The following is a 57,671-nucleotide window of genomic DNA, read 5'->3' on the forward strand; positions in this document are numbered from 1 at the left end:
CGAAAACAGTAGTGCTATTTCTCTGACAGGTAGCGCGATGCTCAGTGTAAAGGGCGAGCAGTTTCTGGAAAAGCTCCCGTACTCATGTATAATTAACTTTAGCGGTGTGGAATCAATTCGAACCGCTTTTTTTCTGTCTGTCTGCGTTTTGCTACAAATCATTGGGGAGTCCTGTGTCTAACCGTCCGCGCGCTGTACTTGTTTTGGCTGATGGTACTGTTTTTCATGGGGACTCAATTGGTGCCGAAGGTGTGGCTACCGGGGAAGTGGCCTTTAATACGGCTATGACCGGCTACCAGGAAATTCTTACCGATCCGTCTTACTGCCGCCAGATTGTTACACTGACTTATCCGCATATTGGCAATACCGGTGTTAATGACGAAGATATTGAATCTACGATAGATTCCAAAGTTATTCATGCGGCAGGGTTGGTGATTCGAGATTTGCCACTCATTGCCAGCAGTTGGCGCAGTCGCCAATTATTGCCAGATTTTCTCAAGCAGCATAATGTTCCAGCGATTGCCGAGATCGATACTCGTAAGCTCACACGTATTTTAAGAATCAAAGGTGCTCAGGCAGGTTGCATCATGGCTGGTCATATCGATGAAATCGAGGCTTTACAACAAGCACGGACTTTTCCCGGTCTGACTGGAATGGATCTGGCGCGCGTGGTTAGCTGTAACCAATCATGGGAATTCAGTGAAGGGGAATGGGATCCGAAAACAGGCTATCAGACTGTAAGTGAGCGTCAATACCGGGTTGTTGTGTTGGATTTTGGTGTCAAGCGTACGATTTTGCGTAAACTGGTTGAGCGAGGTTGTCACGTTATTGTCTATCCTGCTCAAACTCGGATTGAGGAGATTCTTGCTGCCAAACCTGATGGAGTAGTGCTTTCCAATGGCCCGGGTGATCCGGAAGCCTGTGGTTATGCGATTGCTACTACACGCGCATTGCTGGAAAGTGGAGTTCCTGTATTTGGAATTTGTCTGGGCCATCAGCTGGTTGCTTTAGCGATTGGTGCCAAAACGATCAAGATGCGATTTGGTCATCATGGTGCTAATCACCCGGTGTTGGATGTTGATAGCAATCGGGTGATGATTACCAGCCAGAATCACGGGTTTGCAGTCGCTACCGACACCTTGCCTGCTAATGCACGCGTTACTCATCATTCATTGTTCGACGGGAGTCTTCAGGGTTTCGAACTGACAGATCATCCTGTTTTCTGTTTCCAAGGACATCCTGAAGCAAGTCCAGGGCCTCAGGATGTTGATTATTTATTCAGTCGTTTCGTCAGTCGGATGGCGGAAAACAAGCAACCAGCCTGAGTCATCAGAACAATCTTCTACTTAAATGCCTAAGCGTACCGATCTGAAATCCATCCTCATTATTGGTGCCGGGCCGATTGTTATCGGTCAGGCATGTGAATTTGACTATTCTGGTGTGCAAGCCTGCCGGGCATTACGAGAAGAAGGTTATCGTGTCATTCTGATCAATTCCAATCCGGCGACGATCATGACTGATCCGGAGTTGACCGATGCTACCTATATAGAACCGATTACTTGGCAGGTAGTAGAAAAGGTAATCGAGATAGAACGACCGGATGCATTACTGCCGACTATGGGTGGGCAAACTGCACTTAATTGTGCTTTGGACCTGGTTCGACATGGCGTACTGGAAAAATACGGTGTGGTACTTATTGGCGCTTCTCGTGAAGCCATTGATATGGCGGAGGATCGTGAGAAATTTAAGCAGGCGATGACGCGGATAGGGTTGCAATCGGCGCGTTCTGCTATGGCGCACAGTATGGAAGAAGCCATGCGGGCGCAAGCAGTGATTGGTTACCCGGTAATTATCCGACCTTCTTTTACGTTAGGGGGGAGTGGTGGCGGTATTGCCTATAATCGGGAAGAATTTGTAGAGATCTGTGAGCGTGGCCTGGAGGCTTCACCCACACGGGAATTGTTGATCGAAGAATCTGTTATCGGCTGGAAAGAATTTGAAATGGAAGTTATCCGTGATAAACAGGATAACTGCATCATTGTCTGCGCCATCGAGAATGTTGATCCTATGGGTGTTCATACGGGCGATTCGATCACTGTTGCACCTGCCCAGACACTGACAGACAAAGAATATCAGCGCATGCGTGATGCTTCCATTGCGGTGCTTAGGGAGATCGGAGTGGAAACGGGTGGTTCCAACGTCCAGTTTGCCATTAATCCTGAAAATGGAAACATGCTTGTGATCGAAATGAATCCACGGGTATCACGTTCATCTGCGCTGGCTTCGAAAGCGACGGGTTTTCCTATTGCCAAGGTTGCAGCCAAATTGGCGGTTGGTTATACACTTAATGAGCTGGGTAACGATATAGCAGATGGTGTTATTCCGGCCTCGTTTGAGCCGACTATTGATTATGTGGTAACCAAGGTGCCGCGTTTTGCGTTCGAGAAGTTTCCACAGGCGAATGATCGTCTGACGACACAAATGAAATCAGTAGGTGAGGTCATGGCGATTGGCCGCACTTTTCAGGAGTCACTACAGAAGGCATTGCGCGGATTAGAAACCGGTGTGGATGGATTGGATGAAAAAACTGCAGATACCGAGATCATTAAAGCTGAATTGGGCCACCCGGGGCCAGAACGGTTATGGTATGTTGCTGATGCCTTCCGTTGCAATGTTCCTTTTGATGAGGTTCATGCGCTTACCCGAATTGACCCCTGGTTTCTGGTGCAGATTGAGGATCTGGTAAGGCAAGAGCAAGCACTTACGGGCAGGCAGCTGGCTACGCTAGACCGGAGCGAACTGCGCCAATTGAAGCGCAGTGGCTTCTCGGATCGGCGTTTGGCGGTGCTGCTTGATACAAGCCAAAGCAAGGTGCGTGCCAGACGACATCAGCTGGACTTGCGCCCGGTCTACAAGCGAGTAGATACTTGTGCAGCCGAATTTGATACGCAGACAGCCTACATGTACTCAACCTATGAGGAAGAGTGCGAATCTCGCCCATCTGATAAAAAGAAAATCATGGTACTGGGCGGTGGGCCGAATCGTATCGGTCAGGGTATTGAATTTGATTATTGTTGTGTACACGCAGCCTTGGCATTGCGTGAAGACCAGTATGAAACAATCATGATTAACTGTAATCCGGAAACCGTTTCAACGGATTATGATGTTTCGGATCGGCTGTATTTTGAGCCCCTTACGCTTGAAGATGTGCTGGAAATTGTCGCAGTAGAAAAACCGGTTGGTGTCATTGTGCAATATGGCGGTCAGACTCCGCTGAAGCTGGCGCGTGAGCTGGAAGAAAATGAAGTGCCTATTATTGGTACAAGCCCGGATATGATTGACTGTGCCGAGGATCGTGAGCGATTCCAGGCGATGCTGCAGGGTTTGGGGCTTAAGCAACCTCCTAATTTTACCGCGCGTACTCCAGAAACAGCTTTGGCAGCAGCGGATAATATCGGTTATCCACTTGTCGTCAGACCAAGCTATGTATTGGGCGGACGCGCTATGGAAATTGTGCATGAGGCGCGTGATCTGGAGCGTTATATGCAGGAAGCCGTGAAGGTATCCAATGATTCACCCGTGCTGTTGGATCATTATCTTAACAATGCGATTGAGGTGGATGTTGATGCGATTTTTGACGGAGAAACCGTTCTGGTAGGCGGGATTATGGAACATATTGAGCAGGCTGGCGTTCATTCTGGCGACTCTGCCTGTTCGTTACCTCCTTTTAGTCTTTCCACTTCTTTGCAAGATGAGTTGCGTAGGCAAACCGGGGCCATGGCACGTGCGCTGAATGTCAGAGGGCTGATGAACATACAGTTCGCCATACAGGATAATGTTGTATATGTACTGGAAGTTAACCCCAGAGCATCGCGCACAGTTCCCTTTGTTTCTAAAGCGACCGGTTTGCAGCTGGCTAAAATTGCGGCCCGTTGTATGGCGGGAAGAACATTGGCTGATCAGGGTATTACCAGAGAAGTCCACCTAGCCCATTTTTCAGTAAAAGAGGCTGTTTTCCCATTTGCTAAGTTTTCAGGAGTCGATACCATACTTGGGCCGGAGATGAAATCGACTGGTGAGGTAATGGGAATCGGTAAAACCTTTGCAGAAGCATTTTTCAAATCACAACTTGCAGCAGGTGTTCAATTACCTGTTTCAGGCAATGTGTTTATCAGTGTCAGGGATGGTGACAAGCCGGAGGTTGTTTCGATCGCTGCGAGATTGATCAAACTGGGATTTTCGCTTTATGCTACGAAAGGTACGGCATACAGCCTATCTCAGGCTGGATTGCCAGTTGTGACTGTCAATAAAGTGGCTGAGGGCCGGCCGCATATTGTAGATATGATCAAGAATGGTGAAATCTCTCTGATCCTCAATACAGTCTCCAATAAGAGGAGTGCTGTGCGTGACTCATATTCGATTCGGCGTGCCGCTTTGCAGGCCAGAACGACTTATTATACAACGGTAGCTGGTGCGCGTGCCGCCTGTACAGGCATGGCAAATTGCCAGGAGTTGTGGGTTTATCGTTTGCAAAATCTTGTCTCCTAGGCAACAATACTCTTCAAGTTTTATGAATTCCTGCTTAAAGCTATTTCTGGTAATTAATCCCTTGCTTCTTCAATCAGATGTGGCTATGAATTCATAATTTGTAACATTAAAATGATTCGTTATTATTTAACAGATTCAACAGATTCTGTTTTTTATTGTTTTTCATAGAAAGAGAAATTAAGTTATGAATGCTATTCCAATTACGCAATCTGGTGCAGAGAAGTTGCGTGCTGAGTTGCATGAAATGAAGACTGTTCATCGTCCTGCAATAATTGCTGCTATTGCAGAAGCTCGTTCCCATGGAGATTTGTCCGAGAATGCTGAATATGATGCTGCAAAAGAAAAGCAGGGATTCATAGAAGGACGTATTGCGGAGTTGGAAAGTAAGCTATCTAATGCTCAAATTATTAATCCTGCAGCATTGAATGCGGATGGTGCATGTGTATTTGGCGCAACTGTTGATCTCGTGGATCTGGATACTAATACGGCAGTTACCTATCAGGTTGTGGGAGATGATGAAGCTGATATTAAGGAAGGTAAAATCTCTATCAGCTCTCCTATTGCGCGGGCATTAATTGGTAAATATGCGGGAGATGTGGCTGAAGTTCAAGCTCCTGGTGGTATCCGGGAATATGAAATATTGGATGTTAAATATATTTGAGTATCAGTCTTTTGTTAATCTTCAGAAATTAAAGTGGGTATACCATCTCTGGCTTGAATTGCTGACTCCAGAGCTTGTTGGTCGATTTTGATATTCCGTGTTATTCTACCGTCAGTATCCTTCGATGTTCTTTCGAAGAATTCCAAAATTGTGCGATGGATTTCCTGTTCAAAGTCGAGAGGTGTAATATTTTCTTCCTCCAGTGGTGGGTGAAGCTCGATGTATAAGAGATCACCCTGCCATCCCAGTTTGATAGGCTGATTGACTATTTGTACCGGCGTGCCTGTAGGAATAAGATTAAACAGTTCCTCGATATCTTCCGGATATAGGCGCATGCAGCCATGTGTGACACGCATCCCTACACCAAGCGGCTTGTTGGTGCCGTGGATGAGGTATCCAGGCAAGCCCAGATAGAGTGCATATTTCCCGAGAGGGTTGTCCGGTCCGGCTGGAACGACATCCAATAACGGAGGCCTGCCTTCCTCTATTGCTTCTTTCCGGAGTGATTGGGGGGGGGTCCATGTAGGGTCTTTTTGTTTTCTGACGATAGTGGTTTTGCCCAGCGGTGTGTTCCAATCCATCCTGCCAATACTGACAGGATGAGTAATAATCTCTGGTTTTTGCCCTTTTATTGGTTTGGGGAAATAATAAAGCCGCATTTCTGGTAGATTTATTACAAGTCCGGTACGTTCAGCCTGAGGAATGATAAAGCGCAGTGGCAAAATAACTTTTGCCCCTTCTTCAGGCAGCCAGCGATTTACATTGGGGTTGGCCAGCATCATTTCATCCTGGCCAATGTCATAACGGCGCGCCACATCGAGTAGAGTTTCAGAGCGACTGGCTGTGACTGTCTGAATTTGCCCGAAAATGTCTATGTCATCGGGTGGGCGTACCCAGCTGCCAGCATAAACACAAGGCATGAGTGACAACATCATGAACAGTAGCAATAAGCTGATTCTAAGTGTCTGTATATTTTGTTGTTTCATTCTATATCGTGTTGTTTGCCTGAGGGTGATAGCATCATTAAATTTATTTCCGTTTGAATAACAGGTTGGTTATTTTACCTATACTATGGCCGAATATTTAGAAGCATCAGATTAGTTATAAGAATTTATGACATCGTCTATATGATATTCGCGAGAATACTACAAATGAGTATGTGCAGATGTATCTGTTTAACGTCGATGAATCGCGGTAAATCTAACTACTGAAGAAGGAGTTTTTAATCAAGCCCTTTGCAAGACACTACAGAAAAATTCGTGAGAATGGGCTCCATGGATGGATCCGTGATATTGCGCTTGTTATGAATATGAATTTATTGCCTTCGTTGCAGCAGTCATCTCGTTTCGCAGAACACAGTGTGTGACTATATAGATGAACCAAGTAAGCATGCTGCGTAAACGTTTATTTTGGAAGTGACTGTTGCTATAATACAACACTAAATTCGGTGTTGTCTTGACAGTTAAACAGCGCTTCTATAAGCTCGCAGCCCATACATATCATGAAGTGAATACGGTGCGTGGAGCAAGATAGGCTTTTGATTATCTTGGCTAAATTGATTAATTCTTTAGTGCGCGCATTCGATCTATTCAGCAAATTGGCCATAAAATATTTCTAGGGGAAGATTTTGAGTTCGATAATAGCCAAATTGGATGTTCTGCCGGCGCAAGAAGGTAATTCCCTATCTTCCGAAGCAGGTGTTGTTTCGGCAACGCCCACAATTAATTTGTTGAACCAGAGAAGAGCTGATTTTACAACATTGGTGGAGTCGCTTGAGTACGCAGCACAAGGAGAAACTGGACATAACTTCTATGACGCGAAAGGTAATCTCAAGTCTGTACTTACATATAAAAATTTATGCGCTAATGCAAAAATAATTGCAAGACGGCTGTCTGGCCTTGGGCTGGCACGCAACAGCCGCGTTGCTCTGATCGCTGATACTACTCCGGAGTTTGTTGAGCTGTTTTTTGCCTGCCGGTTTGCGGGCCTTGTTCCATTTGCCATGCCGGTGCCCGTTAATCTTGGTAGCCGTGCGATTTATGTACAGCAGTTAAAAGGGATGCTTGGGGGCAGTGGGGCAAGCGTTGCAATAGCTAATCTTGATTTTATTGAGTTTCTCAATGAGGTAGTTGAGAGTCTGGGAAGCAGTGAACTCAAATGGAGTGGCACACCTGAGCAATTGAATCTATTACCTGAAGCTGATGTGGCGCTTTCTCCAAATACCCCGGATGAAACGGCTTATCTGCAATTTACTTCCGGCAGTACTCGTTTGCCGAGAGGAGTAGTTATTACTGAGCGGGCTTTAATGACTAATCTGCGTGGCATCGTTTGCAATGGTCTTGATGTGAGACCCGGTGATCGATGCGCTTCGTGGCTACCTTTTTACCATGATATGGGTTTGGTTGGCTTGGTGTTGGCTCCTTTGGCTGCCCAGTTATCCGTTGATTATTTGGCAACCCGGGATTTCGCTGTTCGTCCTTTGCAATGGCTTAAATTGATCAGTCGTAATCGCTGTACTATTGCCTTTAGTCAGCCTTTTGGTCTCAAGTTATGCACTTTGCGCGCACGCGATTCTGATTTAATGGATCTGGACTTAAGTTGCTGGCGTGCCGCTGGTGTTGGGGCTGAGATGATCCGGCTCGATACATTGAAAAGTTTTTCAGCCAAGTTTTCAGCAGCGGGATTTAATGAAGATGCTTTCTTGCCTTGTTATGGTCTGGCTGAATCTACTTTGGCTGTGTCTTTCCCTGATATCAATCAAGGAGTGAAAAGTTTACGTGTAGATGCCAAGACTTTGATCGAAAAAAAGATAGCAGTAAGAGTTCAGGCAGATGGCAGGAAATTTAATGAGTTTGTGAATTGCGGACGTCCGTTGCCAGGCCATGAAATCAGAGTTGTCGATGACGCTGATCAGGAAGTTCCCCATTTGATGGTGGGTAGTATTCTAGTCAAAGGGGAAAGTGTGATGAATGGCTACTTTAACAACGCGGAAGAGACTGCCAGAGCGATCAGATCAGATGGATGGTTAGATACTGGAGATATTGGTTTTCTGTTTGAAGGTGATTTATATATCACAGGGAGACGAACAGATGTCATTATTGTTAATGGTAGAAATATTCGAGCGCAGGATGTGGAAGAACTGGCTGAACAGCAGCCAGAAGTCAGAACCCGTGAAGCTTCTGCTTTTGGAATCAGCGATGAAAATGGCTCGACGTCAGTCGTTTTGGTTGTGGAATGCAGGCTGGCTTCAGCAGTAGATCGACAAGCACTCATTAACAGGCTTCAGCAGATGGTATATATGGCATTTGGGGTAAGTTGTTTGGTTGAGCTGGTGCCCCCACATACTTTGCCACGGACATCTTCAGGAAAATTATCGCGCTTTGCGGCACGACAGGGGTTTTTGCGGCGTACAAATATGGAACAACCTGCTGCTACCAGTTATACAGTCGGCTAATAGAATAGCTAATCCTTCATCAGTAAAATCTGCTTATTTCTTTAGGGGAAGGAGTCAAAAGATTTCTTCTCGCATCCGGTAGTACTTTATGGTTAGAACTGTTGCAGTAACAGGTGCTACAGGATTTATTGGCCGCATACTTATTGCTAAGTTGGCTGAATCTGGATGGAAAATCCGTGCATTGGCAAGATGTATATCTTCACAAAAAGATAGTCCATTCATAGAGTGGATTTCTGGAGATCTTGGTTGTAATAATGCGTTGCGTGACCTTGTTTCTGGCGCTGAAGCTGTTATACATTGTGCCGGTGTAGTCAAAGGAAAATCTTGGGATGATTTCTACCAGACCAATGTAATTGGAACGAGAAATATATTACGGGTAGCTTCTGACTCAACTTCTTGCTCAAGATTTTTACACATTTCTTCTCTGGCAGCGCGTGAACCACTTCTTTCCTGGTATGCACGAAGCAAATTTGAGGCCGAAGAACAAATCCCGAGATTTTCTGGACGGTTAGCATCTGTTATATACAGGCCAGCTGCAGTTTACGGCCCTGGTGACAAAGCGATGCTACCTTTTTTTCGATCTATGCGATACGGTATACTCCCTGTTCCTGGAAATCCGGATAATCGTTTCGGCTTGATACATGTTGATGATTTGGTTGCTGCTATTTATTGCTGGCTTGAGACAACCCGTCCCGTGGGCGGTATTTATGCAATTGATGACGGCACATCAGATGGGTACAACTATACATCGATAGCCATGATTGCACAGCAAGTTCTAGGGAAGCCGGTACGTTGTTTCCAGATACCGGCAAGCAGTATATGTATGTTGGCTCGTTTTAATTTGTGGTTGGCTCATCTTTTGAATTACGCTCCAATGCTGACACCAGGAAAGGTGATGGAACTTCAGCATTCTGACTGGACCTGTGATATTTCTTTCCTGAGGAAAGAGCTAGTTGGCTGGCATCCGACAATCAAGTTACAAACAGCCTTGCCATCACTTGTCAAAATGTAACAATATTTATTCCTGAAGCATTCGAAAATACTTCATGCGACAATACGCGACTTTCATGTTTCTCGATCCGGAAATAAATTTGTTGATATACACTGTTCCGAGATTGATCTCATGTCTAAAATAACCCAAACACAAATTACTGGACTGCTTTGTCAGCGTCTGGCTTGTTTTACAGATGTTGAAGCAGAGATATCTCCAGAAACTAATCTCATTACACATCTTGCGATTGATTCAGTCAAACTGTTGAATCTCATAATGGAAATTGAAGATCAGTTCGATATCTCAGTTCCGTTGAATGCACTTGTGGATGTCCTGACGGTTCAGGATCTTGCCAATCTGATTTATAAAATTAAATCATCATCATAATGAATCTGCTGGAAAAACTTGATGCAGCTGCAGCAGCAAGGAAAGCACAATTACCCGAGGGGCTCGCTGCTTTTGGTATCCCCATAGATGAATCCTACTCTGCGACGGAAGCCAGAATCGGGGAGCATCGAGTATTAATGCTGGGTACGAACAACTATCTTGGGCTCAGCTTTTCTTCTGAATGCAGAGAGGCTGCTCATAAGGCTATTGATCGGGAAGGTACTGGTACCACCGGTTCACGTATGGCCAATGGTAATTATTACGGGCATCGGGCGCTGGAACGCGAGTTGGCAGAGTTTTATCACTGCCGCGAATGTATTGTTTTTACAACAGGCTATCAAGCTAATCTGGGAACTATTTCTGGGTTGGCGGGGGTTGGTGATGTTGTGCTGATTGATGGGGATGCACATGCCAGTATCTATGATGGATGTATTCTAAGTGGAGCGGATGTTATCCGTTTTCGCCATAATGATGTAGTCGATCTTGAGAAACGCCTTCGCAGGCTGGGTGATCGCAGCCGTAATACACTGATCGTTATTGAGGGTATTTACAGCATGCTGGGTGATCAGGCTCCTCTGGCTGAGATCGTGAAATTGAAAAATGTCTACCAGAGCACTCTGCTACTTGATGAGGCGCATTCACTCGGTGTTCTTGGAGAAACCGGGCAGGGGTTGGTAGAAAAAGCCAGGATGATTGACGAAGTTGATTTTATAACTGGAACTTTTAGTAAAAGTCTGTGTGGTATCGGCGGCTTTTGCGTCAGTAATCATCCCCAGCTTAATCAGCTTCGGTATATAAGCCATCCGTACATATTTACAGCTTCCCCTTCCCCAGCAACAATTGCTTCCACACGTGCTGCTTTGAAGTTGTTGCGTGATGGGTATTCATTACGTGAACAGCTATGGAGGAATGCTCACCAGCTTTATTCCTGCCTTAAAGAAACTGGGTATTGTCTGGGCCCAGAGCCCGGACCTATAGTAGCCGTTTTACTTGACAGCCCTAAACAGGCGCTGACCCTGTGGAACGGATTGATGGCGCACGATATCTATGTAAATTTGGTGTTGCCTCCTGCTGCTCCGGAAGGAAAATCATTGGTACGTTGCAGCATTAATGCGGCGCATACTGCTGAACAAATTGGCCGGGTTTGTGAGACCTTCTCTAAACTGTATCCAGCTGTGACGCAGTGAGTGGATGCGATTACTAAATTTAGATCCTGTAATGACAAGAATTCTTGGTTAATGATTGATAGGATTGTACCGGACTGGCCTTCTCCCGCAAATGTTCGCGCCATGTTTACCACCCGTAATGTTGGGAGGGTTACGGCTGAAAAAAGAGCTTACACTGGCTTGAATCTGGCGGTTCATGTTGATGATAATCCACACGTTGTTCAACTAAATCGAAACCAGTTGCGTCAATATTTACCCGATCATCCCCGCTGGTTGACCCAGGTTCATGGTTCCAGGGCAATTTGGGTAGATTCTGATAGTGAAGCGCTGGAGGGGGATGCTGCAATGAGCCGATATCCCGGAGTGGTATGTGCAGTTCTGGTGGCGGATTGTCTCCCGGTATTATTGTGTGACATGGCAGGTAGTGTAGTGGGCGTTGCCCATGCCGGGTGGCGTGGGTTGGCCAAGGGAATTATCGAAAACACAGTTCAGGCATTACGCGAATTCAGCCATAGTGATCAAATAATCGCATGGCTTGGTCCGGCAATCAGTTCACAGCACTTTGAAGTCGGTGACGAGGTGCGAACGACATTTACCGAGTATGATTGTCAGGCAGCGCGGGCATTTTTTCCAGGAAAAGAAAAAGGAAAATGGTATGCAGATCTTTTTGAACTGGCACGCCAAAGGCTGTCTCATGCCGGGGTCTCCCAAATCTATGGTGGTAATTTGTGTACGTACAGCAATCCTGAAAAGTTTTATTCGTACCGTCGTGATGGTAAAACGGGAAGGATGGCTGGTTTATTGTGGATGACGCAGTTTCCTGATAAGTAATTCTTGTTTAATACCCGCCAAGATGGGAGCATGTGAAGTAACACGCCTGTTTTACAGTTCCTGAGCATGGATTTACCTAAAAGATCTTGACGAATTTTCTTCCTTACTAATGCTCGATTGCACATAATCCGTGAGCGATATAGTGTGCCTGTTCTGCATATTTCTGACCCATCTGGAAACATAATTTATGTCGGTGTTAGCCTGGATTGTGCTTGCCAGCGTAGCAAGTGGTTTGCTGAGCATTGGACTTGCAGCATTATTTGCTTTAAATGTCCGTAGTGATAAATGGATCAATATACTGATTTCATATGCTATCGGCGCGCTTCTTGGAGCGGCATTTCTGAATGCGTTACCTGAAGCATTGGAGCTCACTGATACACCGAAACAACTGACGTTTATTTTGTTACTTGGTATTCTTGTTTTTTTTATTCTGGAAAAACTTTTGTTATGGCGCCATTGCCATTTATCAGAATGTGAAGCACATGAGCCCACATCGCAGGTAGTTTCTACAGCTGGCAGAGGTGTAGTAGGTGTTCACGATCACGGCCGCAGTGGCATGATGATTATACTGGGTGACACTTTTCATAATTTTGTAGATGGTATCCTGATTGCAACAGCCTTTATGGCTGATATTCAATTGGGAATGGTTACGGCTATTGCGATTACTGCACATGAGATTCCACAAGAAGCAGGGGATTTTATTATTTTGCTCAATTCAGGGTTTACACGAGCGGGAGCACTCTGGTCTAACCTGCTATCCAGCACAGCAACTGTGTTTGGAGGGTTGCTGGGGTATTTTATGCTGAATCAATTGGATCATCTGATTGCTCCAATACTTGCTATTGCTGCAGCAAGCATGATTTATGTAGCAATGTCGGATCTGATTCCCAGCTTGCATAAGCGTCCCGAGATCGGTGCAACTGTTCAACAGGTCACGCTTATCGTTCTGGGGATCAGTACGATATGGTTGATAGGGCTATTTTTTGGCCATAATCACTAAGCGCGGCTACCTGTTTTCTACAGAAGCAGATGTTGATGATGGAGTGAGATTATTGCCGCGATATCCTTCTGCAGTACGATAATAGAGAGTACGCAATAAAACGCCATCATGTCGATAGATTTCACGAGTATTCGTACTTCCAGGTTTTATCAGCATTCTTTCAAAATTTCCTTCGGCCGAGCCTGATTCTAATGCCTGCCGTTTCATTCCAATCAGCAGAATGGACCGGTTAGTAGGGGATTCGGACGGGTACCAAAAACTGTACATGGCCGCGTGTTCGCCAAACAGATTGCGGGATCGGATATCAAGGGCAGGGTGATTATTATTGTAAAACGCAAGCGCACTGGCTATTGACCATTTGCTCATGCCGACCACAATTGGTGCTTCTCCTGTTGTTTGCCTGATTTCATCAGCAATTTTTTCGACTTCTGCTGTGGTTTCCCTCCAGAAATAATGCTCGCTCAGAAATTGATAAGGGAGTCCAGGTATTCCCAGCGTGACATAATGCAAAATGAAGGCGTAGGTCAGTAATGACACGGTGATCATTGGCTGCCAGGCAGCGCTCAGCCATCCCGAGATATTCTTGAATATATTCTTTTGTCCGATCATCCAGGCCATGGTGGGTATCAACGCTAACCAGAGTGGACCAGTCCAGTGGAAGCGCAAAGAACCGAAGGTACTGGCTATCAGAAAGACCATTAGTGGAACCCCAGTGAATACGCCAATGAAAAGAGATTTACGGGTTGTCTGGGGGTAGCTCAGAAAAACTGAACGCAATGCAAGTACCGCTGCGGCCAGTCCAACTGGCGTAAGCATAATTGCAATTTGAAGTATTAACTTAGGCGTTGCAAATTCGTGGTGTGTTTTGCCAACTCTATTGGTCTGAAACAGGAAGGAAGCCCAGTCATTTTCCATATTCCAGATGATCACGGGGCTGAACAATATCAGCGCAATTAATACAGCTACATAGGGATGTGGGCGCAAGAGCCAGCGGCGCGCAACTGGATCCAGGATAGCGAAAACCAGTGCAGCGATGCCAAGCAGTCCAAGTGTGTATTTGGACAGAATCCCAAGACCGAAAGCAATACCTACCCCGAGCCATGCTCGATTCTGATTTGCGAGCAAGGCTCGCTCCATGTAGTAAAGTGTGGCTGCCCAAGCAGCAACCAGTGGTGCATCTGGTGTCATTGCCAGTCCTGCTGCAAAGCCAAAAGGTACGATGGCAAGCAGCAATACTGAGCGCATAGCGGTAGATTTATCGTAGAGGTTGCGTGCAAGGGCGTATAAATAAGCCATTGCGATCAATCCGCACAAGAAGGCGCCGATTCTTACTCCAAATTCATTCTGGCCAGCCAGCGCGGTTCCCAGCCAGATCAACCAGGCCACCATCGGCGGATGATCAAAAAAGCTCAAATCCATATGTTGTGCGTATTGCCAGTAATAAGCTTCATCGGGGATTAGCTGCGCCACACTCATGTAAACCAGGCGCAACAGGATGACGAAACAGACAATACCTACGGCAGCAATGCGCCATCGCGTATCGGTAGAAACAGCGGGCTTGGTTCGTGGGAATACGTAAAAAGCAGATCCAAGGTAATTTACAATAGCTGTCGCGATAATCGCAGGGAAAATAGCCCATTCAGTTGATATGTTCCAGGTATAGACCAGCCAGGCCAGAACGGCTCCTCTCAGGAGCATTGCAAATATTCCAACGATCAGAAAGCGAGAGAACTGGCTCCAATGTAAATGTCCTGAATGATGCAGCCGGAATGACCATTTGGTATTCAAAGCATAGTTGAAGCTGGCTGCTGCGATGAAACTGGAAATATGTGCGGTTGCCAGACTGATACCCTGCCCGGTCATCCATTGAAAAATCAATACATCGACAAAGACACCTAAAAATCCAACCATGGCAAAGCGGCTTGCTGTGTAGAAAGAGACGGTGCCACCAGCCAGTGTAATGAGTTGCTGCAGATAAGTAAGATGATGTGAAAGGGAGAGCTTGGAGCTTCCGTGCAGTCGATTGTGAAAGTGGATCGGGATTTCTTTTACACGCAGCTGTTCACGCCCTGTCATCAGCAGTTCCAGTAGGATTTTATAGCCGCGAGCATTTTCTGTAATATTTTTGATCAGCTCCTTTCGGAAAGCAAAGAAGCCCGAAGTTGCGTCATTTACATCACAAATAGTGCGTGCAAGCCAGCCCCCTGCCCGGGACAGCCAGAGACGATAGAAAGGCCAGCCGATAGTATCGCCACCAGCTATGTAACGACTGCCGATCGTTATGTCGTGAGTGCCATCCAGAATCGGCTGGATCAGTGAGGCCAATCGTTCTGGCGGATGGCTCAAATCAGCATCCATGACTGCAATGACTTCATACTTGGCGGCTGCTGTTCCGTCGAGAATAGAAGCAGTTAGATCGGGCCGTGCATGCCTTTCAATCAAATGTACGTTATGAGTGTTTTGCCATTTTCTGACTTTGTCAGGAGTGCCATCCGTGGAACTGTCATCCACGATAATGACTTCAAACTGATCTCCCAAGTTATCATGAGAGAAAATACTCGTTAGTAGGAGGTCGATATTTCCAGCTTCGTTCAGGGTAGGAATAATGAGTGAAAATTGCATGTTAAGCTCAAGTTATTCCCGGGGCCTGTTGACATGGGTTTAGAGTTGGCTTCCCGGGGGTGACAACGTATTAGAGAAAGATCATCTTGATTCAGGATCAGGATATTCTATGGACGATTTTTCTGGTATTTCAGAACAGCACGGTTATGTTCTTCAAGCGTAGATGAGAAGTGCGAAGTTCCGTCACCTTTGGCAACAAAGTAGAGCTTATCAGTAATAGCAGGGTTAAAAGCTGCCCGGATGGAAGCCAGTCCCGGCATGGCAATGGGGGTGGGGGGCAGGCCGGGCCGGGTATAGGTATTGTATGCATGATCGGTCTGCAGATCGATCTTGCGCAGATTCCCACCGAACTTATCTCCCATGCCATAAATTACTGTTGGATCAGTCTGGAGTTTCATGTTGTGGCGTAAACGATTGACAAACACACCTGCAATCCAGGCGCGCTCATTGTCTCTTCCCGTTTCTTTCTCTATGATCGAAGCAAGAATCAGGCCTTCATACTGGTTCTTCAACGGGAGTGATTTTTGTCTTGAAATCCATTCTGTTTCAAGGTGTCGCTGCATGGCATGGTAGGCACGTTTCAGAATTGTCAGATCGCTGCTGTTTTTGGTAAAAAAATAAGTATCCGGAAAAAAAATGCCCTCGACTCCTGGTTCTTTTGCCCCGATTAGCTCCAGTAGTTTTAAATTGCTGAATTCGCTTGATACATGATGGATAGCCGGGTGTTCATCCAGTACTTTTCTAAATTGCGAGAAAGTCCATCCCTCAAGAAAAGTAATCGTATGTTGCTTGACTCTTCCCTGAGTCAGGTATTCCAGCAGATCCAGTGGTGACAAATTTTGGGTAAGCTCATATTCACCCGCTTTGAGCGATGCGTTATATCCTGTCATGTGTGCAAGAAGTATGAAAGACCATGCATTAGGGAGAATATCCGCATTGGTTAATTGTTGAGCGATATTACGCAGACTACCTCGGGGTTCAATTGAAAACTCGCAGGGTATGACTGGAAGTTCTACTGGTGTTGTGACCAGGCGGTAGAACCATATGGAAAATAGCGTGCTGACAACCAGAATGACTAAAAGAACGAAACTCAGAAGTCGTAGTGAACGTGTCGATTCAGGCATGTCAGTACACTCAGGTATTCGGTTAACTGATCATGCCAGATATTTCCCCGGAAAGCATAATCAGTTATTCTCATATGTATTTCGATTATTCCCAAATACCACATCCCAGAAACACGGGAAATGATATTCAGGTTTTTCGAAAGACTAATGTACCGTTAGTTCCACCAAATCCGAATGAGTTTGACAGCGCGGTGTCAATTTTCATTTCTCTGGCAGTGTTGGGTACATAATCCAGATCACATTCAGGATCAGGCTCATCAAGATTAATGGTGGGTGGAGCAATCTGATGGAAAATGGCCAGAGTAGAGAAAATTGCTTCCACACCTCCTGCCGCACCCAGCAAATGCCCGGTCATCGATTTGGTGGAACTGATTGCCAGGCTTCCGGCGTGTGCTCCAAAGCAACGTTTGACTGCAACTGTTTCTGCAATGTCGCCCAAAGGCGTTGATGTTCCGTGTGCATTGATATAGTGGATATCTTCCAGATTCAACTGCGCGTCAGATAATGCGTTCTTCATGCAGCGAGCGGCACCTTCACCATCTTCACAGGGGGCTGTCATATGATAAGCATCCGCACTCATGCCGAATCCGGCCAGCTCCGCATAAATCTTTGCGCCACGTTTTTTGGCGTGTTCCATCTCTTCCAGAACCAGGATGCCTGCACCTTCTCCCAAGACAAATCCGTCTCTTTTGAGATCCCATGGCCGGCTTGCTGTCGCCGGATCGTCATTGTTTGATGACAGGGCGCGGGCGGAGGCAAATCCCCCAACAGCCAGCGGAGTTATGCATGATTCTGCACCACCACAGATCATAATATCCGCGTCACCGTGCTCAATCATTCTGGCAGAGCTGCCAATGCAGTGTGTAGCGGTGGTGCAGGCAGTAACAATGGCAAGATTGGGCCCTTTATACCCAAACATGATGGATAAATTACCGGCCACCATGTTGATAATGGTGCTGGGGATAAAGAAGGGAGAGATTTTTCGGGGGCCACCCGCATGATAGGCTGCGTTGGTATTTTCAATCATGGGCAGGCCACCGATTCCGGAGCCGATATTAACACCGATACGCTCAGCATCGAATCGAGTTACATCACTGATTCCGGCATCCTTGACAGCTTGAATAGCCGCTGCCATCCCGTACTGGATAAAAATATCCATACGGCGTGCTTCCTTGGCAGAGAGATACTCTGTTATCTCGAATTCTTTGACCTCCCCAGCAATTTTTGAGGAAAAATCTGATGTATCAAAATGTGTGATTTGTGTAATACCGGATTTCCCGGCAATTACGTTTCCCCATGCTTCGGGAACCGTATTGCCGATAGGTGAGACAATGCCTAACCCGGTAATGGCTATTTTACGCTTGGACAAAACGACTCCGCTGAATCATTGAAAAAATTATTCTTACTGAGTTGTATTAGCAGCTACGAAATCAATAGCCTCTTGAACTGTATTGATTTTTTCGGCTTGTTCATCAGGAATTTCGCATTCAAATTCTTCTTCCAGTGCCATGACGAGTTCAACTGTATCAAGTGAATCCGCTCCCAGATCGTTGACGAAAGAGGATTCGTTCTTAACTTCTGACTCGTTAACACCTAGCTGCTCGGCTACAATTTTCTTGATACGCTGTTCTATTTCAGTAATTTCCATTGAATACCCATCCTTATCAGGTAAAAAACTCTCGCAAGTTTAACAAATTTCAAACAACCGGCAAAATCTACCCGGTCATATAGGCCAGATGCCATTTACTGCTACAAAAAAATAATGAATGTTCCATAATCTTGAAAGGGTTTGCTAAAAATATCAGAAATCAGGTCATTCCATATACATTCCACCGTTTACATGTAGTGTGGCTCCAGTAATATAGTCTGCAGCTGGGGAGGCTAGGAAAACAACAGCCGCAGCAACATCTTCCGGACGACCCAATCTCCCAAGAGGGATATGCTGGATGAGTGATTGCTGCAGATCTGATGAGAGCGAACGGGTCATGTCGGTATCTATAAACCCCGGGGCTACACAGTTTACGGTAATGTTTCTGCTACCAATTTCTTTTGCAAGCGATTTGCTGAAGCCCATCATTCCAGCCTTGGCCGCTGCATAATTGGTCTGCCCGGGATTCCCGGTAGTACCGACTACTGACGAGATATTAATAATGCGGCCACTGCGTGCTTTCATCATGGCGCGCAGGACAGCGCGGCTTAAACAAAACACGGATTTTAAGTTGGTCTGCAAGACACTATCCCATTCGTCATCCTTCATGCGGGCAAGCAGGTTGTCACGCGTAATACCGGCGTTGTTGACCAGTATTGCAACATCACCCAACGATTTTTGTATGGTTTCAATACCATTATTAATATGCTCGATATTGCTAACATCCATAACCAGACCCATACCTGATACATGAGCCTCACCCAGATACTGATTGATATGGTCAGCTCCGCTCTCGGAAGTTGCAGTGCCAATAATAGTTGCACCGTACTTTCCCAGCTCCAGAGCGATAGCTTTACCGATGCCGCGACTCGCTCCTGTTACCAGTGTAATTTTATGTTCCAGTATCATTCCGAGAGTTTATGAATTGATGGAAGGGTTATTTCTAATGATGTATTACTGACGTACTATTTCAACGTTCCTACCGTTTTGAGAAAGGAGTTGGAATCAGTTAGTGCAATATTCTCCAGATTCTTATCAATGCGTCGCGTCAGTCCGGATAACACTTTGCCTGGACCACACTCCACAACATGTCTTACACCCAGTCCCGCAAGGGCTTGAATTGTCTCTGTCCAGCGAACCGGATTATCGAGCTGGTGCGCAAGTATCTCACGAATAGAAGCTATTTCTGGGTGCTGCTGGACATCGACGTTGTGCAAAACAGGAATCCGGGGAGGTTGGAATGTGATTTTTTCCAGCAGAAGTGCAAATTTCTCGGCTGCTGGTTGCATGAGTGAGCAGTGTGAAGGAATACTCATTGGCAGTATAACCGCCAGTTTTGCTCCTTTTGATTTTGCGAGTGTTACTGCTTGTGCAATTGCCTGAGAATGGCCAGCGATGACGACCTGGCCTGGGGCATTGAAGTTCGCTGGTTCCAGTGATGTATCTGGCAGCATATTTATTACTTCAGCGCATACTGAAGAAATGGTGTCATTATCCAGCCCGACAATGGCTGCCATGCCTCCTGTTCCTTCGGGAACAGTTTCTTGCATGACTTCTGCGCGATGACGAACCAATTTCAGGGCATCACCCAAACTAAGCGATTCGGCAGCTACCAGCGCAGCATATTCGCCAAGACTATGACCGGCCAGATAATGTGGTTGGGTACCTCCTGCCTGCTGCCATGCACGGTAGATGGCCACGTCAGCGGTTAACATGACAGGCTGGGTATTGGTTGTGAGATTCAAAGTGTCTGCTGGTCCGTTACTGGCTAACGACCACAGATCCTGTTGCAGAATATCTGATGCTTCATTGAACGTCTCACGTATTGATGGAAGTTCAGAATAACCATCCATCATACCGACTGACTGAGATCCCTGCCCGGGAAAAATAAAAGCAATCTTCATGTTTTACCAGCGTACCAGAACTGATCCCCAGGTGAATCCACCTCCCACACCTTCCAGCACAACATGCTGGCCTGACTGGACACGCCCGTCTCGAACTGCCTGATCCAGTGCCAGCGGTACAGAAGCAGCTGAAGTATTGCCATGTTGTGTAACAGTCACTACTACCTTCTCTTCAGGTATACCCAGCTTTTTCGCTGTTGAGGTGATAATACGGATATTGGCCTGATGAGGGATCAGCCAGTCGATATCGGAAGATTGTAGATCATTTGCATGCAATGCTTCTAGTACCGCTTCTTCCAGGACTTTAACGGCAAATTTGAATACCGTGCTGCCTTCCATTGTGATGAAGGGTGTGCCTTGTATCTTTCCGGAATGAATAGAGGCAGGGGCTGAAAGAACCTGACTATAGCTTCCATCTGCGTGTAAATGGGATGAGAGAATTCCCGGTTTTTGATCCCGGGTAAGAACTACCGCACCTGCGCCATCTCCAAACAGAACACAAGTGCTGCGGTCGTTCCAATCCATAATCCGGGAATATACTTCGCTGCCAACTATCAGTGCGTTACGGGATTTTCCGGAGCTGACGAACATATCCGCTGTAGCCAAGGCATAAATAAACCCACTACAGACGGCCTGAACATCAAATGCAGGGCTACCAGATATGCCGAGTTTATTTTGCAGAATACAAGCTGTGCTTGGGAAAATCATATCCGGCGTTGTGGTTGCAACAATTACCAGATCAATATCACTTGCCTGAATACCTGCAGCCTCGATGGCATTTCGACTGGCCTCCAAAGCAAGGTCGCTGGCCATCTGGCCCGGCGCAGCAATATGACGTTGTTTGATGCCAGTCCGTGCCTGTATCCATTCATCACTGGTATCAACCATGGATTCAAGCTCCAGGTTGGTCAGGATTTTTTCCGGCAGATAGCTTCCGGTACCAATTATGCGTGAATACATAGCCATGTTCAGTTGCTCACTCTACTGATGCCGGTTGTGTAATGTTTTGCTCAATGTTGTATCGCAGTGTTTCGATATGTTCGACAATGCGTCGCAAGGTGCCACCGCGTATTTCATCTACAGCACGTTTGATGGCGCAGCGAAATGCAAAGCTATCGGCAGATCCGTGACTTTTTATGACAGTACCACGCAATCCCAGCAGACTGGCGCCATTGTACTGTCGATGATCAACGCGCCGCCTGAAGGCATTGATTACCGGCAGAGCTACCAACCCTGCTAGCTTGCTGAATAAAGAGCGTCTGAATTCCTCACGCAGGTAGCTGGCCAGCATCTGAGCCAATCCTTCCGAAGTCTTGAGCGCGACATTGCCAACGAAACCATCGCATACTACGACGTTGGTCGTCCCGCGATAAATATCATCCCCCTCAATGTTGCCGTAAAAATTCAGGCCGCTGCTACGGAATAATCCCGCTGCCTGTTTGACGACATCATTACCCTTGATATCTTCCTCACCAATATTTAAGAGTCCAATACTTGGATTGGGCTTGTTCTCGACAGATGAAACCAGTGTTGCACCCATTACACCAAACTGGAACAGGTGTTCAGCCGTGCAGTTGACATTAGCCCCCAGATCCAGCACATAGGTATGTCCTGAAATAGTAGGCAGAACGACTGCCAATGCGGGGCGATCTATTCCCGGGATGGTTTTGAGTACAAAGCGTGAGGTTGCCAGCAATGCTCCCGTATTTCCTGCACTGATGCATGCTTGCGCCTCACCGTTTTTGACCAGGTTAAGCGCTACACGCATGGAAGAGTCTTTTTTGTTGCGTAGAGCGATAGCCGGATGTTCATCCATACCAACGATCTCGCTTGCCGGATACAGCCTGAGTCGCGAGTCAGGCGATATGTTAAGCGCATTCAATTCCTTCGTGAGGATCTCTGGCCTGCCAACCAGGATAATGTTGGTGTCGCGGTCATGACGCAGATATTCAACAGCCGACGGAACCGTGACATGCGGGCCGTGATCACCACCCATGCAATCAATTGCTACTGTTATGCTCACGTGTCAAAAAGGGGTGGATGGCAGATATGATGAAGAACCAGCTGGGGTCATCAATCGTCGTTTTTAGTTTTAATTACTTTTTTCCCACGGTAAAAACCGTTCGGGCTGATGTGATGCCGTAAATGTGTTTCTCCGGTAGTCGGTTCGATCGCGAGTGGCGGGTTGGTTAATGCATCATGGGAACGATGCATCCCGCGCTTGGAAGGAGATTTCTTATTTTGTTGTACAGCCATAATTTAACTCCCAAAAATATCAATTTAGTGTGTTCGTTTCAACGATGCCAATATGGTAAAAGGATGCTCTTTTGCGGCGGTTGCATATATTCCGGTTTCGGTTGACAGGCAGCACCCGGTATCCTGATGACGAGGAGATATCGGCAGGCCAAGAATGACTTCGTCCTCTACCAGAGTTAGAACACTCAGTTCGTTCGAAGCATAAATCGCATCCACGAAAATATCTTCGTCATAACGTGACAGCTCATCCGCACTTCTGGCCAGAAGCAGTCCTGTTTCCAGATCAAGTTCATATTCCATTTTCCCCAGGCAGCGCTGGCAATTTAAAGCAACGCTTCCGCTGACTGATATTTTCAGCATGGGCCTGTTGTGCTCATCAAACAGCCCGGAGATCAGATAGACTAGCTCTCCTGATGTATTTGCCAGATAACTGTGCAGTCGTTCAAGGTTAACTAAAGGGATGCTTCCTTGAAGGAATCTGTTGCTGCGGACAAAATCCAGCGTATTTATAACAAGTTGGTCGGACATAAGGCGCGCATGTTATATTTTTTATGGAAAAGTGTCAAAATTACAAATCAGTATACTACTATAATATTTTGAAAAGTCGCACTATTTACCCCCGGCTTGTGCTAGGTTCCAGCTCGGTTTATCGGCGTGAACTGCTTCAGCATTTACAAATCCCTTTTGAAACCGCAAATCCGGCCATTGATGAGTCTGCCTTGCCTGAAGAGACGCCGGATGTGACAGCACTGCGCCTGGCAAAAGAAAAGGCGTATGCATTGGTAAAGCAGTTTCCTGATGCACTCATTATCACGGCGGATCAGGTTGCTACGTTGGATAAAATACAATTAGGCAAACCACTGAATCATGAAAATGCTGTTCGGCAGCTGCGCTTGATGCGTGGCAGGGAGGTTGTTTTTCATACGGCGCTATGTTTATTTAACAGTCGTACAGCTTGTCTGCAAGCGCGTATTGTTCCTTGCTCGGTGAAGTATCGTGAGTTAAATGATGATCAGATTGAACGTTATCTCGCGAGAGAACAGCCTTACCATTGTGCGGGCAGTGCAAAATCGGAAGGATTGGGTATTGCCCTGATCGAACGTATAACCGGGGAAGATCCCAATGCGTTGATCGGGTTACCGTTAATAGCGCTGGTAGAGATGTTAATGATGGAAGGCGTGGAGATACTGTAACCACTTGGGCTTTTACTTGAGAAAGCCGAATGGTTTTTCTGGTTTTCTCCTGTTAATCCTGAGATGACGGATACTCGAATTTACGTGTTAGTGTTATATTACCAGCTGTTAAATTGATGTATGCCAATGTTTTTCAAATGAATAAACCTCTTGCTGCCAGATTCATCGTTCTGACATTTCTTGTCAGCATGCTGGCAAATACATTTGGATGGTCATTCAACAGTAAGATATTCGCACACGAACTGGCTCATCTGCATCACGGGGAGTTGTTTCTGATGTACCCCGATAAACATCTTGAATTACATCAAACGCTTGATAGCACCATAGATTGGGATGCTGCTACCCATTTGTGCCTGCATGCTGCCGGCCAGTTTCAACCTTTCTATTTGCACCCGGCTTTGCAGATAGTCACTGTTGCAACCAGGGAGGTGATGGTCGAAAGTGTAGTTAAAGCTTTCCCGGAATCGGTTCCTGATCCTTTTTTTCGTCCTCCCCGCTTTTTCTCCTGAGTCAATTTTTTACCGGTATGACGGTTTCGGCATGCCGGATGATTATCTGGCATGCCGTCCGACACTGTTGCAGAAACAGTCTTGAATTCTGAATATTAAGGTTGTTTTCGCAATATCCGGTGTGTAACTTACGGCATGACTGTTCATGGGGAATCATCGTGATTGAGTATCAGACAGCGAAGACAATATTGCAACAACTTCGCACAAGGCAGATGGTGCTTGTCTTTACATTATTCTTTGCAGGAATTATACCTATCTTGGGGCATGGCATGGCTTATGCCGATACCCATCCAGTCATCAATATACTGGCGGAGAGAGGTGAGGATCTGACCTTGCGTCAGGCGCTGCAACAGGTTTTGCAAAATAATCCTGAACTGGCAGCTTATTCCAGAGAAGTAGCTGCTTATGAAGGGACAAAATTACAGGCCGGTTTGCTGAAAAATCCTGAATTCAGTGTCGGGGCAGAAAGTATTGATTCCTCCAACCCGAAAATAGAAAGATTTACAACTTTCCGTATCAGTCAGTTGATTGAGCTTGGTGGTAAGCGATCTGCCCGGGTGAGTGTGGCAACACTGGGGCAGGAGCTGGCCAATCAGGCTTATGCTGCCAAACGGTTAGAAGTTATTGCCCGTACTGCCAATGCTTTTATTGATGTGCTGGAAAATCAGGTGCATGTAAGCGTGATGGACGACACTTTGCGTCTGATGCAAAAGGCAATGAAAACAGTTGTTAAACGGGTCGAAGCGGGGAAAGCGCCGCCTATTGAAGCTACTCGTTCAAAGGTAGCATTATCCGCTGCGAGTATTGAACTGGAACAGGGTAGGCGCAATTTGTCAGCGGCGCGGGTAAAGTTGGCGCTTCTCTGGGGGGAGGCGGAGCCGCGCTTCGGCCAGGCCTTGGGAGAACTGGAATCATTTGTTGAGATACCGGAATTTGATCAGCTGGTAAAACGCCTTGAAGAAAACCCGATCATGCTGCAAAGCCTTAAAAATATCGCGCAGCGTGAGGCGATGGTCGAGTTGCAAAAAGCGAATAAAATTCCTGATGTAACAGTTGGTGCAGGTATTCAGCGCTATTTCGGGATAGACAAGACTACTGCTGTGCTGGATATATCTATTCCTATTCCAATTTTCGATCGTAATCAGGGAAATGAACTGGAAGCCCGCCAGCGCCTGAATAAAGCAATGGATGAACGCGCGTCAGTGGAATTGCAACTTAGAACAGAATTTGCACGTAACTACGAGAATCTGCTGGCTGCCCGGAATGAGATTCGGGTATTGCATGATGAGGTGTTGCCGGGTGCGCAGAATGCCTTTGAGATTACCAATCGGGGTTACCAGCTGGGTAAATTCAGTTTTCTGGAAATGCTGGATACTCAGCGCGCTTTTTTCCAGAATCGTATTCTTTATGTGCGGGCACTGGCCAATTATCAGCGTCTGGTCAATATCATCGAGCAGTTGATTGCAGCGCCGCTTGCTGATTCAGCTGCAGATTACACAAAGCTCAATACTCAAGGGAAGGAGCGTAATCAATGAACGTTAGCGGACGATTACCCATTGTGGCAGTTATTCTGGTTGGCGTTTTGCTAGGGGCGTTGCTTTTGATCCAGGATAAATTCAGGCTGCCGGATGCTGAAGAGTCATCTCATTCTTTTGCAGGGACAACTGAACATCAATCAACGATTGGACCGAAGGGTGGAGAGCTGTTCTCGGAAGATGATTTAAGCCTTGAGTTGACTATTCAGGAGAGTGGCACGTTTCCACAATTCAGGCTCTATCCATATCGACAGAAACAACCACTGGCACCGACTGAAGTAAAGGTAACGATTGCATTGTCCCGTCTTGGCAGACCAGCGCAACTGTTTCACTTCAGGCCGGAAAGTGACTATCTGGTTAGCGATCAGGAAGTGGGAGAACCTCATTCTTTCGAGCTGGTCATTGTTGCTGAATATCAGGGCAAGACCTATCGCTGGCATCACAGCGAGGTTGAGGCGCGTGTAGAAATGTCCGATACGGCGATGCAAAGCAACGGTATTGAACTGGCCACAGCTGGTCCTGCCGTCATTCACTCTAAAATTACGCTGCCGGGCGAAATTATTTTCAATGAACATCATATCGTGCATGTCGTGCCGCGTTTGCCCGGCATGGTGGTATCGATTAAACGCCATCACGGACAAAGAGTGAAAAAGGGAGAGGTGCTTGCGATCATGGAAAGTGCCATGCTGGCCGATTTGCGCAGCCAATACCTGCTTGCCCGCAAGCGCCTGGTGCTGGCACAAACAATTTATGATCGGGAAGAGCAGTTGTGGCGGGAAAAAATCACAGCAAAACAGGATTACCTTGTAGCACAACAGCAACGGGAAGAAGCCAGCATAGCAACCCAGCTGGCAGCCGAGCGCTTGCGAGCGCTGGGCGTACAGCCAGAATCCGGGTTGTCTTGGGAAAATATTGCGCATTATAAAATCCGTTCTCCTATTTCCGGGATTGTCATTGATGAAGCAATTGTTACAGGAGAGGTCGTCAAGGAGGATAAGACTGCGTATATCGTTGCTGACATTTCCACAGTCTGGGCGGCTGTCAGGGTATTCCCCCGGAATCTGCATCAGGTTCACATAGGTCAGCAGGCTGTCATCCGGGCAAATGCCTATGATTTGACGCGGGAAGGTAAGGTGATTTACGTGACGACACTGCTTGACGAACAAACACGCACAGCCATTGCCCGGGTGCAGCTCGATAATCGGGATGAACAATGGCGCCCTGGCATGTTCGTCAAGGCCGATTTGCAGACCGAAGCAGTCGAAGTCCCGGTGGCGGTGTCGCTGGAAGCGATACAGACACTGAATGACCAGTCGGTAGTGTTTGGTCGCTACGGAGAGTATTTCGAAATGCGTCCGCTCAAACTAGGCCGCAGCGATAGCCAGATGGCTGAGGTAGTCGAAGGCTTGTTTGCAGGCGAAGACTATGCAACGAGTAACAGCTTCATCATTAAATCAGAGCTGGGGAAGGCTGGAGCAGTACATGACCATTGAGGAAACATGGGTTAATCGTTTGCATAATCGGGCCATATCGCCTGTTTTCTGTTTTATCTTGTTTTTGGCGGCAACAATCGGTTGAGCGGAGATACTACTCATGTTTGAACATATTCTGCATGTCGTGATTCGCCATCGTGGATTGGTGTTGTTGGCCGTTCTGGCTATGGCCGTGCTGGGTTTGCATAGCTACCAGCGATTGCCGATTGATGCCGTACCTGACATTACCAATGTGCAGGTGCAGATCAATACGGCCGCACCCGGCTATTCACCCATGGAAGTCGAGCAACGCATTACTTTCCCGGTAGAAACCATTATGGCAGGGTTGCCCGGGCTGGATTACACACGCTCATTGTCTCGCTACGGGTTATCCCAGGTAACGGTGATATTTCAGGATGGAACCGACATTCATTTTGCCCGTCAATTGGTCGGTCAGCGTATCCAGGAGGCGAAAGGGCAATTGCCGGTTGGTGTCGAGCCGGTAATGGGGCCTGTTTCCACTGGCTTAGGGGAAATATTCATGTGGACGGTCGAAAGTATTGCGGGCGCGCGTAAACCGGATGGCGCACTCTATACATCCACTGATCTGCGTGAAATTCAGGACTGGATCATCCGGCCGCAATTACGCATGGTGAAAGGGGTGACAGAGATCAACACCATCGGCGGATTCGTCAAGCAATATCACGTCACACCCTATCCGGAAAAACTCATCGCCTATGGCCTGACCCTGCAGGAAATTGTTACTGCACTGGAGCGCAACAACCTCAATCTGGGGGCGGGTTACATCGAGAAGCGTGGCGAGCAGTACCTGGTACGTTTACCGGGGCAGGTTACCAATCTGGATGAGATTGGCGAGATTACGCTGGGCAGTAGGCAAGGCACGCCGCTGCACATCAAGGATGTGGCCGATATCCTGATTGGCAAGGAGTTGCGTACAGGTGCTGCTACCCGTAATAGTGAAGAGGTGGTGCTGGGAACTGCCCATATGCTGATCGGAGAGAATAGCCGTACCGTAGCGCATGCAGTTGCCAATAAGCTGATGGAAATTAACCGTTCGCTGCCAGCTGGAGTGGTGGCTGTTCCGGTGTACGATCGAACCACGTTGATTGATGGCACGATTCATACCGTGGCCAGTAATCTGGTTGAAGGGGCCTTTCTTGTGATCGTCGTCTTGTTCCTGTTTCTGGGCAATATCCGTGCGGCGATAATTGCCGCACTCGTTATCCCGTTGTCGATGCTGTTTACGTTTAGCGGCATGGCGGCTAATCACGTCAGCGCTAATCTGATGAGTCTGGGCGCACTGGATTTCGGCATCATCGTGGATGGCGTTATCGTCATCATTGAGAACTGTATCCGCTGTTTTTCCCAGGAACAAGCCAGGTTGGGACGGACGTTAAGCCGGGAAGAACGACTGAAACTGGTTTTCACAGCAACTCAGCAGGTAAGGCGTGCGCTGATTTACGGACAGGTGATCATCATGATCGTCTATCTGCCGATTTTTGCCTTGTCTGGCGTCGAAGGTAAGATGTTTCATCCCATGGCGTTTACTGTGGTGGCAGCATTGCTGGGTGCGTTGATTCTATCGGTGACTTTTGTACCGGCAGCGATAGCCCTGTTTCTGACTGGCAAGGTGACAGAAAAGGAAAGCTGGATCGTTGTGTGGTGTAAACGCTTCTATCGGCCGATGCTCGCGACAGTTATGCGCAATCAGGGCCTAACCATTACCGTTGCTGCAGTCATCATGGTTTTATCGATATTATTGGCAACCCGCCTGGGCAGCGAATTTGTACCTAACCTGAATGAAGGGGATATTGCGTTGCACGCGATCCGGATTCCCGGGACGAGCCTTTCTACTGCTATCACCATGCAAAGCGAGTTGGAAAAAGTAATCCAATCGTTTCCTGAAGTGGAGCGGGTATTTAGCAAGATTGGAACGGCAGAGGTTGCAACGGATCCGATGCCTCCCAGTGTGGCTGATATTTTTGTCATGCTAAAACCGCGATCGGAATGGTCTGGCCGCTACCGGACCAAGGATGAGCTGATTGCTGCAATGGAAAAGGCAGTATTGCAGGTACCAGGGAACAATTATGAATTTACCCAGCCGGTTGAAATGCGTTTCAATGAGTTGATCGCCGGTGTGAGAGCCGATGTGGCGATCAAGGTATTCGGTGACGATCTGGATAAGTTGTTCGCTGTGGGGAAACGTATTGAAGCGTTGGTGGCAACCGTGCCAGGTGCTGCGGATGTGAAAGTGGAACAAGTAACCGGATTGCCGGTATTGTCTATTCAAGCCAATCGCACAAATATCTCACGTTATGGTTTGAATGTTGCAGATGTGCAAGATACTGTGGCCATTGCGGTTGGTGGCAAGAGTGCAGGCTTGATTTTTGAAGGAGATCGCCGCTTTGAGCTGCAGGTGCGGCTACCCGAATCATTGCGTACGGATATTGAAGCATTACGCTACCTGCCGATTGGTCTGCCGGTTCAGTCTGGGGTGCAGGAGGGGATGCTGGCTGGCCAGATGTCATCAGCTGGATCGGCTGCCTTTGTGACGTTGGGCGAGGTGGCCGATTTTGAAATTGTGCAGGGGCCGAACCAGATTAGCCGTGAGAACGGGAAGCGGCGGGTGGTGGTGTCTGCCAATGTGCGCGGGCGTGATCTTGGTTCCTTCGTCAAGGAAGCACAGACGTTGGTGAATGAAGAAATACAGATTCCCTCAGGGTATTGGCTGGCGTGGGGGGGGCAGTTTGAACAAATGATTTCAGCTGCGGAACGTCTGCAAATTGTGGTGCCGGTCGCGCTAACGCTGATTTTTGTTGTGCTCTACATTGTGTTCGGTAATTTTCGGGATGGCATGCTGGTATTTACCGGCGTGCCATTCGCACTGACAGGTGGAATACTGGCTTTATGGTTGCGTGATATTCCGCTGTCTATTTCTGCTGGTATCGGGTTTATCGCCCTGTCAGGAATTGCAGTGATGAACGGGCTGGTCATGCTGACATTTATCCGGGAATTGCGTCAGAATGGGCATGCGCTGATGGATGCTGTCCAAACTGGTGCACTGACACGGCTGCGGCCAGTATTGATGACTGCGCTCACCGATGCGGTTGGCTTCATTCCCATGGCGCTAGCAACCGGTCTGGGTACAGAAGTGCAGCGTCCATTGGCTACAGTGGTGATCGGTGGCATCCTTTCCTCGACTATCCTGACATTACTGGTGTTACCAGTGCTGTACCATATGCTTTACAAACACTGGGAAACGGATCATCAGCTAAAAACAGAAATGCTGCTGGCTGCAAAAGCCGGATGAGGTTATTTCCGACGGATCTATTGTTGAGACAAGTTGCCATTTTTTGAAACATCTGGGTGTCGAGTTTTTTTACATCTCGATGAGCCAGGAATTTTTTAGATAGGTAAATAAATTTATCTTTTTGTTTTTTATGATATAAAAAATACTGTTTGGATATGGCATGAAATATGCTTGTTTATAGAATTAAAGACATATTAAGAACCTATTTTTTGCCGGCTATTGTTATACTGGCAACTGATTTTTCCTGAAACTTTGCATGAGAGGTGACTGAACATGTCGGAAAAAAATATACCGGAACAATTGAAGCAGGATGCAGTTGGTGAACAGACGACGGCTGTTCTTCCTCCCCAGCCGGCTCGCAGACGATTACTCAAAAGTACCGTTGCCATTCCAGTCATCATGACCTTACATAGTGGGGCGGCACTGGCACGGACGAGTAATCTGGTAGGCGCGGTTACAGATCTGGATTCGGCGGCGAAGAAGATGAATGATCTGGAACAAGCACGAATCGTGTGCGTCAATCCCGGAGATGGTCCTATTGAAGAAAGTAGCTCCACTTATGATTTAGGCATGAATCCGACAGCAGCCTTGGGTGATGCATCGCAAGATTTGGCAACACAGGCAGAGAATTGCCAAACGGGCGGAGGCATTCTGATTTCAGTGACTGCGTTTCAATCTCTTCAAGGCAGAGGTTTTTTCAGCGATCTATAATAATTGGCAGTAGTGGTAAATTGAATGAATAGCTGGTATTCATCTCATGTTTCGTCACTGTACATAGAAAACTGGGATGGTGAATTTACCGTGTTCCAGCCTGAATCCGGGAAAACCCATTTTTTGAATGAAATGGGGTTGCACATTCTGACGATGCTTGATGGCTCTCCCCTCGGACTCAATACAATTTGTCAGGAGTTATCAGTACATTTTTCATTACAGCCTGATACTCAATTTTTCGGGAAAATTGCCCAGACCTTACAGCGTTATGAGGTGTTAGGACTGATCGAGAGGGTAAAAGAAAACGAGTGAAGGTCGAACAGCTTTCACTGGATGAATTGCGTGTATTGCTCGCTGGCCAAGGTCTGCGGGTAAAGATGGGTCCGTTCAATCTATCTGTTCAAGCCCGGTTACCATCACTTATTCATCAGCTTCACCAGATGTATGCTCACTATTCACTAGTGGATGAGGAAGAGATTGTTGAATTTCATGTCCGAGTCATTCCCAAGCGCTCGATCAGACAGCCATTTGCGCGATTGATCCGATTCGAAGTTGATGGCCGCTCCCCGTTTCCGCCTGTTCCCGTAGAGCAGGCACTGGCGACCCTGGAATGGGGAGTGAATCTTGTCATTGCCATGCGCATCAATCATCTGTTGCTGTTTCATTCTGCCGCAGTGGAACGTAACGGCCATGTACTGCTGCTGCCGGCCTGGCCGGGCAGCGGCAAGACAACTTTGAGCGCTATGCTCATGCACCGTGGTTATCGTCTGTTTTCTGATGAATTCGGACTGATGGCTCCTGAAATCGGTGATTTTTTTCCACTTCCCCGGCTGATGCCGCTCAAAAATCAATCTATTAAAGTCATTCGTGATTATCTGCCAGAAGCCGTACTGGGGCCAGAAATACCTGGCACATTGAAGGGCACGGTTGCGCATATACGTCCACCGCAAGAAAGTATTGAGCGGGTAGATGAGGCTGCCCAACCCCGCTGGATTGTTTTCCCGAAATGGGTAGCTGGTGCTGCTTTGCGGCTGGAGTCTTTGCCACAATCCGAGGCGTTTCTGTTGCTTGCAACAAACGCATTTAACTACGAAGTGCTGGGGGAAGCTGCATTTGATGCGGTAACGCGACTGGTTCGGGGCTGCGAGTGTCGCAAACTAGTGTATTCCGATTTTGACAGTGCATTGGCTGCATTGGATGAACTGACCGATGGCTGAGTTTAAGGTTGATACCAGGCTGGATCATCACCAGTTACTGCTGGAAGCGATTATCCGGCCTGCTGTCCTGATCGATTACAGTAATTCGCAATGGGAGTTGCTGTTGCGAGTGGCAAGGCGCGCAAAGTTGCTTGGTTACCTTGCTGCCTGGCTGGAAAAAGATGGATTGCTGGATAAAATTCCGCAGCGAGCTGTCAATCTGTTGCGCTCCAGTTTGATTCAGGTAAAAAAACAGCAGCAATCGGTAAATTGGGAGTTGAGTCGGATATTATGGGCGCTCGATGGCCGAGAGATCCTGATCATCGTACTTAAAGGCATGGCGTATCAGCTACAAGACTTGCCGAATGCTGCCGGGCGCATCTTTGCTGATCTGGATTTACTGGTTTCGAAGGAAGCTCTTGGTCAGATTGAATCCGTGCTATCGGAGAAAGGCTGGCAGCACCACGCGCTCACCAATTATGACGAGCGCTATTACCGTGAATGGAGCCACGAAATTCCTGCGTTGGTGCATCCTGAGCGCGGGGTTGAGGTAGATGTGCATCACACGCTTTCCTCACCGCTGGGCAATCTGAAAATTGATCCGCTACCGTTCCAGGAAGCAGCGATCAAAGTGGAGGATGAAGGTGTTTATGTGCTGAGTCCGGAAGACATGCTGTTACACTGCGCAGTCAATCTGTTTCAGAACAATGAATTGGCCGATGATCTACGTCATTTGCTGGATTTTCATGAAATTTTGCAATTTTTCAGCCAGCAACAGTTGTCTTTCCAGGAGAAGCTGATCAATCGCGCCAACCGGCTTGGGCTGGGTAGACCGCTTTTTTACAGCCTCTATTTTAGTCGTTTATTACTGCACTCATCGGTTCCGGATCAACTGAAAAAACGGTTAAATCATCAACCTGGCTGGCTGGCATTACGCATCATGCATAATTGCGTGCCGCTGGCGTTGCTGCCGCAACATCCTGATCAGCCATCAAAACGGGCGGAACTCGCGCGTTTGTTGCTCTACTTGCGCAGCCACTGGCTGCGCATGCCGTTGTATCGCCTGTTGCCACATCTGATCTACAAGTTTTATTTGTCAGTATTTCCTGGTAAGAGCGCTCGTGCCAGGCGGAACGGGTGATTCTGGAAAATTACAGCAAAAAAAGTGTTGCCAGCCCCAGAAAAATGAAAAATCCTCCACTATCAGTGACGGCAGTAATCATGACACTGGAGCCAAGTGCTGGATCACGCCCCAGTTTTTTGCGTGTCAGCGGGATGAGTACCCCGACAAATGCAGCGAGAAGGAGGTTTAACAGCATGGCAAGCGACATTACCAGGCCGAGCTGTATATTCTGATAGATGGCATAAGTAAATACCCCTACGAGCCCTCCCCAGACGATACCATTAACGATACTGACACTGATTTCCTTGGTGATCAGTTTGAGGGTGCTGCCTTGACTGACCTGCCCCAGTGCAAGGGCGCGCACGATCATGGTGATCGTTTGATTGCCGGAGTTACCGCCAACACCGGCTACGATAGGCATCAGGGCAGCCAGTGCAACCAGTTTTTCAATTGAATTTTCAAAAAGTCCGATCACGCGGGAAGCAAAGAATGCTGTAACCAGATTGATCGCTAGCCAGGCCCACCGGTTGCGGACACTTTTCCAGACGGGAGCGAATAAATCTTCTTCTTCGCTTAACCCGACCTGATTGCGTGCTTCAAGATCAGCCTTTTCACGCATGAAATCAATGACCGCATTAACAGTTACTCTGCCTAGCAGCTTTCCTTCCGGGGAAACAACTGCAGCTGTTATCAGATCGTAACGTTCAAATGCATCTGTTGCCTGTTCAGCCTTATCATCTGGAAGGAATTTGACTGTTTTAGGCGTCATGACTTCAGTTACGGTGGTGTTTGGATCGCTAACCAGCAATCGGTTCAACAACAGAGTTCCTTGCAGGTGTTCGTTACGATCAACTACAAACAGCTGATCGGTGTGATCCGGCAATTCACCAAGTCGGCGTAAATAGCGAAGAACAACCTCGATACGCACATTTCCACGTACGATAATGACATCAAAATCCATCAGCGCGCCCACTGCATCTTCAGAGAAGGACATGGCTGCACGCAGTTGCTCACGTTCTTCCATGGGCAATGCCCGGAAAACATCTTCCATGACGTCGCTGGGCAAATCCGGTGCCAGATCGGCAATTTCGTCTGCATCCAGCTGCTCTGCCGCGGCAACCAGCTCCTCGCTGTCCATATCCTCGATCAGCGTCTGGCGAACGGCATCGGAGACTTCGAGCAGTACCTCACCATCATGCTCAGCCTTGACAAATCTCCAGACGATCAAGCGATCTTCGAGTGGGATCATCTCCAGAATACGGGCAATATCTGCCGGATGAAGTTTATCCAGCGCTCCACGTAGATTGGCGAGATTCTGTTTTTGTATGATTGATTCAATCAATTCTGGCTCTGGGGTATCCTGCAGACGAACGAAACCTTCTACCAGTTTGTATCTTTGCAGTAGAGAGATAATTTTCTGCAGTTTGCTTTCCAGGTTTTCGTCCTGATTTTCGTGATGTTCTTCAGTCATGGCTGAACCGGTAATCGTGTTTGTTGGCTGGAAGCCGTTATAAGAATCAATGAAGTGCGCGTATCAGCTGCATGATTATTTGATATCAGAAATATCAGTTGAGAAATGGGCAAGGAAAAATGACTCCGTGAAGTTTCTCGGGATGTCCGGAATGCTATCGGCAGTAAAGATAAACAATCCCTGTTTCTGCCTTCATTATTGGTTGCAGTCAGGTACCAGTGGCAAAAATACCGGGTTTTCTCGCGAACGCAATAATTATTGCAGCGCAAAACACATCAGCTGCGAGGTACAGAGAAGACAGGGAAGCTGACATTGTTTGGGCTCGATAGCACGCCCGTAACTGCTTTTTATTTTAGCATGGAATTTTTACGGGACAGTTACACAACAGGCAGTGTGGTTTGTTACTGCTGTGTTTTTTTCTTGATTGCTATGGCCCTGTTCCCATTTCACATTGGTAACCACAGGAAGGTACAAACCATAGCCACGAGGCTTTCGTGGTTTTGTTTGAATTTATCAAAGCACAGGACCACCGCCCGGCACTGTTTCAACCGTGTGAAAATATTTTTTACCAGGTGTCGGTACCGGTATAGTCCTCGCTCCGGATCTGCATTATCTGTTTTGGAGTTACCCCTTCCCTGGAATGACTGCCTTGGCACCTTGTTGTTCGCTTTGATCGTGAATGGCCTAACTGTCATAGTCCTTTGTCTGCGATAATGGATTGAGCCGCGCCCAGCATGAATCAAAGCCAATGCGTGTGTGCAATCATTGATCTGACTACCGGTAATATCGAATGCGATGGGGGAAGTCCGTGGGTATCTACCGCCATGTGAATTTTGCACCGCCCCGGCTTTTCCCGATTGCCTTATCCTTACCGCTCGCACTGTGCTGGTGAGCCTTGATAGCTACCATCGATAAAAACCCGCTCCATGTCCGGCTCAACCACCAGAGCCTGAAATACCTTGAGCCATTTTCCGCTGGCAGATCAGGCGGTGAATCGTTTATAAACCTTGCTCCAGCTCCCGAATGAACCGGTACCATGCGGTACAGTATGCCTTCGACAGTCATACAGCAAATCTTGCTTGTTGTAGAGGTGGTTGTGAAGCAAAATGGCCAGTAGCTTCGGCCAGAGCTCAGCATTGAGCAATAATCGGAGCATTGCAAGCTCGTATTGCTGGTGAGAGCTACAACGATACGAACTTGCTTCTTTAAATCAATATTGAGATCAAATAGGAACAGACCCTAGATGTTTAGTCCCACGGTGTGCTGGTGTAACATATAACCAGCTACGGAGGGATGATTTATGGGACAGATATTACACGGAAGCGCCCGCACGACAGCGGCGGTACGTCGAGCGATACAAAATAGTCAAGAGAGTCTGAATGTTCTGGCCAAGCGGCATGGGATTAATCCAAAAACGGTAGCGAAGTGGCGGAAGCGGGAATTCACCCACGATGCACCGATGGGCCCCAAAGAGTCGCACTCGACTGTTTTAAGTCTGGAAGAAGAAGCCGCTGTTGTGGCGTTTCGCAAACATACGCTTCTACCGCTGGATGATTGTCTATATGCCTTGCAACCAAGCATTCCGCATTTAACCCGCTCAAGCCTGCATCGCTGCTTTCAACGGCATGGCATCAGTCGGTTGCCGGAGGTTGATGGTGACAAGCCAAAGAAAAAGTTTAATGCCTATCCAATTGGCTACTTCCATATTGATATTGCCGAAGTTCGTACGAAGGAAGGTAAACTCTATCTTTTTGTAGCCATTGACCGGACATCAAAGTTCGTTTTTGTTCAACTCCAGAACAAAGCCAACCGCAACACGGCAACCGCCTTCTTGAAGGCCGTGATCGAGACTGTTCCCTACAAGATCCATACAATCCTGACTGATAACGGTATCCAGTTTACGTTCCCGGCGCGTTATCGGAATGGGCCAACGGCTCAGTATGTAACGCATATGTTCGATAGGTGTTGTCAGATCAACGGCATCGAGCACCGTCTCACCAAACCCAACCATCCCTGGACCAATGGTCAGGTTGAACGCATGAATCGAACCATCAAGGATGCGACTGTAAAACGGTATTATTACGACTCACACGATCAGCTGAAGGCCCATCTCCATCGCTTTGTGATGGCTTATAACTTCGCCAAAAGACTAAAAGCTCTCAAAGGCCTAACACCCTATGAATACATCTGCAAAATCTGGAAAAATGAGCCAGATCGTTTTATCTTTGACCCATTCCAGCACACCGTGGGACTAAACACCTAGAGCTCTGGCGAGGATAAAATTATCATCAGTATTCACAAGAAGAGACTACTCATTTAGCAAGTGAGAGGAAGCGAATATCTACACAATTACCGGAAAACGGAATGCGGTATTGAAAAAGTAAATTAATCACAATCGATCCATTACCTATCAAGGAGAAATGCATGCTCGTGACATTCAAAACCGATAGCTATGCTGATATCACCATGTTTGGAGAAGACGCGCTAACCATGTTGAAAATGATGGGGCACAGTGAAACCGTACCGGGCGCTATTCTGGCAGCAGATGTTCCTCAAGCACTGCATCGGTTAACAACTGCTTTAAATATACAAAAAGAAATCTCGCCACCAGTCGAGAATAAGGATGAAGATACAAATGAGCCGGTGGTAAGCATGATTAATCGAGGACTGCCTCTAATTGAGTTACTGACTGCCGCAGCAAAGGCAGGTTGTAACGTAATGTGGGAATGAATCGATACCAGGAAAAATTAGGCCTGGTGGGAAGCTCTATCTGGAAAAACCATACTGCCAGGGAGCTGCATACCAGAGGACTGCAAAGTAGTGGCAGACAGTACCCACCATTACAAACAAATGCCAGATGAAGTGACCGTATCGAAAACGTGAGTCGGTCGCAAAAAAGAATACGCCGATCGTATAAGTCACCCCTCCTGCAATCAACCATAGTAACGTGGTCAAGTAAAATCGGACACCTCAGTTAAGCTGCTTTTATCGATTTTGCTGCTTCTGCTTCATATTGATTCGGACTTTTGTAATCCAGGTATGAATGCAGTCTTTGGTTATTATAAAACACGGCGATATACTGCAAAATATCCTGCTGTGCTGCATGGCGGGTTTGGTAATGCCGCCATTGGCAGCGTTCCTGCTTGAGGCTGCCAAAGAAACTTTCCGCAACCGCATTATCCCAACAATTTCCCAGACGACTCATACTGCCAATAAAACCGTATGCTTTCAGTAGATTGCGGTATGCTTTGCTAGCATACTGCGACCCACGATCCGAATGCACGATCAGGCCAGGCGGTGGCCGGCGTAGCCAGATCGCCATTCGTAATGCATCACAAACCAGTGTTGTTTTCATCCGTGAGCTCATACTCCAGCCCACCACCTTTCGGGAGAACAAATCGATGACAACCGCCAGATACAGCCAGCCTTCCTGAGTCCAAATGCAGGTAATGTCGCAAACATAGACTTGATCCGGTCTGGCAACCGTAAATTGCCGATTCAATTGGTTCTCAAACACTGGCAACGGGTGATTGCTGTCCGTCGTCACCTTGTACTTCTTCCGGTGTTTCACTTGTATCCCGGCTTCTTGCATTAGTCTTCTCGCCTTCCAGCGACTAACCCGATAGTCCAAGGCATTTAGCGCTCGTTTCATCCTGCGACTGCCATAGGTGTAATCGCATGATTTTGCAATATTCTGCACAGCATTAAGTAGTTGCCTGTGGTGTAGATCATCCGGGCAATTGCAGCGGCGTTGTTCATAGTCATAGTAAGCACTGCGACTGACACCCAATAGCCGGCACATCAGGCCGACCGGGTAGGTCTTTTTCTTTTGGGTGATGAACGAATACTTCACTTCGTTTCTTTCGCGAAAAAGACCGCCGCCTCCTTTAGTATTTGCCGCTCAAGCTTTAATTGCTTGTTTTCTAGTTTAAGCCGCCGGATTTCTTCCTGCTCCGGTGTCAGTTTCCCATTACCGCGGAATGCCTGACCATTAGTATCCGCCTGGCTCTCCCTGATCCATCGCCCAAGCATGTTAGCCCTGATTTCCAGGCTTCTGGCAGCTTCTGCTATCGTTAATCCCTGATCCAGTACCAAGCTGATTGCATCCAGCTTGAATTCCTTTGTATAGTGTTTCCTAGGCTCCATTTCATCCTCCAATTAAGACTATTTTCTCTTAACTGGAGTGTCCGGGTCTATTAGACCATATCATAGTAAGCCGGATACAGGTATGCGGGTGTACAACGGGTAAATTGCGATGAGAATGAGCCACCCCATAAGCAGATAAAGACTGGTGGTGATAATGGGGTTGTGCATCTTATCGAATGCTTTCAATGTTACTCCGATTGCGGCGAGCCCCCAGACGATCCCAAAGAGTGTCCATCCCCATGGACCACGAAGCACACCCAGCGTGAACGGCGTGTAGGTACCAGCGATGAGGAGATAGATCGCAGAATGTTCGATAATCTTAAATACACGCTTAGCCTTGCCTTGCGGCAAAGCATGATAGAGGGTAGAAGCGAGATACAGCAGGATCATCGTTGCTGCAAAAAAACTCGCACCAATGATAAAGCCTGTATCTGCGTACTGCACCGCACGCATAATAAGAAATGGGGTTGCTATCAGTGCTGCGACCAGTCCTATACCGTGGCTGATGCTGTTCGCGATCTCTTCTCCCAGAGATTGCTCACGTTCGGGTACTGCGAGCAATATGCTCACGATGTTTCAACCTACGTAGTTTATATAGGTGAAGAAAACGACTTGATGGACGAACGACACTGCTTCCAGGAAGTACTCAAGCCTGATTTTCGTCGGCTGGAGGTAGGCCTTTTGGTATATTTCATGGATGGAGGTTGTTAGACATTTGCGATACCCACGCTAATTGATGCGCATATTAGCGTGGGACGGTTTTTACAAGGCTAATAACATCTAACCTTTAAACTTGTCTTTTAACTTTGCGGCTGCATCTCGGACAGCACTACTTAGCGAATCCCAAGCATCCTCTGCGCTATCCTTAAGATCCTCCCACGCATCCTCGCTGGCCTCAGCCAGTTCCCCCATCTTAGCCTTCGCAGTATCAACCTTTTGCTCAAGTTCTCCTATCTGCTTATCATATTTTATGCGGGTATCAGCTGCAGAACTCTTCGCTTCAGCCCTCAGTTCTGCCAATTTGGCCTGTGCCAACTCAATTTCGGCTTCTATCTTTTGTTTGTATGCTTCTTTCGTGCTCATAATGTCTCTCCTATGTTAATCAATTCAGGATGGATTCTTAGACTTCGTGATAACCCAGGCTAGAAATAATAATACTGCGGATCCGACTATAGCGGTCACTATTGAACCGATGAGCCCCAATAGACCGAACAAGAGACCACCTGCAATGGCACCAACAATGCCAATAATGATATTGCCCATGAGACCAAAGCCCCTTCCTTTCATCAATATCCCAGCTAACCAGCCCGCGATTGCACCGATTGCGATAAAAATTATTAATCCTGTATAGTCCACGAGTTTCTCCTCTGGTTTTATCAACAACTGGGATAATCCGCTTAAAATGGCTTAGTATCTGCAATACTGAAGATCAGGAAAATGTTGGATAATTAAGATGCATACTGATCAGTATGCATCTTTAACGCTTTCCTTAATTTCTTTGCCGGCATCTTCAAGCTTATCACCTGCATCTTCGGCGGCATCAAGAGCTTTCTCCCCAGGTCTTTGATCAAGCGCATCGTTAACGTTATCTTTGAGCGTATCCCCCGCATCTTTAGCCGCATCACCCGCATCTTCAGCAGCATCAAGAACTTTCTCCCCGGGTCTCCGGTCAAGCGCATCGTTAACATTATCTACTACTTTTTCAGTACCTGTTTTAGTTTGGTCACAGGCGGGTAATGCCAGAATTGTTGCAGTCATCATAAGTATTAAAAGGTAGGTATGTTTCATCATTATGTCTCCAATTTTGTTTTAGTTGTATTCACTGGGCTACCCCATTGAATATGGGACTAATACCCCATATTTGTCATTTTAATGACGATACTAAACATTGTATGTACGATACCGTACATAATGAAAATCATTATTTTTCCTATACCCCTTTATCACGCTAGTGGATAAAACATCGATGAGTGTGCCCCAATCTCCATAATTCAGTGGCAAGTTGCATCACGAGGCACCCATGCGAATCATTCAGAAAATTTCCTCAATAAATTGGTGATTATCTCGTGTCTTGCCACCTCAAACTTCCCTCTCAACCAGACCCCTCTCAACCAGACGAATACGACTTCAATAATTTTCAAATCTTGTCCAGAATATCGTGCCCAAAATATGCTTATCCCATATAATATTTTCTTCGTAAACAAGCATCTCATAACGTTTATCTCGTGATCACACTATATAATCGGAGACTGATATGTCTGTATTACCTACTCCGCAACAAAACCATCTATTAGCTGCGTTGCCGGCCGAAGTTCAGGACCGTATATTTCCTCATCTCGAACTGGTCTCACTGCCGCTTGGTAAAGTCTTGTACGAATCAGGGGATACTTTGTGTCATGCCTATTTTCCGACCGACGCCATCATATCGCTGCTTTATGTGATGGAAAGTGGCGCATCGGCAGAAATCTTGATGGTGGGTAACGATGGTCTCATTAGTGTCGCTTCATTTATGGGAGGTGAAAGCACCCCGAGCCGGGGGATCGTGCAATGCGCTGGTTACGCTTACCGGCTACTAGGGAAGCGGCTCAAGGATGAGTTCGATCGCCACGGTGAATTATTACATCTGATGCTGCGTTATACGCAGGCCTTAATTACGCAAACGGCCCAGACAGCGGTCTGCAATCGTCACCATTCGATAGACCAACAACTCTGTCGCTTGCTTCTGCTTTTGATGGATCGTTTGCCAGATAACCAGTTGACGATGACTCAGGAGTTGATCGCCAATATGCTTGGGGTGCGCCGTGAAGGCGTTACCGAAGCCGCCGGAAAACTACAGAAACTGGGAGTGATCGAATACAGCCGCGGACATATCAAGGTATTGGATCGACCCAAACTTGAGGAATTGAGCTGCGAATGTTATGCCATCGTCAAAAAAGAAGCCGAACGTCTGTTACCCAACATTTATTTTCCTGCATCTGGCTACAGTTCAGAATGAGTGCTGGTTAACCAGCACAGTGATCTGTCGTTATTTGATTCTCATATCATTCTTGACAGATTTTACACCCCCAACACTGCGTGCAATTTCGACCGCTCTGTTGGCATGAACTTGCGAACTAACGAAGCCACTCAATTGAACAACACCTTTAAAGGTTTCAACATTGATTTCAGCAGATTTTAGGATAGGTTCATTGAAAATTGCTGCTTTGACCTTTGTGGTGATGACAGTATCATCAAGATACTCTCCGGTTCCCGATTGTTTTGCTGTCGATGCGCAACCCAGCAAAGAAACCATTAGGAGAGTTAAGAAGAATGTGAAAAAATGGTTGTTAAGTTGCGTCATGGCAAGGCTCTCCTGAGTAATTAATAAAGAAAGCTGAACACCCTCTCGATTTTTTAGATTAAGGGGGTACCTGTTTTACTACCTTCTTCGGTACGACATTCAATCTGAATGTCTGAGAACCTGTCGAGCAAGAAGCACCTCGTGCTATTTTTTCTAATTTAATCTTTATTTTTAAATTAGATTATCAGAAAGAATGTACTTAATATGTACGCTAGCACACAAAGCTTACTACCTCTATTGTAGATAATAGCCGGGATAACCTGATAAAAATGGATACTCACTCTTGTTATGCCGGTCCGAAATGGAGAAAGTATCTTATCCCGGCGATTAACTGGTTTTTCATGAAATAAATTGAGCTGTTTTTCGTACCAATCCAGCATGGTCTGAAATGGTGTCTTTGGCTTCAATACCGATTGCGGCGGCTGATCTAATGGCACAATGACCAAGCCTATGATTGTTTATGGGTTTTTATGCATTCTGCAAAGAATGAATCGGTAAACTTCTTATTATTAGTGAGGGTCTTCTGGATCTTGATGGCGTAAACCTGTGCAAAATATCGAGAAAATATTTGGCATCAACAGCGGCCTTACTACCTTTGATTTGGTTATACATTAATAGTCGGAACTGATTTTCTTATTCGAGAGCGTTCCGTATCCAGCGATAGATGAGTTGTATTTGCCCCGGCGTTCCCGCCGCTTTCGGCCATCCCAATAGTTTTTCAGATACCTTGTTGCAACGCTGTGAAATCTCTTCACTCACTGCTTGAAGCTGCTATCTCATAAGCATTAACGTTCTGGGTATGGTAGACACCAGCGATAACCCGAATCCCAGCTGTAAGATTGACGGATAGAGATATCGAATATCTTTGATTATTTGGCAATAGTGATACCGGGAACGTTGGTATGCGGTAGACCTGTTACGGTCATTTGGAACAGCAGATACAGCATCTGAAAAGCATTACGGTTCCACCGAGTATGCGATTCCTGGTTATTCACTGCGTAGTATTTGCCGTGTGACCGGATTGACAGATCAGTATTTGGTAGTGAGTTGTCTGTCACAAGAAGAGCCATCGTGGCATCAGGATTTTCGTCACGGAGGATGGGGGGAGTGCGTGGATCCTTTTCCACTTGGTATTCTGGTTCATCGTCCAGTGAACTACCGAGAAAATTAATGATTGCATGAAAGCTTCGCAACCGGAAGGCACCTTTCATGGGCCATTCTCCCCCCGCTCCGCCAGGACGAATGTCAAATGCAACATCAGTGGGATCCCACTGCTTTGCTTCTTCATTCAATTGCACACGCTCTGTTTCGGATAGCATTTCTGGATCATAGTTGGTAATGAGGATCGGCCCCTGCTTTTTCTGACGAAGAGTAAACAGTCCCTTTTGTTGATCATGATAGATGGAAAACTCCTTTTCCAGTGTTTGAAAGCCTTCGGCAGATACCGATGCTGCAGGCAGGGTCCAGTTGTATTCTATGTTTAGAGGTTCGGCATGAAGCTGGTTTTGATCCTGGATTGCCGATAGATGCAATACTACTTTGCGGAACATCTCGTAGTCTGCTGGAAAGGGAGATCTGTTGCGATATGTTTTTTGAGACAAACCCTCCTGGATACGCACTTCCTGAGCCATCAGCCGTAATAACAGATCGACATCGAAACGTTGGCGAAAAAGCAGCATGAACTTGTTCTGCCGGAAAGGTGTTAGCAGCCGCCAGGTAAATTCTTCACCTTCGATTGGAACGATGCTGATCGTTGGGTTCTCTGCAATACTGCCGCCGAATATCGGCATCAGCGTATTTCCAGCCAATCCACCCGGTGCAGGTGTGGCACCGGCATTGAAACGAAAATCGAAGGTGGCTGCCACATTTGAGATGCCAGTAAAATGAATTGGTTGATGGTGTTGGGCACGGGCGATGTTTGTCAACAGCTGTCTGGAAATGGCATCTGTGATGGTGTCGTCGTAGGCACTGACTGCATGCTGCAGCGTAATCGGTGACAGACAACCTTGAAGTACGGGGAGCAAGCATGGAAGCAGCAACCATAGCAGGTATCGGCATGTATGTTTCATATCAGACGAGGTTATTCGTTCAGCCTTGTTCATATTTGTTTCTGTTTTTTTACGGGATTTTTGCTGTCGGCAGGCGTGACAGAATGATCCGGGCTTTTTTGAGCAATCTGGGTGATTGGCGATGCGAATCATAAAAACGCGGGTTGGAGATGATTGATGCCAGCCAGGCGGATTGTTCAGGCGCGAGAGATGACGCAGGTATTCCAAAATAGTGGCGCGCTGCGGCTTCAATGCCGAATACACCTTCTCCCCATTCAATGACATTCAGGTAAATTTCCAGAATACGCCGTTTGCTCAGAAATTCTTCCAGTATCAGTGTGATGAGGGTTTCCTGTAATTTACGCCATACGGTTTTTTCGCTCGATAAAAATAGATTTTTAGCAAGCTGCTGGCTGATGGTTGAGCCGCCAGCAGCCAGTTTGCGTTGTTTCAGGTTTTTTTTCCAGGCTACTTCAATTGCCTTGTAGTCAAATCCCTGGTGTTGCATAAAACGGGCATCTTCAGTGGCGATGACTGCCCGTTTAAGATGATTGGAAATCTGTTCGTAATCTACCCAGCGATGCTGTAATTTTGCAGCCGGATTCTGCCGGTGCATGGTTTCCAGGCGATCTTGCATGAATGCGCTGGTGGTTGGGTGGTAAGTACGCCAGTAGATGATGTGTAGCAGAAACCAGGATTGATACAGTAATGCAATTGCCAGGAGCAGCAGTAATGGGCGTAACAGCCAGGTGCTGATCAATCCTGGTTGGGGTGTGGTTGGTCGGGATGTTTTGGTCAGTTTCACGAGGCATGGAGGTGCAATTCATCTCTGAGTTGTCGGATGACGTTCTGTGTTTCAGGACGGATACCGTGCCAAAGCAGAAAGGATTCGGCGGCTTGTTCGACCAGCATACCGGTGCCGTCAACCAGATTAGTAACCCCTTGCGTGCTGGCAAATTCCAGAAATGGTGTCAACTTGCTGCTGTACAGCATGTCGTAGACAAGCGCAGTACCATGGAACAAATCTGCGGGAATGGGAGGGAGTGCATTGTGCAGACTGGCTGAAGTGGCATTGATAATGAGATCGAATTGTTGCCCGATAAAATCCTGATAATGTCCGCCAGTAATATTTCCATGGTTCACAAATTGCTGCTGCAAGGCGATTGCTTTGTCAGGCGTGCGGTTGGCGATAGCCAGCAGGCCAGGTTTTTGTTGCAGCAGCGGCAGAATGACACCACTGGCAGCGCCACCGGCGCCCATTAGCAGAACATGTTTGCCTGGCAAAGCAAAATTCAGGTTGATGGTAATATCGCGCACCAGACCCACACCATCGGTATTGTCGCCGAATATTTCATTCTCCTGCTCGAATCTGAAAGTATTAACTGCATGCGCGGCACGAGCGCGATCCGTCAGCCGGGTAGCCAGTGCGTAGGCCTCAAATTTAAAGGGAACAGTGATGTTTAAGCCTATGCCACCATTTTCGCGAAAAGTGGTGACGGTGCGTTCAAATCCATCCAGTGGTGCCAGCAGGGTGGTATAGCGCATGCTGCGACCGGTCTGCTGCGCAAACTGGGTATGAATAAACGGTGATTTGCTGTGTGTGATCGGGTTGCCAATGACTGCGTAAGTATCCATCGTGACTGATTTTAAGTATTTCTGAGAATTTTGCTATTCACTCAGCAGCTTATCCGAGCGAGAGAATACCCAGGTGCGGGTGATATGCAGGATATCGGTATCCCGGCTGATATCGGGCGGGAAGGGGGCAAATCCGTTGCGTGCAGCCAGTCGGACAATCCGGATGGCTGCATCATCCAGTATCTGGGTGCCGGAAGAGCGATCAATCCCGATTGATTCCAGGCTGCCATCAGAACGTACACCTACGGTCAGCTGCAGGCTGCCGTACAGTTTTTTTCTTCTGGCTTCTTCCGGGTAATTCAGGTTGCCGATGCGCTCTACCTTGAGCCGCCAGTCTTCCAGATAGCGGGCAAAGCGATATTCGCGTGTACGTGCGCCGATAAACCTGCGTTTCGGGCGTTTCTGATAGGCCTCGTGGTCTTTTGCGATCTGTGCTTCCAAACGAGCGATCTCGAGGCTGCGCTGCAGTAAGTCACTATAGCTGTCCGGATTGATGGCGGCAGGTTGATTTTGCTTGGGTTTATCCTGTTCCGGTTTTGCCTGCGGAAGCGGTTGTGTGACATGAGCTTTGCTTTCGGCAACGGTCAGCAGTTTTTTGATTTTGCTTTCCAGTTGTTTTGTTTTCTGAGTGGCCACGGTGAGATCTGTCATCGGCTTTACTCCAGGCAGCACTGGCAGAGGGGTTTTGGCCTGGCGATCTTCCGCCACATTGCCGCCACCATCCAGATTGGTCTGGGCGAATACCCTGGTATCTACGGGTTTGGTTTGGGATTTGCTGTTGACCAGCACCACATCTATGGATTTGGTGATTTTGGTATGCTTTTGCGCAGGCGGATTGAGCGATATGCCAGCAACAATCGCCATATGCAGCAGCAGCGAAATCAGTAGTGCCAGGGAAATTTTGCGATGGGGTTGCATGGAGAAACCGGGAACTACCGTGTGCTGCATTGATTTATCAGTCTTCACGCTTACCAAGAAAGCTGGCATGGAGCGTGCGATCCAGCAGATCGATCTGCGAAATGCCGATGGTAACGAATGTGCCCGGGGAGAGATCGGGTAATGAAGGCACCCGAGCTATCAGTGGCAAACGATCCAGTTTAACCAGATTTTCCTTTACAACAACCGCACCGGTTGTATTGATGTTTTCCTGCAATAACCAGCGCAGACACCAGTAGCGTTCCATTCCACGCTGAAATTCCGCGTAGGTTGCATAGGCCATTTCAAAATCCCGCATGGCAATCAGCAGCGCATCATCTTCCCGGGTATAGGCGGGTGGATTACCCGATACCAATGCAATCAACTGACGCTGATTGATAAGATCCACATAACGTCGCATAGGGGAGCTGCTCCAGGTGTATTGTGATACCCCCAGTCCCTGATGCGGCGCGGGAGAAAGGCTCATCTTCACCTTGCCATTTCCCTGGCTACGATAAATCCCGGCGAAACCGGCATCTGCAAGTTGCTTGCCCCATTCGGCGTTGGCAAAAATCATCAGTTCTGATACGACTTTATCGATGGGTGCGCCCCGGCGCCGTTCGGAAATAGAAACACGATCTTGTTCAATAGTAAAACTGTAATCCACTTTCTCACTATTGATATCTTGATCCTTACCACGCAATTTCTCCATTTTGTTGGAAAAATCCCAGAGCACTCTTAACTCATGAGCGAAAGGATAATTTGCCTGATTTTCACGCAAGGTAATTTCGTTAAACTGTTGTTCCAGCACATCGAGGCGTAAGTTGGTAGAAACTTCGATGGTTTCTATCCGGCTGAGTGTATTGGTGACAGTAAAATCATCCGCCACATCCAGATATAACGAGAGCACCGGACGGCGGCGTGTTTCGCTCAGTGTGAAATGCTGAATTACGCTTTCCGGAAGCATGGTGATTTTGCGGCCAGGCAGATAAACTGTTGACAGGCGTTTTGCTGCAAATTTATCAAGAAGCGAATCTGGTGCAACACCCAGTGCGGGCGTAGCAATATGTATTCCAATGCGGAAACTGCCAAATGTTAGCGGCGTTACAGAAAAGGCATCATCGATTTCTGTTGTGGCAGCATCATCAATACTGAACGCCGTGACTTTAGCCAGCAGAAAATCTTCCGGGTCCGTGCGGTGGAAATCAGATGAAAGGGAATCCGTGCTGGTTCCTTCCGGGAAGTGTTCATATAAAAACTGGTTGAAATGGTAGTCATGTGTTGAAGGAATGGCGCCGCATTGCTCCAGCAATCTGGGGACACTCAGTCTGGTGGCTGCACAGGCTGCTTCCAGTGCTTTCCATTCAATTGTATTTTTATCTGGCTTATACAGTAGATCATCCAGTAATGGCCTGAATGTATCAGGTAACTCGAATGCCACCAGCTGCTGCACATAACCAGCCTGTTTTTCCTCGGCCAATCGCTTTTTTTCGCGGCTGGCCAGTGCGGCCCGCAAAATTTCCGGGGGGGCGGCTTTGTAGCGGCCGGTTCCTTTTTTATGGAAATAGATCGGATTCTGGTTCAGCAAAATCGTGATGGCAGCGATTTCAACAGGGTTGGGCGTATGGCCAAAATAATCGTTCGCCAGTTCCTGCCCAGTGAATTCATTGTTCTCTTCGCAACATTCCCATAAAAAATCCACATCAATCTCAGCAGCCATTTCCTGTGCCTGCTGCATGAATTCGTGCATGGGCGGATTTTCAAAGCGCAGCAGAACCGCTCCAGCCTTGATCTTGGAGCGTTTTCCATGGACGGATTCAATTTGCAGCGAGGTGGTGTTGTCAGCCAGGATATTGCCGACTTTGAGAGCCCCTGCTTCCTCGTAAAAAACGTTTACCAAATCAATCCTCAGCTCAACCCAGAAAGCATGCGAAAAAAAACATTTTCTAATGTTATCCGATTCAACGGGTGACGAATAATGAAGCACATAAGCGGATTACGCCTGCAGGATTGATGGTCGAAATCAGCAGATACCAAGATAATCGAACCATCCAGAGAGGCAGGGAAATGCGCCGTTCATGGTAACATAATGGCATCGTTATCAAAAAAACAAAGGCTGTGGGAAAGAGTATTTTGTGACCAGTTTTCTTGTGTTTCAGCTCAAAAAATATTTCCTCCAGAGGAATCAGCAAGGATTTCCGGGTATGGAAACAACCGTATAAACGGTTGTGTATACAACTTCTAATATTTAGTCAGATGGTAAAAACACGTTTTGCTCCCAGCCCAACCGGTTACCTGCATATTGGCGGTGCGCGCACTGCGCTTTTTTCCTGGGCGTTTGCCCGGAAACAAGGTGGAAAATTTATTCTGAGAATCGAGGATACTGATCTTGAACGTTCTACCCAGCAATCTGTGCAGGCGATTCTCGATGGGATGGCCTGGCTGGGGCTTGATTATGATGAAGGGCCGTATTACCAGATGCAGCGGTTGAGTCGCTACCAGGAAGTTGCGGAGCTATTGCTCAAGCAGGGACTTGCTTATCGTTGTTATGCCAGTAAGGAAGAGCTGGATGCGCTGCGTGAGCAGCAGCGTTTGGCCGGGGTGAAGCCGCGTTATGACGGCCGCTGGCGCGATAGCAAACAGACTCCACCAGCTGGTGTCACGCCGGTAGTGCGCTTTAAAACGCCACGTGAAGGGTATGCGGTATTTGATGATCTGGTTAAGGGGCGGATTGCGGTAGCCAATCATGAGCTGGATGATCTGGTATTAATGCGAAGTGACGGCACGCCCACCTACAATTTTGGAGTGGTGCTGGATGATCTTGATATGGGTGTTACACACGTTATCCGTGGGGATGATCATGTCAACAATACTCCTCGTCAAATCAATATCCTCAAGGCACTGGGGGCGATCATTCCACAATACGCACATGTACCGATGATTCTTGGTGCAGATGGTGAGCGTTTATCCAAACGGCATGGCGCGGTATCCGTGATGCATTACCGGGATCAGGGATACCTGCCGGAAGCCTTGATCAACTATCTGGCACGACTCGGGTGGTCACACGGAGATGAGGAAATTTTCAGCCAGGAACAATTAGTTGAATGGTTTGATCTGGCGGCAATCAATCGTTCGCCGGCGAAATTTAATCCGGAAAAATTGACCTGGCTGAACCAGCATTATCTGAAAATTGCCGAGGATGCCCGGTTGATGGAACTGGTTACACCCATTCTGCTGGGAAGAAAATACAGCCTGCCGGGAGAGGAAAACATGTTTAAAATCATCAATCTGCTTAAAGAGCGTGTCAGCACGATAGAAGAGCTGGCCGACGCATCTGCTTATTTTTTTCAAGCCGTCGAGCCTGCCGAAGCGCTCAGAACGCAGTATTTCACCGTTGAAATTCGTCCGGTTCTGGAATACCTGATTGATCGTCTGGCGCAGATTGAATGGAAGCGAGAAGCGATTCACCAAGAAATTAAACAGACCGTTTCCTCGCATAAGCTGAAGTTTCCCAACCTGGCGATGCCGCTGCGTGTCATGGTCACGGGTGAAGCACAAACTCCGGCGATTGACGCAGTGCTGGAGCTGATTGGTAAAGAAGAAACTCTGCACCGTTTGCGTGACCAGCTGGATGCGTTTCCGCAGTAAGCATACAGCTGCCGTATTTATTTTGACTAAAAATTCCCGTTTGAAGAGCTGTTATGACAATGTCTGATCGTGCTGATTTGCTGAAACAATTACTTGCCGAACGTATCCTGATACTGGATGGTGCCATGGGTACGATGATCCAGAGTTATAAGCTGAGTGAGTCGGACTACCGGGGTGAGCGTTTTGCTGATTTTCCGCACGACCTCAAAGGCAATAATGATCTGCTTTGCCTGACCAAACCAGAGGTGATCCGTGCTATTCATCGCGCTTATCTTGAAGCCGGATCCGATATTATCGAAACCAACACATTCAACTCAAATGCACCGTCGATGGCGGATTACCACATGCAGGATCTGGTGTATGAGCTGAATGTGGCAGGTGCACGTCTGGCGTGTGAGGAAGCACGCGCCATGGAAGTAAAACAGCCTGATAAACCCCGCTTTGTTGCCGGCGTAATCGGGCCTACTACCAAAACAGCTTCGCTTTCACCGGATGTCAATGATCCCGGTTTTCGTGCCATTACATTTGATGATCTGGTTGAGAGTTACACCGAATCGGTGAGCGGGTTGGTTGACGGCGGGGCCGATATCCTGCTGGTCGAAACCATCTTCGATACCCTGAACGCTAAGGCTGCACTGTTTGCCATTGAACAGTATTTTGAGACACACGGATTGCGTCTGCCGGTAATGATATCGGTCACAATTACCGATGCGTCGGGACGTAATCTTTCCGGACAGACTCCGGAAGCTTTCTGGAATTCGGTGCGACATGCGCGCCCGCTGTCGGTGGGAATCAACTGCGCACTGGGAGCAGAGCTGATGCGCCCTTATGTGCAAGAGTTGTCAAATGTCTCCGAGGTTTATACCAGCGCCCATCCCAATGCTGGTCTGCCCAATCCACTGGCTGAAACCGGTTATGACGAAACTCCGGAATATACTGCCCGGTTGATCAAGGATTTTGCACAATCAGGGTTCGTCAATATTGTTGGCGGGTGTTGCGGTACGACACCGGAACATATTGCCGCTATCGTGGAAGCAGTGCAGGACATCCCGCCACGTAAGCTGCCTGATCTTCCTAAGAAGTTGAGGCTCTCTGGCCTTGAGCCACTCAGCATTGATGAGAGCTCTTTGTTTGTAAACGTGGGAGAACGCACCAATGTTACCGGTTCCAAGGCATTTTCCCGACTGGTGCTTAGTGGCAATTATGCGGAAGGACTGGTGATTGCGCGCAACCAGGTGGAGAGCGGTGCGCAGATCATCGATATCAACATGGATGAAGGTATGCTGGATTCGCAAAAGGCGATGGTGACTTTTCTGAATCTGGTCGCGTCCGAACCGGATATCAGTCGCTTGCCAATTATGGTTGATTCCAGCAGGTGGTCAGTGATTGAAGCCGGCCTGAAATGCATCCAAGGTAAGGCAATCATTAATTCCATCAGTCTTAAGGAAGGTGAAGAGGAATTTCTGCTGCATGCCAAACTGGCGCGCCGTTATGGGGCGGCGGTGATTGTCATGGCGTTTGATGAAAGTGGCCAGGCAGATACCTTGCAGCGCAAGGTGGATATTTGTACACGTAGCTACCATACCCTGATTGAACGGGCTGATTTTCCACCCGAGGATATCATTTTCGATCCGAATATTTTTGCCATTGCCACGGGTATCGAGGAACACAGCAACTACGCAGTTGATTTTATTGAAGCCACCCGCCTCATTCGGCAAACGCTGCCCTACGCCAAGATCAGCGGGGGTGTGTCCAATGTTTCGTTCTCGTTCCGTGGTAACGAACCCATCCGCGAGGCAATTCATACTGCGTTCTTGTATCATGCGGTCAAGGCCGGCATGACCATGGGGATCGTCAATGCTGGCCAGTTAGGGGTTTATTCGGATATACCTCCCGATCTGCTGGAGCGTGTTGAAGATGTGCTGCTCAACCGGCGACCCGATGCGACCGAACGTCTGGTGGAGTTTGCAGAAAATTTCAAGGGCCAGAAAAAAGAGCAGGCTGAAGATCTTGCCTGGCGGGATGAACCGGTGCGGCAACGCCTGATTCATGCACTGGTCAGAGGTATCAATACCTATATTGTTGAGGATACGGAGCTGATCCGGCAGGAAATTGATAGTCAGGGAGGCAAGCCGATCGAGGTGATCGAAGGCCCGCTGATGGACGGTATGAATGTAGTGGGTGACCTGTTTGGTGCAGGCAAAATGTTTTTGCCGCAGGTAGTCAAGTCAGCGCGGGTGATGAAGCAGGCGGTTGCCTATCTGTTGCCGTACATCGAGGCAGAAAAAAAGATTTCCGGCGACAATAAACCCAAGGGTAAATTGGTTATTGCCACTGTCAAGGGTGATGTGCATGACATCGGCAAAAATATTGTTTCGGTCGTGCTGCAGTGTAATAACTTTGAGGTTGTCAATCTGGGTGTAATGATTCCCAGTGCGCAAATTCTGGAAACTGCCCGTCGCGAAAATGCCGATATGATCGGTGTGTCCGGTTTGATTACGCCTTCGCTGGAGGAAATGGCACATGTCGCCAGAGAAATGGAGCGCGAACAGTTCACCATTCCCTTGCTGATAGGGGGTGCCACCACTTCGCGTGTACATACAGCAGTCAAGATAGCACCCCATTACAGCGGGGTGACCATATGGGTACCCGATGCCAGCCGGGCGGTCGGTGTATGCAGCAATCTGATGTCACAGGATATGCGCGATGGCTATATCCAGCAGGTCAAAGCCGAGCAGGAAAAGAACCGGGAGCAGCACAAAAACAAGAAAGGGCCTTCCAAACTGCTGACCTTTGAAGAAGCCCGGGCCAATGCATTCAAAACCGACTGGAACCATTATACGCCACCTGCTCCAAGTTTTCTCGGATTACGCACTCTTAACAACTATCCGCTGGAAACACTGGTTCCGTACATTGACTGGACGCCTTTCTTCCAGGCATGGGAGTTGCATGGGCGCTATCCAGCAATCCTGCAGGATAAGGTCGTCGGAGAAGCGGCCAGCAATCTGTTTCATGATGCGCAGGTGATGCTCAGAAAGATTATTGAGCAGAAATGGCTTGCGGCCAACGCTGTTATCGGCCTGTTTCCAGCCAATACTGTCAACGGGGATGATATCGAGATTTATGCCGACCGCAGTCGCAGCAAGGTGATCATGACCTGGCATTCCTTGCGGCAACAGACGACAAAACCTTCGGGGCATCCCAATCTGGCACTGGCCGATTTTATTGCACCGCGAGAAACCGGGATAAATGACACCATCGGTTTGTTTGCTGTCAGCTCTGGCTTCGGTATTGATGAGCGTGTACGTGCTTTTGAAGCTGAAAATGATGATTACAGCGCGATCATATTGAAAGCACTGGCTGATCGTCTGGCTGAAGCGTTTGCAGAACATATGCACGCACGGGTACGACGGGAATTCTGGGGATATATGAAAGATGAAAGTCTCAACAATGAACAGTTGATCGACGAGCAGTATCTGGGAATCCGCCCGGCACCGGGTTATCCTGCCTGCCCTGATCATACCGAGAAGGGGCCATTGTTTGCGGTGCTTGAAGCGGAAAAACGGAGTGGAATTATCGTGACGGAATCCTTTGCCATGGTGCCGACTGCTGCTGTATCCGGTTTTTATATTTCCCACCCTGAATCAAAGTATTTTGCGGTTGGCAAAATCGGCAAGGACCAGGTTGAAGATTACGCAAGGCGTAAAGGGTGGACGCTGGAGAAAGCAGAACGATGGTTGGCGCCTGCTCTGGCGTATGAGCGCTGATTACTGCCTGTAGCAACATATTTTTACCCTTCCAGGATTATTTCAGAAATGGCGTGTAATCTTTCCCTAAATCTGTGAAATTTTGCGATGATTATCGGCGTAATGTAGGGATGTGGTGGCCGATTTTTTTGTGCGTTTGTCTGGAATATTATTTACTGAGGGGAATGGAAAATGAAATACAGCAGTATCGAGGAATTCAAGAATTATGTTTCTGAAAGGAATCCGGGGCAACCGGAATTCCTGCAGGCTGTTTCAGAAGTCATTGAAAGTTTGTGGCCTTTTATCGTTGATCATTCCCGTTACGCTGAGCAGGGGTTGCTGGACCGGCTGATTGAACCGGAACGCATGATTGTATTTCGTGTGGCGTGGGTGGATGATCGTAGCGAAGTCAGGGTTAACCGAGGATACCGCATTCAATATAACTCCGCGATCGGGCCATACAAGGGAGGGACGCGGTTCCATCCCTCCGTCAATCTTTCCATTCTCAAGTTTCTTGCTTTTGAGCAAACCTTTAAAAACGCATTGACAACTTTACCCATGGGTGGAGGTAAAGGTGGATCAGATTTTGATCCCAAGGGTAAAAGTCCCGGAGAAGTCATGCGCTTTTGTCAGGCGTATGCGACTGAGTTGTTCCGGCATGTCGGAGTGGATACAGATGTACCCGCCGGGGATATTGGCGTGGGTGGCAGGGAAGTCGGTTATATGGCTGGCATGGTGAAGAAACTGACTAACCGGTCGGATTGCGTGTTTACCGGCAAAGGATTGAGTTTTGGCGGGTCATTGCTGCGGCCGGAGGCGACCGGGTATGGGCTGGTCTATTTTGCCGAAGAGATGCTGAATCATGTTGACCGATCGTTGAAGGACATGCGTGTATCTGTGTCCGGCTCGGGAAATGTGGCACAGTTTGCCATTGACAAAGCCATGTCACTGGGAGCCAGAGTGATCACCGTTTCCGATTCGAGTGGAACAGTGGTGGATGAAGCCGGATTTACACCAGAGAAATTGGCGATTCTGGCTGAAGTCAAGAATCATTCCTACGGACGTGTAAACGAGTATGCTGAAAAGGTAGGCGCACAATTCCTTTCATGTGAAAAACCATGGAATGTACCGGTGGATGTCGCTTTGCCTTGTGCGACGCAGAACGAGTTGAATGATAATGATGCCGCAATACTGGTCAAGAATGGGGTGAGTTGTGTGGCTGAGGGTGCCAATATGCCTTGTACTGCGGGGGCAATCGAACGGTTCCAGTATGCAAAAATACTGTTTGCGCCTGGTAAGGCGAGCAATGCCGGAGGGGTAGCTACCTCAGGTTTGGAGATGAGCCAACAGGCCATGCGGCTTTCCTGGACAAGTGGCGAGGTGGATATGCGCTTGCATGAGATTATGCGTGCTATTCACCGTTCCTGTATCGGGTACGGCCAGAAAAATAATGGCATAGTCAATTATGTGGATGGCGCGAATATAGCCGGTTTTGTGAAAGTAGCGGAAGCAATGCTGGCACAAGGCGTTATTTGATCACGAAAAGCGCTATACATCTTTGTGAATTGATGGCTCTGGCAGCAATAGATGAACGATGCTCCCTCTTATTGCAACATGAATGTGTTGTTTCCCCTGTAGGCTGGGTTGGTTGTAATCAGTTTGTAAATAGATCGGCTGATTGCACTATCGGATTCAATCTTGATCATGGTTTTGAATGGATGGGTAGGTCATGAGTAAAGTATTTGCCGGGTTATTGCTGGCGTTCTGGGCGCAGCTGCTTGTTGCAGGAGGAGATGAGGATTATCTGAAAATAAGGGAAGCATTCCGGATGGGTAATGCGGCACGGGTTGCCGAATATGCCGAGCGTATGAAGCGCCATGTATTGTCACCTTATGCTGAATATTTTCAGCTGCGACTGTCGCTGACAACAGCGGATACGGGCACAATCAGGGCTTTTCTTGCTCGGTACGACAACAGTCTCGTGGCAGATAGATTGCGGGGAGACTGGCTGCAGATTCTCGGCAAGCGTCAGCAGTGGGCGACGTTTGCCGAGGAATACCCAAAGCTGGTCAGCCGGGAAGACAGTTTGCAATGCTATGCATTGCAACACCGGCTCGCGGCGGGAGATAAAACAGCGGGTACAGAAGTTCGCTCACTCTGGTTTACCGGGCGCGATATGCCAGCCAGTTGTGTGGCTGTATTCGATTCATTGATTAGAGCCGGCGCTATCTCGGCGGAGGATGTCTGGACCCGGATCAGGCTAGCTTTTGAAGCCGGCAATACCGGCGTGGCCAAAAGTATAAACAAATACCTGCCGCGTCAGCAGGCACTTGATTTACAGAAACTGGGTGCTGCTGCCAAAGATGCCAGACGTTTCCTTGATCGACAGGCAACGTTTAAATCCCGTGCGGACCGGGAAGTTGTATTGTTCGCATTGTTGCGCCTGCTGCGCAGCGAGACCAATCAGGCATTTGCCCGCTGGCATAAAATGCGCGGACAGTTTTCTGAAGTAGATCAATCTTACTTCATGGGAAATCTTGCCTACTGGGCTGCGATCAGACAGGATACGCGCGCCATGAACTGGTTCATGGAAGCCACTCGGGGCAAGCATGCCTATCCACTGTCTGAAACCAAACATGCATGGAAAGCACGGGTAGCACTACGTGAAGGAAACTGGAAATTCTTGCTGGACAGCATCAGCCAAATGCCTGCCGCCATGCAGCAGGAAGATGTCTGGCGTTACTGGCGTGCACGCGCACTGAAAATCAGCAAGAAGAATGTAGAAGCCAATGCTTTGCTGATTCCCTTGAGTCATGAACACAGTTTCTATGGACAGATGGCCAGGGAAGAGTTGGGTGAGATGCTCAGCGTCCCGGCCACCGAATATCAGGTCAAGCCCCAGGAAATTCATCGTATGGAACAAAATCCGGGGATCCGTCGAGCCCTGGCACTGTATCGGATGAACCAGCGAGTGGAGGCGAATCGCGAGTGGATCTGGACAGTACAGCATTTCAGTGATGCGCAGCTGCTGGCAGCAGCCAAAGTGGCCCAGCGCTATGG

49 protein-coding genes and 2 pseudogenes (1 of these 51 only partly in view) are annotated in these 57,671 nt (G+C 47.7%); 25 read left to right on the forward strand and 26 right to left on the reverse strand.

The genetic code is table 11. The annotated features are described in order from the left end of the window. Nucleotides 1-173: 173 nt before the first annotated feature. The 3 genes from carA (at nucleotide 174) to greA (ending at nucleotide 5,209) form a co-directional block, all read left to right on the forward strand. Nucleotides 174-1,325, forward strand: a complete 1,152-nt coding sequence (carA, locus tag ACZ5EJ_RS01770; RefSeq protein WP_074455439.1) for a glutamine-hydrolyzing carbamoyl-phosphate synthase small subunit — start codon at nucleotides 174-176, stop codon at nucleotides 1,323-1,325. A gap of 25 nt (nucleotides 1,326-1,350) precedes the next feature. Then, on the forward strand, nucleotides 1,351-4,548 hold the full coding sequence (gene carB, locus ACZ5EJ_RS01775) for a carbamoyl-phosphate synthase large subunit (protein ID WP_074455378.1): 3,198 nt from the start codon (nucleotides 1,351-1,353) through the stop codon (nucleotides 4,546-4,548). 184 nt (nucleotides 4,549-4,732) lie between these two features. After that, nucleotides 4,733-5,209 carry a transcription elongation factor GreA gene (gene greA / locus ACZ5EJ_RS01780; RefSeq protein WP_011633575.1) on the forward strand — a complete coding sequence of 159 codons (477 nt, stop codon included), beginning with the start codon at nucleotides 4,733-4,735 and terminating at the stop codon, nucleotides 5,207-5,209. A 14-nt stretch (nucleotides 5,210-5,223) separates the two neighbouring features. Here the strand turns inward: greA and ACZ5EJ_RS01785 are convergent, their stop codons facing one another. Then, nucleotides 5,224-6,195 (reverse strand): L,D-transpeptidase family protein, encoded by a 972-nt coding sequence (locus ACZ5EJ_RS01785; protein WP_074455379.1) that lies wholly within the window; start codon nucleotides 6,193-6,195, stop codon nucleotides 5,224-5,226. A gap of 641 nt (nucleotides 6,196-6,836) precedes the next feature. Between ACZ5EJ_RS01785 and ACZ5EJ_RS01790 the strand changes: the two genes are divergently transcribed. The 6 genes from ACZ5EJ_RS01790 (at nucleotide 6,837) to ACZ5EJ_RS01815 (ending at nucleotide 13,038) form a co-directional block, all read left to right on the forward strand. Beyond that, nucleotides 6,837-8,663 (forward strand): fatty acyl-AMP ligase, encoded by a 1,827-nt coding sequence (locus ACZ5EJ_RS01790; RefSeq protein WP_074455380.1) that lies wholly within the window; start codon nucleotides 6,837-6,839, stop codon nucleotides 8,661-8,663. Nucleotides 8,664-8,751: 88 nt separating this feature from the next. Continuing rightward, the gene (locus tag ACZ5EJ_RS01795) at nucleotides 8,752-9,675 is read left to right on the forward strand and encodes an NAD-dependent epimerase/dehydratase family protein (RefSeq protein ID WP_011633578.1); all 924 of its coding nucleotides are present in this window, start codon (nucleotides 8,752-8,754) and stop codon (nucleotides 9,673-9,675) included. 111 nt (nucleotides 9,676-9,786) lie between these two features. After that, nucleotides 9,787-10,041, forward strand: a complete 255-nt coding sequence (locus tag ACZ5EJ_RS01800; protein ID WP_011633579.1) for an acyl carrier protein — start codon at nucleotides 9,787-9,789, stop codon at nucleotides 10,039-10,041. Next, complete coding sequence (gene spt / locus ACZ5EJ_RS01805; RefSeq protein WP_074455381.1) at nucleotides 10,041-11,228, forward strand: serine palmitoyltransferase; 1,188 nt, start codon at nucleotides 10,041-10,043, stop codon at nucleotides 11,226-11,228. The genes ACZ5EJ_RS01800 and spt overlap by 1 nt, the downstream gene beginning before the upstream one ends. Before the next feature lie 51 nt (nucleotides 11,229-11,279). Continuing rightward, the gene (gene pgeF, locus ACZ5EJ_RS01810) at nucleotides 11,280-12,038 is read left to right on the forward strand and encodes a peptidoglycan editing factor PgeF (protein ID WP_074455382.1); all 759 of its coding nucleotides are present in this window, start codon (nucleotides 11,280-11,282) and stop codon (nucleotides 12,036-12,038) included. Between the two features lie 187 nt (nucleotides 12,039-12,225). Then, on the forward strand, nucleotides 12,226-13,038 hold the full coding sequence (locus ACZ5EJ_RS01815; protein WP_011633582.1) for a ZIP family metal transporter: 813 nt from the start codon (nucleotides 12,226-12,228) through the stop codon (nucleotides 13,036-13,038). A gap of 6 nt (nucleotides 13,039-13,044) precedes the next feature. Here ACZ5EJ_RS01815 and ACZ5EJ_RS01820 read toward each other — a convergent pair whose 3' ends face one another. The 10 genes from ACZ5EJ_RS01820 to ACZ5EJ_RS01865 all read right to left on the reverse strand — a co-directional run bounded on the left by ACZ5EJ_RS01820 (nucleotide 13,045) and on the right by ACZ5EJ_RS01865 (nucleotide 23,120). Beyond that, the gene (locus ACZ5EJ_RS01820) at nucleotides 13,045-15,660 is read right to left on the reverse strand and encodes a glycosyltransferase family 39 protein (protein WP_074455383.1); all 2,616 of its coding nucleotides are present in this window, start codon (nucleotides 15,658-15,660) and stop codon (nucleotides 13,045-13,047) included. Between the two features lie 107 nt (nucleotides 15,661-15,767). Then, on the reverse strand, nucleotides 15,768-16,784 hold the full coding sequence (gene mltG, locus ACZ5EJ_RS01825; protein WP_074455384.1) for an endolytic transglycosylase MltG: 1,017 nt from the start codon (nucleotides 16,782-16,784) through the stop codon (nucleotides 15,768-15,770). A 127-nt stretch (nucleotides 16,785-16,911) separates the two neighbouring features. Then, nucleotides 16,912-18,153, reverse strand: a complete 1,242-nt coding sequence (fabF, locus tag ACZ5EJ_RS01830; RefSeq protein WP_011633585.1) for a beta-ketoacyl-ACP synthase II — start codon at nucleotides 18,151-18,153, stop codon at nucleotides 16,912-16,914. A 33-nt stretch (nucleotides 18,154-18,186) separates the two neighbouring features. Continuing rightward, nucleotides 18,187-18,426, reverse strand: a complete 240-nt coding sequence (acpP, locus tag ACZ5EJ_RS01835; RefSeq protein ID WP_107818309.1) for an acyl carrier protein — start codon at nucleotides 18,424-18,426, stop codon at nucleotides 18,187-18,189. Between the two features lie 171 nt (nucleotides 18,427-18,597). Then, nucleotides 18,598-19,341: a 3-oxoacyl-ACP reductase FabG gene (gene fabG, locus ACZ5EJ_RS01840; protein ID WP_074455385.1), complete on the reverse strand. Its 744-nt coding sequence runs from the start codon at nucleotides 19,339-19,341 to the stop codon at nucleotides 18,598-18,600. 56 nt (nucleotides 19,342-19,397) lie between these two features. After that, the gene (gene fabD / locus ACZ5EJ_RS01845; RefSeq protein WP_011633588.1) at nucleotides 19,398-20,336 is read right to left on the reverse strand and encodes an ACP S-malonyltransferase; all 939 of its coding nucleotides are present in this window, start codon (nucleotides 20,334-20,336) and stop codon (nucleotides 19,398-19,400) included. Nucleotides 20,337-20,339: 3 nt separating this feature from the next. Next, nucleotides 20,340-21,296: a beta-ketoacyl-ACP synthase III gene (locus ACZ5EJ_RS01850; RefSeq protein ID WP_041353666.1), complete on the reverse strand. Its 957-nt coding sequence runs from the start codon at nucleotides 21,294-21,296 to the stop codon at nucleotides 20,340-20,342. A 16-nt stretch (nucleotides 21,297-21,312) separates the two neighbouring features. Next, the gene (plsX, locus tag ACZ5EJ_RS01855; protein WP_074709557.1) at nucleotides 21,313-22,359 is read right to left on the reverse strand and encodes a phosphate acyltransferase PlsX; all 1,047 of its coding nucleotides are present in this window, start codon (nucleotides 22,357-22,359) and stop codon (nucleotides 21,313-21,315) included. A gap of 50 nt (nucleotides 22,360-22,409) precedes the next feature. Beyond that, entirely contained in the window at nucleotides 22,410-22,592 is a 183-nt protein-coding gene (gene rpmF, locus ACZ5EJ_RS01860) for a 50S ribosomal protein L32 (protein WP_011633591.1), read from the reverse strand. A 24-nt stretch (nucleotides 22,593-22,616) separates the two neighbouring features. After that, on the reverse strand, nucleotides 22,617-23,120 hold the full coding sequence (locus tag ACZ5EJ_RS01865; RefSeq protein WP_464557337.1) for a YceD family protein: 504 nt from the start codon (nucleotides 23,118-23,120) through the stop codon (nucleotides 22,617-22,619). A gap of 68 nt (nucleotides 23,121-23,188) precedes the next feature. Between ACZ5EJ_RS01865 and ACZ5EJ_RS01870 the strand changes: the two genes are divergently transcribed. The 9 genes from ACZ5EJ_RS01870 (at nucleotide 23,189) to ACZ5EJ_RS01910 (ending at nucleotide 33,680) form a co-directional block, all read left to right on the forward strand. Beyond that, nucleotides 23,189-23,785 carry a Maf family protein gene (locus tag ACZ5EJ_RS01870; RefSeq protein ID WP_049753145.1) on the forward strand — a complete coding sequence of 199 codons (597 nt, stop codon included), beginning with the start codon at nucleotides 23,189-23,191 and terminating at the stop codon, nucleotides 23,783-23,785. Nucleotides 23,786-23,922: 137 nt separating this feature from the next. Continuing rightward, nucleotides 23,923-24,294 (forward strand): hypothetical protein, encoded by a 372-nt coding sequence (locus ACZ5EJ_RS01875; RefSeq protein WP_240142192.1) that lies wholly within the window; start codon nucleotides 23,923-23,925, stop codon nucleotides 24,292-24,294. A gap of 158 nt (nucleotides 24,295-24,452) precedes the next feature. Next, nucleotides 24,453-25,829, forward strand: coding sequence for a TolC family protein (locus ACZ5EJ_RS01880; protein ID WP_464557340.1), 1,377 nt, complete (start codon nucleotides 24,453-24,455; stop codon nucleotides 25,827-25,829). Then, complete coding sequence (locus tag ACZ5EJ_RS01885; protein WP_464557342.1) at nucleotides 25,826-27,322, forward strand: efflux RND transporter periplasmic adaptor subunit; 1,497 nt, start codon at nucleotides 25,826-25,828, stop codon at nucleotides 27,320-27,322. The genes ACZ5EJ_RS01880 and ACZ5EJ_RS01885 overlap by 4 nt, the downstream gene beginning before the upstream one ends. Before the next feature lie 100 nt (nucleotides 27,323-27,422). Continuing rightward, nucleotides 27,423-30,632 carry an efflux RND transporter permease subunit gene (locus tag ACZ5EJ_RS01890; RefSeq protein WP_464557344.1) on the forward strand — a complete coding sequence of 1,070 codons (3,210 nt, stop codon included), beginning with the start codon at nucleotides 27,423-27,425 and terminating at the stop codon, nucleotides 30,630-30,632. Nucleotides 30,633-30,905: 273 nt separating this feature from the next. Then, complete coding sequence (locus tag ACZ5EJ_RS01895) at nucleotides 30,906-31,343, forward strand: hypothetical protein (protein WP_464557345.1); 438 nt, start codon at nucleotides 30,906-30,908, stop codon at nucleotides 31,341-31,343. 24 nt (nucleotides 31,344-31,367) lie between these two features. After that, complete coding sequence (locus ACZ5EJ_RS01900) at nucleotides 31,368-31,655, forward strand: HPr-rel-A system PqqD family peptide chaperone (protein WP_464557346.1); 288 nt, start codon at nucleotides 31,368-31,370, stop codon at nucleotides 31,653-31,655. After that, a complete protein-coding gene (locus ACZ5EJ_RS01905) occupies nucleotides 31,652-32,560 on the forward strand; it encodes an HprK-related kinase A (RefSeq protein WP_464557347.1) in 909 nt (302 codons plus the stop codon). Before ACZ5EJ_RS01900 ends, ACZ5EJ_RS01905 begins: the two co-directional genes overlap by 4 nt. Then, entirely contained in the window at nucleotides 32,553-33,680 is a 1,128-nt protein-coding gene (locus ACZ5EJ_RS01910; RefSeq protein ID WP_011633601.1) for a nucleotidyltransferase domain-containing protein, read from the forward strand. Before ACZ5EJ_RS01905 ends, ACZ5EJ_RS01910 begins: the two co-directional genes overlap by 8 nt. 10 nt (nucleotides 33,681-33,690) lie before the next feature. Here ACZ5EJ_RS01910 and mgtE read toward each other — a convergent pair whose 3' ends face one another. Together mgtE and ACZ5EJ_RS01920 are read right to left on the reverse strand one after the other, a co-directional pair. Further along, complete coding sequence (gene mgtE / locus ACZ5EJ_RS01915) at nucleotides 33,691-35,133, reverse strand: magnesium transporter (RefSeq protein ID WP_011633602.1); 1,443 nt, start codon at nucleotides 35,131-35,133, stop codon at nucleotides 33,691-33,693. Nucleotides 35,134-35,579: 446 nt separating this feature from the next. Next, a pseudogene (locus ACZ5EJ_RS01920) lies at nucleotides 35,580-36,289 on the reverse strand (IS5 family transposase). A 144-nt stretch (nucleotides 36,290-36,433) separates the two neighbouring features. Between ACZ5EJ_RS01920 and ACZ5EJ_RS01925 the strand changes: the two are divergent. Further along, nucleotides 36,434-37,396 (forward strand): IS481 family transposase, encoded by a 963-nt coding sequence (locus ACZ5EJ_RS01925; protein ID WP_049753080.1) that lies wholly within the window; start codon nucleotides 36,434-36,436, stop codon nucleotides 37,394-37,396. A gap of 161 nt (nucleotides 37,397-37,557) precedes the next feature. Beyond that, nucleotides 37,558-37,863 carry a DUF1840 domain-containing protein gene (locus tag ACZ5EJ_RS01930; protein WP_074455396.1) on the forward strand — a complete coding sequence of 102 codons (306 nt, stop codon included), beginning with the start codon at nucleotides 37,558-37,560 and terminating at the stop codon, nucleotides 37,861-37,863. Between the two features lie 36 nt (nucleotides 37,864-37,899). Here the strand turns inward: ACZ5EJ_RS01930 and ACZ5EJ_RS01935 are convergent, their stop codons facing one another. The 6 genes from ACZ5EJ_RS01935 to ACZ5EJ_RS01960 form a co-directional block, all read right to left on the reverse strand. After that, on the reverse strand, nucleotides 37,900-38,088 hold the full coding sequence (locus ACZ5EJ_RS01935; RefSeq protein WP_464557349.1) for a hemolysin III family protein: 189 nt from the start codon (nucleotides 38,086-38,088) through the stop codon (nucleotides 37,900-37,902). A 19-nt stretch (nucleotides 38,089-38,107) separates the two neighbouring features. Then, a protein-coding gene (locus tag ACZ5EJ_RS01940) for an IS3-like element ISNieu3 family transposase (RefSeq protein WP_464556878.1) occupies nucleotides 38,108-39,279 on the reverse strand; the annotation gives its coding sequence in 2 pieces (ribosomal slippage) (nucleotides 38,108-39,000 and nucleotides 39,000-39,279; 1,173 coding nt in all). A 60-nt stretch (nucleotides 39,280-39,339) separates the two neighbouring features. Beyond that, on the reverse strand, nucleotides 39,340-39,849 hold the full coding sequence (gene trhA, locus ACZ5EJ_RS01945) for a PAQR family membrane homeostasis protein TrhA (protein WP_464557350.1): 510 nt from the start codon (nucleotides 39,847-39,849) through the stop codon (nucleotides 39,340-39,342). A gap of 210 nt (nucleotides 39,850-40,059) precedes the next feature. Next, a complete protein-coding gene (locus tag ACZ5EJ_RS01950) occupies nucleotides 40,060-40,362 on the reverse strand; it encodes a sll1863 family stress response protein (protein ID WP_011633606.1) in 303 nt (100 codons plus the stop codon). Between the two features lie 24 nt (nucleotides 40,363-40,386). Then, complete coding sequence (locus tag ACZ5EJ_RS01955; protein WP_256201539.1) at nucleotides 40,387-40,662, reverse strand: GlsB/YeaQ/YmgE family stress response membrane protein; 276 nt, start codon at nucleotides 40,660-40,662, stop codon at nucleotides 40,387-40,389. An 81-nt stretch (nucleotides 40,663-40,743) separates the two neighbouring features. Next, nucleotides 40,744-41,070 carry a hypothetical protein gene (locus ACZ5EJ_RS01960; protein WP_011633608.1) on the reverse strand — a complete coding sequence of 109 codons (327 nt, stop codon included), beginning with the start codon at nucleotides 41,068-41,070 and terminating at the stop codon, nucleotides 40,744-40,746. A gap of 463 nt (nucleotides 41,071-41,533) precedes the next feature. On the opposite strand from ACZ5EJ_RS01960, the gene ACZ5EJ_RS01965 reads away from it, so the two are divergent. After that, nucleotides 41,534-42,274, forward strand: coding sequence for a Crp/Fnr family transcriptional regulator (locus ACZ5EJ_RS01965; RefSeq protein WP_011633609.1), 741 nt, complete (start codon nucleotides 41,534-41,536; stop codon nucleotides 42,272-42,274). Between the two features lie 30 nt (nucleotides 42,275-42,304). Here the strand turns inward: ACZ5EJ_RS01965 and ACZ5EJ_RS01970 are convergent, their stop codons facing one another. From ACZ5EJ_RS01970 to ACZ5EJ_RS02000, 7 genes and pseudogenes are all read right to left on the reverse strand, one after another. Next, nucleotides 42,305-42,619, reverse strand: a complete 315-nt coding sequence (locus ACZ5EJ_RS01970) for a BON domain-containing protein (protein WP_011633610.1) — start codon at nucleotides 42,617-42,619, stop codon at nucleotides 42,305-42,307. A 710-nt stretch (nucleotides 42,620-43,329) separates the two neighbouring features. Then, nucleotides 43,330-43,463, reverse strand: a pseudogene (locus ACZ5EJ_RS01975) (IS1595 family transposase); the annotation flags it as partial. Between the two features lie 25 nt (nucleotides 43,464-43,488). After that, nucleotides 43,489-44,688 (reverse strand): hypothetical protein, encoded by a 1,200-nt coding sequence (locus ACZ5EJ_RS01980; RefSeq protein WP_464557352.1) that lies wholly within the window; start codon nucleotides 44,686-44,688, stop codon nucleotides 43,489-43,491. Between the two features lie 49 nt (nucleotides 44,689-44,737). Further along, the gene (mtgA, locus tag ACZ5EJ_RS01985; protein WP_464557354.1) at nucleotides 44,738-45,472 is read right to left on the reverse strand and encodes a monofunctional biosynthetic peptidoglycan transglycosylase; all 735 of its coding nucleotides are present in this window, start codon (nucleotides 45,470-45,472) and stop codon (nucleotides 44,738-44,740) included. Continuing rightward, nucleotides 45,469-46,302 carry a shikimate dehydrogenase gene (gene aroE / locus ACZ5EJ_RS01990; protein WP_464557355.1) on the reverse strand — a complete coding sequence of 278 codons (834 nt, stop codon included), beginning with the start codon at nucleotides 46,300-46,302 and terminating at the stop codon, nucleotides 45,469-45,471. Before aroE ends, mtgA begins: the two co-directional genes overlap by 4 nt. Nucleotides 46,303-46,335: 33 nt before the next feature. Continuing rightward, the gene (locus ACZ5EJ_RS01995; protein ID WP_464557356.1) at nucleotides 46,336-47,250 is read right to left on the reverse strand and encodes an energy transducer TonB; all 915 of its coding nucleotides are present in this window, start codon (nucleotides 47,248-47,250) and stop codon (nucleotides 46,336-46,338) included. 7 nt (nucleotides 47,251-47,257) lie between these two features. Continuing rightward, complete coding sequence (locus tag ACZ5EJ_RS02000; RefSeq protein WP_074684755.1) at nucleotides 47,258-49,117, reverse strand: ribonuclease catalytic domain-containing protein; 1,860 nt, start codon at nucleotides 49,115-49,117, stop codon at nucleotides 47,258-47,260. A 356-nt stretch (nucleotides 49,118-49,473) separates the two neighbouring features. Between ACZ5EJ_RS02000 and gltX the strand changes: the two genes are divergently transcribed. From gltX to ACZ5EJ_RS02020, 4 genes are all read left to right on the forward strand, one after another. Then, nucleotides 49,474-50,865: a glutamate--tRNA ligase gene (gene gltX / locus ACZ5EJ_RS02005; protein WP_074684718.1), complete on the forward strand. Its 1,392-nt coding sequence runs from the start codon at nucleotides 49,474-49,476 to the stop codon at nucleotides 50,863-50,865. A 53-nt stretch (nucleotides 50,866-50,918) separates the two neighbouring features. After that, nucleotides 50,919-54,632, forward strand: coding sequence for a methionine synthase (gene metH / locus ACZ5EJ_RS02010; protein WP_074684719.1), 3,714 nt, complete (start codon nucleotides 50,919-50,921; stop codon nucleotides 54,630-54,632). 171 nt (nucleotides 54,633-54,803) lie between these two features. Beyond that, entirely contained in the window at nucleotides 54,804-56,147 is a 1,344-nt protein-coding gene (gene gdhA / locus ACZ5EJ_RS02015; RefSeq protein WP_074684720.1) for an NADP-specific glutamate dehydrogenase, read from the forward strand. Between the two features lie 193 nt (nucleotides 56,148-56,340). Next, nucleotides 56,341-57,671: the 5' portion of a lytic transglycosylase domain-containing protein gene (locus ACZ5EJ_RS02020; protein ID WP_011633620.1), read on the forward strand. It continues 577 nt past the right edge of the window; the window shows 1,331 of its 1,908 coding nt (coding positions 1-1,331); it begins with the start codon at nucleotides 56,341-56,343; its stop codon lies beyond the right edge, outside the window.

The organism is Nitrosomonas sp. TNE100 (assembly GCF_055387135.1).

Bases quoted from the DNA above. Each gene is read 5' to 3' on its own strand.
- mgtE (WP_011633602.1), bottom strand. From the start codon at position 35,133: ATGACTGAAGAACATCACGAAAATCAGGACGAAAACCTGGAAAGCAAA.
- ACZ5EJ_RS01900 (WP_464557346.1), top strand. From the start codon at position 31,368: ATGAATAGCTGGTATTCATCTCATGTTTCGTCACTGTACATAGAAAAC.
- greA (WP_011633575.1), top strand. From the start codon at position 4,733: ATGAATGCTATTCCAATTACGCAATCTGGTGCAGAGAAGTTGCGTGCT.
- ACZ5EJ_RS01970 (WP_011633610.1), bottom strand. From the start codon at position 42,619: ATGACGCAACTTAACAACCATTTTTTCACATTCTTCTTAACTCTCCTA.
- ACZ5EJ_RS01820 (WP_074455383.1), bottom strand. From the start codon at position 15,660: ATGCAATTTTCACTCATTATTCCTACCCTGAACGAAGCTGGAAATATC.
- mltG (WP_074455384.1), bottom strand. From the start codon at position 16,784: ATGCCTGAATCGACACGTTCACTACGACTTCTGAGTTTCGTTCTTTTA.
- ACZ5EJ_RS01815 (WP_011633582.1), top strand. From the start codon at position 12,226: ATGTCGGTGTTAGCCTGGATTGTGCTTGCCAGCGTAGCAAGTGGTTTG.
- rpmF (WP_011633591.1), bottom strand. From the start codon at position 22,592: ATGGCTGTACAACAAAATAAGAAATCTCCTTCCAAGCGCGGGATGCAT.
- gdhA (WP_074684720.1), top strand. From the start codon at position 54,804: ATGAAATACAGCAGTATCGAGGAATTCAAGAATTATGTTTCTGAAAGG.
- fabG (WP_074455385.1), bottom strand. From the start codon at position 19,341: ATGATACTGGAACATAAAATTACACTGGTAACAGGAGCGAGTCGCGGC.
- aroE (WP_464557355.1), bottom strand. From the start codon at position 46,302: ATGGATACTTACGCAGTCATTGGCAACCCGATCACACACAGCAAATCA.
- ACZ5EJ_RS01875 (WP_240142192.1), top strand. From the start codon at position 23,923: ATGAATAAACCTCTTGCTGCCAGATTCATCGTTCTGACATTTCTTGTC.
- ACZ5EJ_RS01865 (WP_464557337.1), bottom strand. From the start codon at position 23,120: ATGTCCGACCAACTTGTTATAAATACGCTGGATTTTGTCCGCAGCAAC.
- ACZ5EJ_RS01980 (WP_464557352.1), bottom strand. From the start codon at position 44,688: ATGAAACATACATGCCGATACCTGCTATGGTTGCTGCTTCCATGCTTG.
- ACZ5EJ_RS01800 (WP_011633579.1), top strand. From the start codon at position 9,787: ATGTCTAAAATAACCCAAACACAAATTACTGGACTGCTTTGTCAGCGT.
- gltX (WP_074684718.1), top strand. From the start codon at position 49,474: ATGGTAAAAACACGTTTTGCTCCCAGCCCAACCGGTTACCTGCATATT.
- ACZ5EJ_RS01895 (WP_464557345.1), top strand. From the start codon at position 30,906: ATGTCGGAAAAAAATATACCGGAACAATTGAAGCAGGATGCAGTTGGT.
- spt (WP_074455381.1), top strand. From the start codon at position 10,041: ATGAATCTGCTGGAAAAACTTGATGCAGCTGCAGCAGCAAGGAAAGCA.
- ACZ5EJ_RS01950 (WP_011633606.1), bottom strand. From the start codon at position 40,362: ATGAGCACGAAAGAAGCATACAAACAAAAGATAGAAGCCGAAATTGAG.
- carB (WP_074455378.1), top strand. From the start codon at position 1,351: ATGCCTAAGCGTACCGATCTGAAATCCATCCTCATTATTGGTGCCGGG.
- ACZ5EJ_RS01850 (WP_041353666.1), bottom strand. From the start codon at position 21,296: ATGTATTCACGCATAATTGGTACCGGAAGCTATCTGCCGGAAAAAATC.
- ACZ5EJ_RS01930 (WP_074455396.1), top strand. From the start codon at position 37,558: ATGCTCGTGACATTCAAAACCGATAGCTATGCTGATATCACCATGTTT.
- ACZ5EJ_RS01925 (WP_049753080.1), top strand. From the start codon at position 36,434: ATGGGACAGATATTACACGGAAGCGCCCGCACGACAGCGGCGGTACGT.
- pgeF (WP_074455382.1), top strand. From the start codon at position 11,280: ATGATTGATAGGATTGTACCGGACTGGCCTTCTCCCGCAAATGTTCGC.
- ACZ5EJ_RS01910 (WP_011633601.1), top strand. From the start codon at position 32,553: ATGGCTGAGTTTAAGGTTGATACCAGGCTGGATCATCACCAGTTACTG.
- fabD (WP_011633588.1), bottom strand. From the start codon at position 20,336: ATGAAGATTGCTTTTATTTTTCCCGGGCAGGGATCTCAGTCAGTCGGT.
- ACZ5EJ_RS01890 (WP_464557344.1), top strand. From the start codon at position 27,423: ATGTTTGAACATATTCTGCATGTCGTGATTCGCCATCGTGGATTGGTG.
- ACZ5EJ_RS01885 (WP_464557342.1), top strand. From the start codon at position 25,826: ATGAACGTTAGCGGACGATTACCCATTGTGGCAGTTATTCTGGTTGGC.
- ACZ5EJ_RS01795 (WP_011633578.1), top strand. From the start codon at position 8,752: ATGGTTAGAACTGTTGCAGTAACAGGTGCTACAGGATTTATTGGCCGC.
- metH (WP_074684719.1), top strand. From the start codon at position 50,919: ATGACAATGTCTGATCGTGCTGATTTGCTGAAACAATTACTTGCCGAA.
- ACZ5EJ_RS01995 (WP_464557356.1), bottom strand. From the start codon at position 47,250: ATGCAGCACACGGTAGTTCCCGGTTTCTCCATGCAACCCCATCGCAAA.
- ACZ5EJ_RS01785 (WP_074455379.1), bottom strand. From the start codon at position 6,195: ATGAAACAACAAAATATACAGACACTTAGAATCAGCTTATTGCTACTG.
- ACZ5EJ_RS01965 (WP_011633609.1), top strand. From the start codon at position 41,534: ATGTCTGTATTACCTACTCCGCAACAAAACCATCTATTAGCTGCGTTG.
- ACZ5EJ_RS01960 (WP_011633608.1), bottom strand. From the start codon at position 41,070: ATGATGAAACATACCTACCTTTTAATACTTATGATGACTGCAACAATT.